The following is a 57,671-nucleotide window of genomic DNA, read 5'->3' as shown; positions in this document are numbered from 1 at the left end:
GATCGTTGGCGACCTGCTGCGGATCAACGCAGACCACGGCGTGGAGGGCCTGCTGGCCCTGCACTCGGAGTACTTCTGGGGGCTCGAGTACGGCGTCGGCTTCTCGATCACCGCGCCCTGGGCCCTGCTGACGCCCGACGACGACCCCGCCCACGTCGACATCAGGAACAGCGCCGCCTACGGCACCTACTACCAGGAGCTGTTCCTGCACCTGCCGTGGATGATGGCCCACCAGCTCAACGCGGCCGGGCGGTACGAGGAGGCCATGTGGTGGTACCAGCGGCTGTTCGACCCGACGAGCTCCGACACCGACGCCGACCGCAACTGGCGGTACGTGGGTTTCAGGGGTCTGACCGTGCCCTCGCTCCAGGACGTCCTCACCGATTCGGCAGCCCTGGACGCGTACAAGAACGATCCCTTCAACCCCTTCGCCATCGCCCGTCTGCGTCCGGTCGCCTTCCAGAAAGCGGTCGTCATGGGCTTCGTCGACAACCTCATCGACTGGGGCGACTCACTGTTCGCGCAGGACACCACCGAGTCGATCAACGAGGCCACGATGCTGTACGTGCTGGCCTCGGAGATCCTCGGGCCGCGCCCGGTCCAGCTCGGCGAGTGCCCGGTGGTACCGGCCGAGCAGCTGACGTACGACGCGATCGGGCCGCAGATGAGCAACGTGTCCGACTTCCTGGTCACCCTGGAGAACTGGGTCTACCAGACCAGCCTGAGCCAGGGCGACATCATCGACACGAGCGGCACCCACGCGCACGCGCACACCCCCACCGCGACGGCCACGGCGACCGGCCTGCCCGTCACCACCGGCCTCCAACTGCTGTCGTACGGCGATGCCGCCGACCTCAGCCAGCGCAACACCGACCTGGCGCAGCTGTGGAGCGGCGACACCCTGGCCTACGACCTGCTGCCGGCCTTCGAGGTCGTCAACCAGACCACGCTGGTCTTCTGCGTGCCGCCGGACGACGTGCTGGCCGGTTACTGGGACCGTGTGGAGGACCGGCTGAACAAGATCCGCAACTGCATGAACCTCAGCGGGGTGCGCCGGCAACTCGCGCTGTTCGCCCCGCCGGTCAACCCCTTGGACCTGGTCCGCGCCCGGGCCGCTGGCCTGAGCATCGAGGAGGCGGTCGCCTCGGTCCAGGCACCCGCCGCCCCCGCGTACCGCTTCGGCTCAGTGATCGAGCGCGCCCGGCAGTCCGCGCAGACCGTCACGGCGTTCGGCGCGAGCCTGCTGTCGGCACTGGAGAAGAAGGACGCCGAGGAGCTGACCCTGCTGCGGTCGGTGCACGAACGCACCCTGTTGCGCATGGTGGAGGACGTGAAGACCGGCCAGGTCCAGGAGGCGCAGCACCAGCTCCAGGCCCTGGAGGAGCAGAAGGCCCTCGTCCAGGCCAGGATCGACTACTACCAGGGGCTGATCGGCTCCGGACTGACCGGCTGGGAGAAACTGGAGGCCGACTCGCGCACCGCCGCGGCCGTGGTGCGCGGCGGCGAGTCCGCGCTGTACGCGATGTCCGCGATCTCCTTCCTGTTCCCCAACGTCGGCAGCCCGTTCGCCATGACCTACGGCGGCCGCGAGATCGGAAACAGCGTGGCCCAGGCGGCGCAGACCCTCGGCTCGCTCGGCGCCACCGCGGAGGCCGTCGCGTCGGCCGCCGCGACCGGCGCCGGGTTCGACCGCCGCTACCAGGAGTGGGGGCAGCAACTCACCCTCGCCGAACAGGAACTGAGGCAGGTCGAGCAGCAGCGCCTGGCCGCCGAGGCGCACGCCGGGTACGCCCAGCGGGAGCTGGACGTCCACCAGAAGCAGATGGACCAGGCGGACGAGCTCGACGCGTTCTACCGCGGCAAGTTCAGCGGCCTGGGGCTGTACACCTACCAGGCCCGTACGCTGACCCGGCTGCACCGGCAGGCGTACGACGTCGCGTACGGCCTCGCGGCCGCAGCCCAGCAGGCGTACGCCTTCGAGATGGGCGACACGACTTCCTTCATCGCCCCCGACAACTGGGAGAGCGGCATCGCCGGCCTGCTCAGCGGTGAGCGGCTGGATCTCCAGCTCCGGCAGCTGGAGGAGGCCTACATGGCCAGGAACACCCGCCGCCTGGAGGTCAGCCAGTTCTTCCCGCTGACGGTGGTCGACCCCACGGCACTGGTCGCGCTGCGGGATACCGGCGAGTGCACCTTCACGCTGCCGGAGCTGTTGTTCGACGTGGTCTACCCCGGCCAGTACAAGCGGCTGATCAAGTCGGTGCGGCTGACGATCCCTGGCGTCACCGGGCCCTACACCAACGTCGCCGCGAAGCTCTCCCTCGTCGCCAGCGAGGTGCGCACCGCGCCCGATCCCGCGCCCGGCGCCCTGGTGACGCTCCCGGTCCAGCCGAACATCGCCTCCGCCATCGCTACCAGCACCGGTCTGAACGATGCCGGACTGTTCGAGCTGAACTTCCGCGACGAGCGCTACCTGCCGTTCGAGGGCTCGGGGGCGGTCGAGAGCGTGTGGAAGCTCGAACTCCCCACACAACTGAGGGCGTTCGACTACGACACCATCTCCGACGTGGTCCTGCAGCTCAGCTACACGGCGCTCGACGACGGTGCGTTCCGGGCGACGGTCGAGAGCCGCGTCGTCGGCGAACTCACCCAGTACGCGACATCCACGGGCCTGCTGCGCCTGTTCAGCCTGCGCCACGACTTCCCGGCCGCCTGGCAGCAGGTGACCGCCGCGGCGGGCGGCGGCGCGGGGACCGTCACGACCTCCTTCGAGGTGACCGCGCAGCACTTCCCCTACTTCCTGTCCGCGCGGACGCTCAGCCTGGCCGCCGCGACCGTCGTGCTCCAGCCCGTCGGCACCGGCCCGGTCGACGCCTCCGGCCTGAGCCTGACGCTCAACGGCACGACGGGCTCCGCGTGGCACGTCCCGCCGGGCACCCACCTGACCACCTCCGACATCGCCGTCTCCGGTCCCGCCGTCGGCACCTGGACCCTGGCCGTGGCCGGCCCCGGGATCGACCCGGCGAAGGTGGCGGACGTCCTGCTGCTGGTCCGCTACAGCGCGGCCTGACCGCGTGCCCCGGGCCGCCGGTGGCCGGCGGCCCGGGGCCGGGGGCTGGAGGGCGCTGCGAACCCGGCGGTGGGTGTGTGGCACCTGTGACCGCTCTGACCCCGTGCTCGTCCATCACCACCGTCATCTGCTCCCCGGCCCCAGGGAATCCCCGCGAGCGCGAGGAGCCCGGTGCGGGAGGCCCGGCTGAAGGTCGACCAGGACCGGCATCGTGGCGATGCCGTAGCAGAACCTTCCGGGGCCCGCGGGGACGAGGTCGACGTGGTCCACGCCGTCGGGGCGGTTGACCAGCCGGTACTGCCACGGCCGGCCGGTCCGCCCCCGGCCAGGTCGAGGGCGCGGGCCGGGAAGTCCCGGCCGAGCGGCAGGACGTCGGCGTCGGTGAGGTACAGGACCGGCGCCCTGGCGTGGGCCGCCGCCGTGTTTCGCAGCAGGCCGGGGGGCCGGTCCGCGGGGTCGGCCGGCACGAGGCGGACGGCCCGGTCGGTGTCGACGTCCTCGGCCACTGTCACGTCCGGGTTCCCGGAGATCGCGACGACGACCTCGCAGGGGATGCTCTGGCGCAGCCACGCGCGGCTTGCCTCGGCCAGGGTGTGGCGGCCCTCGTGGTCTCCGTAGAGGGGGATGAGGACGCTGACGTCGACGGGCATGTGGTGCTCCTTCAGGGTTGGCGCGCAGGTGGTGCTCGATCACGTCGGCGGCCGCCCCGACTCCGCCCGAGGTCCGGATCTCCCGGTGCATGGCGGCCAGGTTCGAGGCCATGGCCCGGTCGGTGGAGACACGTCCGTGTCCGCCCCGTCCCGCAAGGCCGGCAGCAGACAGATCCTCGTGGCCTCCGTCGGCAACATCGTGGAGTGGTACGACTGGCACGTCTGCACGTTCCTGGCCACGTACATCGCGGCCGCGGTCCTCCCGAAGGGATCGGGCAACTCCCTGCTGCCGCTCCTGTCGACGTTCGCCGTCTTCGCGGTCGGCTTCTTCGCCCGCCCCCTGGGCAGCCTCCTGCTCGGTGCGGTCGCCGACCGCCGGGGCCGGGGACGCCGGGGGCCGGTCGCGGAACGACGGCCGGCCGTCGGCGGTGCGGGCCTCCGCTGCTGGCGTCTCGCCCGGGCGGCTCGGGGTGCGGACAGTGATCCGGAGCGTCGCTCCCCACATCGCCGTCGCCGGACGGGCCGGGAGCCGGGTGGTCAGGAGGCGCAGAGGGGTGTGCGGCGGGGCCGCCGGGCCCTGCGGGTCGTCACGCGGCCCGGACCCCTGACGCGTCGCGGGTCGTCACGCGGCCCGGACCGCGGCGAGCGGGGAGAGCGCCGCGTACTCCAGGGGCGCGGAGGGGTCGATCGAGAGGTTCATCGGGGACGGGGCCGCGCCCGAGCGGACCAGCAGGTCGCCGATGGCCGCGATCATTGCGCCGTTGTCGGTGCACAGCCGCAGCGGCGGCACCCGCAGGGTGATCCCGGCGGCAGCGCAGCGCTGTTCGGTCAGCGCGCGGATGCGGGAGTTGGCGGCGACGCCGCCGACCACGACGAGGGTGCCGATCCCGTGGTCGGTGCAGGCTCGGACGGCCTTGCGGGTGAGGGTGTCCGCGATGGCCTCCTGTAGCGCCGCGGCCGCGTCCGGGACGTGCGGCTCGCCGCCGGCGGCCCGTTGGGCCTCGACCCAGCGGGCGGCGGCGGTCTTGAGGCCGGAGAAGGAGAAGGCGTACGGGGGATCGTTGGGCCCGCTGAGCGGGCGGGGCAGGCGCACCGCGTTCGGGTTGCCCTCGCGGGCGGCGTGGTCAATGGCGGGCCCGCCGGGGTAGGGCAGGCCGAGGATCCGGGCGACCTTGTCGAAGCACTCGCCGGCGGCGTCGTCCAGGGTGTCGCCGAGGTGGACGATCGGGTCGCGGGCGAGGTCACGCACCAGCAGCAGGGAGGTGTGCCCGCCGGAGACGATCAGGACGACGCACGGGTTCGGCAGCGGCTCGCCCTCCAGGGCGGCCGCCGCGACGTGCCCGGCGAGGTGGTGGACGCCGTAGAGGGGCACGCCGAGCGAGAAGGCGTAGCTCTTGGCCGCCGCGACCCCGACCTGGAGCGGACCGGAGAGGCCCGGCCCGGCGGTGACCGCGACGGCGCCGACGTCGGCGAGGGTGAGCCCGGCCCGGTCGAGGGCCTCGCGGACCACGGGCGCCATCGCGTGGACGTGGGCGCGGGCGGCGATCTCCGGCACGACCCCGCCGTACCGGGCGTGCTCGTCCATGCTCGACGCGACCGCCTGCCCGAGCAGGACCCCGTCCCGGACGAGACCGGCACCGGTCTCGTCGCACGAGGACTCGATCCCCAGCACCACTGGCGAGGCCGGCATCGCACCCACTCCTTATTGCTTCTCGATATGCAACTGCAACTATTGTGCAATAAGGCACGGGAAGGGGGTCCGGCGGGGTCCGGCTTCCCGGACGGTGCGGCCCGCGGTGCTCGGGGCGGGCCGGAACAGCCAGCTCTCGGTCTGCTGCACGATGCCGATGCCGGTGAAGCAGTGGACGGTGAAGTCCGGGTTCGGTGCGGAGACGGGTGCCGGCACCGGATCGTCGGTGACGGCCGCGGTGGCGGCCGCCGGAAGGAGGACGGTTGCGGCGGCGAACGGCAGCGGCGGCGACGGCCTGATCGGTGGGACCTACCCGGCGTAATGAGCGGCACTCCATCGGATGCACCATCCTGATGGCGCTGCGCACGACGCGGGGCCGGGCAGTCCTTCGGCCCCGCGCACTGCCCGGGTTCTACTGCTGCGTGTTGAGTGGGTCCAGCAGCAACCGGGCCTCGCGTCGCAGGTGTTCGAGCGGCTGAGTCAGTGCGGCCCCATGGTGGTTGACCGCCTCGGTGAGCGCTGCGATCTGACCACCGACCGGGCTGGTGCCCCCCGAAGCCGTCTTCAGCACCTTCGCAGCCTGGCTCGAGGTTATCGGCTTGCCGGTGGTGATGAAGGCCCGCAGCTCTTGGGCGGCGGAGAGGGCCCACCGCGGACCGTCGGCGGCAGTTGCCGGTGCCAACTTGGGGAGAGGAGCCGGCCGGAGCGGGCTGCGGTCGTAGACGTGCAGCTCCGGACCAGCCTGCTTGCAGAGACGTTCCGCTGTTGCCCGGGTCGCGTCCGGCACCGTGTCGACTGCTGCGAGCAGGTGCACATCCGCGCCGAGCTTGCGACTCAGGGCGACGTCGCGCTCGAGTCGCGCGTCCGTGAACTGCAACGCCGAGGTCATGACTTCGCCTGCGAGGACCTGTTCGTCCCAGATCCCGAAGATGTCCACCTCCTCCGGGGTCCGACGCTTCTCCCGCAGCGTCTATGCTCGTCGACCGTGCTCGTTCGATTACGGCGGGCCATGGAGCTTCTTGGGGGGGAGCAGCCGATGTCCGACTCGGTCGGGTACACCGTCCAACCCGACGCGCTGGACCACGTGACCACGGGACTCAACAACGTCGCAACCGACCTGGCCTCGGCCAACCAGGCCTACACCGCGCAGAAGCCCTACCAGTCCGCCGACTTCGGCGAGTTCGGTGTGGACCGGGCGTGGGCGGGCTTCGACACCAACTGGAGCCAGGAACTGCACGTCACCCAGCACGCCGTGGCGCAACTGGTCCAGAAGATGTCGGCCACCAGCGCCAACTACCGCGCCGCGGAAACAACGGCCGCCGCATCGCTGACCCCGGCGCAGACCCGATGAGCAAGGTCGCGGACCTGCAGAAGGCACAGCAGTCCATCACGCACCCCGGTTCCGGCTTCTTCATCGGCGCCGCGATTCTCGGCGCGATCGGCAAGGCCCTGGCCGTGGCCGGGCTGATCACCATGCGGCGCCGGGTCCGGGAAGAGGGCAGCTGATGCGCCGAACCGTCATCACCAGCGTGGCGGCGCTCCTGGTCGGCGCCCTGCTGCTCGTCTCCCACCTCGCCGGCTGGTGGTCCGGCTCCGGCCCGGCCGGCACCACGGTCGCCTCCACCCCCCGACCGGAGGTGGAGGTGCCCCTCCCCGAGAAGGCGTCGAACGCCACCTCTCCGTATCCGACCAGCACGGTGACCCTGACGGTCGGACAGCGGCTCGGCGTCAGAACGACCGGGGGCGCCCTGCAGAAGAAGTGGTACCTCTACTCGGCGGGCGACGGCAGCGTGCTGCGGCCCGGCAAGGACTTCGTCATCAGCCCCTGCCCCACGGACCCGCCGATGGCGGGCTGCGGCTCCGAGTTCGACCTGACCTTCAGCGCCTTGGCGCCCGGAACCACCACACTGACCTGGTTGTTCGGGGAGGGGAGTTGCGATGCCGGCGTACCGAAGTACAAGGGGGACCGGTGCGACATCTCCAAGAGCATCCAGGTCACCGTCCGCTGACCATCACACGGAACCTCGACGGCCCCGGCCGCCCCGCCCAGCACCCGTCTCCCCGAACCGGGAAGGCGGGAGCTGATGCGGGGAGTTCGAGCGGGCGTGGGCGGTGGTGGAGCCGTTCGTGGCCACCGGTTGGCAGCCGGCGGTACGGACGGGCGCCGACGTCCTGCTGCGGTGGGGCCGTACCTCGCAGGCACTCGAACTGGCGCGCCCCGGGGCCGGGGAGAGGGCCGCGTACGACGCGTGGCGGGACTACGCCGAGGTGCTGGTCGAGGCCGGGCTGGTGGACGAGGCGATCGACGCGCTCGCCCGGCGGCCGCGTGACGGGCGAACGCTGTGGACCCTGGTCACGGTGACCGAAGGGCGGGGGCGCGACGAGCGGGTGCTGGAACTGCTGGGCCCGATCGCCGAGGCGTTCCGCCGCGACCCGGAACAGCCCGGGGTCCGCGACCCGGGGGACGCGCTGTCCGCGCAGGCCCGCGTCCTGGAACGGTCGGGCCGTGTCGACGAGGCGATCGGGCTGCGGGCAGCGGATGCCGCCGCGAAGCGGGGCGGGTCAACCGTGGAGGACTACGCGGAGTTGCTCGCGCGGCACGGCCGGATCGAGGAACTGCGCGAACTCGCCACCGGCCGCGAGCGGTACGTCGCCGCGAGGCCGTACGTGACGGCCCTGGAGAACCTGGGCCGGGCCGCGGAAGCGGAGGCGTACCTGCGCGGCCTCATCGCCGCCCGGCATCCGGGCTGGTACGAGAACGCGCTGATGGAACTGCTGATCCGGCAGGGCAGGTTCGATGACGCCGTCAAGGGGGTGGAGCACACCTTCGACGACCTCTACGACGGCAACCTCCTCCAGGCGACCATGGTTCTCCTCGCCGAACAGGGCCGGCACGACCAGGCCCTCGAACTCACCGAGGGACGAAGTCCCGAATTCCTCGCCGAGAACGACGCCTTCTGGCTCCGCTCCAACCGGTGGTGGCTGATGGGAGAGGCGGGCCGTGCCGGGGAGGCCATCGCGGAGGTCGAGGCCCTGCCGGCCGACGAGGTCGACGACCGCGAGCAGACCATCGCCTGGCTGCTCGCCCGGGACGGCCGCATCGAGGAGGCCATCGCCCGGCTGCGCCCGCTGCCCGGTACCCGGGCCGCGACGTACCTGGCCGAACTGCTGGTCCAGCAGGGCCGCTTCGCCGAGGCGATCGCCGCCGTCCCCGGTGTGGCTGCCCAACGGGAAGAGGAGCGGCGCTTCTGGACCCGCAGGGTGGAACACGAGGAGCCGAGTTGGTCCGATCCGGGCGAGGAGTGCCACGACGACCCGTGGACCAGCCCGGATACCGCGCCCTGGCAATGACGCTCCCCGCCCGTGGGAGCGGCCCCGTGGCCTCGAGCGAACTCCTCGAACGGTGGTGCGGGCGAGGGGCTCAGCACGGGACGTCGCCGACGCAGCGCCAGAGGGTTTCGCGGTCCGGGTAGACGTTGGCGCGCGGTGAGAACAGGTGGCCGGTCCACTGCCGGTCGTCTCCGGCGGCGGCGAAGACCTCGGCCTGGTAGGCGAGCGGTGCGCTGCGGCGGGGGGTCACGCACTCCTCGGGGTCGCTGGTGAAGGTGGCGCCCGGTGCGATGGTGGTGTGCACGACGGAGCGTCCGGGGTCGCAGGAGTGCTGGATGCCCGACCAGGAGCCGGCCACCTTCGCGGTCACCTCGACCGGCGCGTTCGTCGGATTGTCGATCCGGACCGCGAACAGGACCTGACGGGGCTGCACCATCGCACAGGCGCGCAGCCGGGTGCCGGACGGCCCGGGCTTCGGGGCCGAGCAGCGGCTGTCCCCGCCGAGCGCGCCGACTTCCACCTCGTGGGCGAGTCCCTCGGCCAGGTCGGCGGGGGTCGCCGTCGGCTCCCGCCCCGCCGCGCTGCCGGACGGTGCGACCACCGATGCGGTGTCGGCGGTCGCGTCGTCCGACCCCCTCGCCCAGACCGCCGCGCCGAGCACGGCCGCGAGGGCCAGGACCCCGAGTGCCGCACCCCACCGGTGCGGCCGGCGCCAACGCGCCGCCCGCCCGGTGACTGACGGTTCGCCGGTGGGCTCGGGGCGCGCCGGAACCGGTACGGGCGTGGCCGTGGCCGTGGGCGTGGTGGCGGCGCGGCGCGCCGCGCGGCGGTCGCGCAGCTCGTGGTCCGCCGCCTGCTTCGCCTGCCGGTGCCAGTGCTGCCAGCGGTCCAGTTCCGCCGGGTCGGTGCGGAAGACCCGGGCGAGTTCGGCGAGGACGGCGGGGTCGGGCAGTTCGCTGCGGTCGGGGTCGAGGTAGCGGCTGATCGACGAGGTGCTCAGCCCCCGGACGGTGGAGGCGTCGAGCCGGGCCCGCAGTCGGGCCACCACCCGGTCCAGGGACAGGCCGCACTCCGTGAGTCCGTCGTTCAGCGCGCGGACGAGCAGGGTCCGGGGGCGGTCCGTTCCCCCTGCCGGGTGCCCCGGGGTCTCGTCCGGCGGTTGGTCATGCATGCGGTGTTGTCCCATCGCTGTCCCAGCGTCCGTCGTTTCCGCAGGTCGGAGCAGTGGGACGGGAAGCGGGAGAGCGCTGGGACGCCGCCCCGGCCGGAGGGTCTGGTGACGTCCGGCGCCGGTCCGCAGGATGGATCCCGCGACACGCACCGACTCGCCGACTCCCGCCGCGCCACCACCTCTCGGCCCTGGCATGCCCCGGCATGCCCGCCGACTGTAGGCGAACCGACCGGGCGGCGGTCAGGGTCCGTTCACCCCAATGGAGGAGCTCTCATGAAGCTGTCCCGGCGCACCGCCGCCGCCGTTACGCTGACCGCCCTCACCCTGCTGCCGCTCGGCGCCGCCACGGCGCCGGCCTCGGCGGCCGCCACCGTCCGGGACCGGATCGTTTCGGTGGCCCGCGGGGAGATCACCCCCGCGGGCACCTCGCCGGAGAAGACCGGCTCCTGCGACAGGTACTTCGCCTACCACCGGGGCTCCGGCTCCTGCGCGAAGACCCCGTGGTGCGCGGCGTTCGCCGAGTGGACGTGGCACCGGGCCGGGATCGACGGGACGGTCGACGACCTGGCCGCGCGCGGCATCGGCAAGTGGGGCAAGCAGAAGGGGCTGTTCCACCAGCGGGGCACGTACACCCCGAAGCCGGGCGACCTGGTGATCTACGGGGAGCCGGACGGCGGCACTCCCGGCCACGTCGGCGTGGTCGCCGCCGTCCACGCGAACGGAACCCTCGACACCGTCGACGGCAACCTCGGCGACAAGGTCGCCCTCCGTACCCACCTCGACCCGTCGACGGTGATCACCAACCACCAGCACGTCTCCGGCTACGTCAGCCCGCCCGGGGCCTGAGCCTCGCCCGGAGCCCGGGCCCCGCCCGAAGTCCGGGCCCCGCCTGAAGTCCGGGCCACGCCCGGCCTGGCGCACACCGTACAACCCCCACCGGAAGGACAGACCGTCATGGAACGCACCCGTAGGCACCTCGGCCTCATCGCCTCCCTCGCCGCAGCCGCGGCCGCCCTGCTCGCCGTCCCGCAGCCCGCCCACGCCGCCCTCGACCCGTGGTCGTGCGTGGAGGGGCGGGTCTGCGTCTACAGCGGCCCCGACGGGACGGGCAGCGTCTGCGCCTGGCCCTACGACGACCCGGACTGGCAGTCCGGAGACCGCTGCAGCTGGTCCGCCACCACCAAGGTCCGCTCGGTGTACAACCACGGCGGCTCCGGCAGGCCCGTGGCGTTCTACCCCGGCGCGAACTACACGGGCCAGCGGGTGGTGTGCACGGCGGCGGGCGCGAGGGGCAACTTCTCGCAGAACGGCGGCACCGGCGTCCACCTCCGCTCCCACCGCTGGTCCTGCTAGGCCTCCCGGGACACCCCGGGCCGACCGGTCTGCCGTTTCCCGGGAAACGGCAGACCGGTCGGCCCGTGCGGCATCCGTAGGACCTCGGCGTGCCGTGATGCCCGCCGTGGGCGGAACCGCGCGGGGCCCGGGGCCGGTGTGACGCGGGGTCAGCTGAAGGCGGTGACGGCGGTGAGGGTCGAGTGGGCGATGGGCGGGGCGCCGAGCAGGACGTCGATGCAGTTGTCGATGATCGGCTGGTCGCTGTCGATGTTCAGGACCGCGGTCAGGGTCTCCCCGGCGAGGCGGGAGGAGGAGCCGGTGACGGTTCCAGTGAGGGTGCCGGCGCCGTCGACCTCGACGACGGCGATGTTGGTGATGGTGCTGCTGGCATGCGTCCCGTTCTGCAGGTTCCAGGTGAAGGTCGCCGTGGAGCCCGGGACCAGCGCCGGCACCGTGAGCGGGTTGCAGCTGAGCGTGCCGAACGTGAGCGTCGCGGTGACGGTGCCGCCCACCACGGCCGTCGGGCCGCTCTGGGAGTCGGTGCACCCGGTCGCCGTCCCCCCGATCGTCACGGTGGTGGCCTCCGGGCCGGCCGACAACGCCGGGTCGAAGGTGACGGCGGCGTTCACGGTGCAGTTCAGGATCTCCGAGGCGGTTGCCGGGGCGGCATCGGCGGCCGGTGCCACGCCGGTGGCCAGCGCGGCGAGGACGGCGGACACGGTCAGGGCGCTTCGACGTACGGACATGCGGGTTCCCTTTCTTCGTCGGACCGGAGCGGAGGCGCTCTGTACGCCCCCGGGGTACCGGGCCTGTCCGGCAGGTGCGACCGGCCGGAGGTCGGCGGGAGACGCGGGCCGGTTAGAAGGTCACCCGCTGCTCGGCGTCCAGGCTTCCGGGGGTCCCTCCCGTGGCGCCGCTGAAGTGGACGAAGACGTCGGCGGTGGAGCTGTCCGGGGTGATGAAGCCGAAGCCCTTCTCGGAGTTGAACCACTTCACCGTGCCCGTGGCCCGGCCGCGGGGGCTGGTGCTCGCGGTGGGGAAGGTGAAGGTCGCCTGGGCTCCGGGCGCGGAGCAGCTGAGGGGCAGCGAGCCGGTCGCCAGGACGGGGCTCTGGAACGGGGCGCTCTCGTCGGCGGTGATGGTGCCGGTGCCGGCGGCCGGGCAGGTGAACCCGCCGGTGACGGCCAGGTTTCCGCTCTGGTCCGGGGTCGCGCCGTCGAGGGAGACCTCGCCCACCTGGTTGTCGAGCAGCACGATCCGGTCGTAGCCCAGCGCGGTGCCGAGTGCGCTGTTCAGGGTGATGGTCACCGTGATGTCGTCGCCCCAGTCGCCGCCCGATCCCAGGAGCCCGTTGTCGACGCGGCCGCTGACCGCCTGACCTCTGACCGGCTGGCCGGTGGAACCGTCCAGGCAGCTCACCGGGATGGTCTGGGAGCCGGAGCCGCCGGTGGTGTCCGTGGCGGTGACCGTGATGCCGGCGATCAGCATGGACGTCTCGCAGGAGTAGCTGCCGGTCCAGGTCAGGACACGGCCGGACGTGCTCGCGGTGGCGATCTCCACCCCGTCGTTCGCCGGTTCCGCCGCGGCGGCGGGAGCGGCCAGTGCCACGACCAGGGCGACCGCCCCGAGCGGCACCACCGCGTGCCGCAGCGGTGGACGCCGACCTGCCGTACGCCGTGTCACAGAGCCCGAGGCTGCCATTCGCCTATCCGTTCGTTAGATCTGGTTCATGGGGACATCGTCACAACGGGAGTCCTCCGACGCATGTGCTGTGAGGCGAATGGGAACCCCGGTGGCCCGGGCCGGAGTACTCCCGCGGATACGCCGCACCCGGGCCGGGCTGGGAGGCCGGGCATACCGGCAGGCCAGGGGTGCCGTCAACTGCCTTGCGGCTGACCGAGTGTCACAGTCCAGTCCCTGTCATGTCCTGGCGATTGTGACGCTGCGGATGGCACCGAAAGCCGTCGTCCGGCCGTCCTGTGGTGTGTTCGATCAAGCAGTCCACATCGCCATCGGGGAGCCACCATGTCCGTCCGTCGCCGTCGCCCGCTGTTCGTCTCCGCTGTCCTCGTCGTCGGGGCGGGGCTCGCGTTGACCGCCTGCGGGCCCGAGAACACCGACGGGCCCGCCGGCTCGGCGAGCTCCGCGCCCACCAAGGCGGCCGCCGGTGCTCCCTCGGCGGGCGCACCGGCTCCGGGCGCACCGGCTCCCGCCGGCTCGGCGGCGCCCACCGCCGCGCACACGCCGGCCGGCGCGAGCCCGTCGAGCGGTGGCGGGGCCGCCGGCGGGAGTGCCGCCGCCCAGCCGTGCGACATCCAGAACCTCTCGATCAACGCGTCGGCACGCGCCGGGGCGGCCAACCAGTGGGTGATCGAGGTGCGCAACACCGGCGCGAAGGCCTGCAGCCTGAGCTCCTCCCCGGGCGTCGACCTGGGCGACTCGGCCGCCCGGGACCAGAGCAAGAACCTCAAGCCGGTGCTCGCCAGCGGCACGGAGCGGTTCCCGGTCCCGGCGGGCCGGAGCGCCTACGCGGTGATCGACCTCGACCCGAGCGGCGCCACCACCGGCACCGCCCCTGGCATCAACGAGATCAACGTGCTGGTCGACGGCGAGGGCACCAACATGCCCCTCGCGAACACCCGCAACTTCCCGCTCCCCGCCGGGGCCCACGTCCTGAACCCCAAGATGGGCAACTACCGGGGCAGCGTGGCGGACGCGGTCGCCTCCATGACCGCCGCCCCCAAGTAGCCCCGGCCGTACGTCCGAAGCCGCTTCCGGCCGCCCCGCTCCCGGCCGCCCCGCTCCCGGCCGCCCCGCTCCCGGGCCCCAGGCCCTGTCCACGGGCTGGAATTCCGCCCGTGCGGCCCGTGGGGCGGGGCACGATGGGCGGCATGATCCTGCAACCGGAGACCGACGACCTCGCCGCCTACCTCGTGGCGGACGGGGTCATCGACCACCAGGACCCGCAACTGCGGCGGTTGGCCGCCGAGTTGGCCACCCCCGAGGCGGCCTTCCAGCACGTCCGCGACGAGGTCCGGCACTCCGCCGACGCGGGCGCCTACAGCGGGGCGTTCCGCGCCTCGGAGGTGCTGGCCGCGGGCAACGCGATCTGCCACGGCAAGGCCCACCTGCTGGCGGCGCTGCTGCGAGCGCAGGGCGTGCCGACGGGCCTGTGCTACCAGCGGCTGGCGGACGGCGAGGGCGACTTCGTGCTGCACGCCCTCAACGCCGTGCACCTGAACGGCCGTTGGGCCCGCCTGGATGCCCGGGGCAACCGTGAGGGCGTCGACGCGCGGTACGACCTGGAGCGGGAACGGCTGGCCTGGCCGGTGCGGCCGGAGCTGGGGGAGTGCGACTATCCCGGGATCTTCGCGGCGCCGCCGGCCGCGCTGGTCCGGGCCCTCGCCGAGGCGGTGCCGGGCCGGGCCGGCTACGGCTACCTCCCGGGCGAGCTGCCGGTCGACGGCGGGGCTCCGGGGCGGCCCGGACGTTGAGCCGGTAGAGGCGCGCGTCAGAGGCGTGCGGGGAGGTCCCGGCGGGACGGCGCGGACAGCTTGCGCAGCACCCTGGCCACGTGGTTCTCGACGGTTCTGGTGGACAGGTGCAGTGCGGCCGCGATCTGACGGTTGGTCAGGCCTCCGGCCGCGAGTTCGGCGACCTCCCGTTCGCGCGGGGAGAGCCCGGGATGGGCGGGCCGGCCTCGGCGCGGGGGTGCGAGGGCGCGCAGGCGGGAGCGGACGCGGGCGGCGTCGTGGGTGGCGCCGAGCCCGGTCAGCACGAGGAGGGCGTCGGTCAGCCGGTCGACGGTGTCGCGGTCGGCGTCCTCGCCTTCGCCCGCGGCCGCGGCGCAGCGGGCCGCTGCCTCCGCCGCCAAGGCGGCCATGTACGGGCGGGGCAGCGCGGCGTAGGCGTCCGCGGCGGCGCGGTAGCCGTCGGCGGCGCGCGCGAGGTCCCCGTCGTGCTCGGCCAGGGTGGCGAGGCACCACCGTCGGGCGGCCGCCGCGAGGGGCAGGTGCGGGGCGGCGGGGGCCGTGCGGAGGTCCCGGGCCATCGTCCGGGCCGTGGCGGGGTCGCCGGCGCTCAGCGCCGCCGTGACGGCCCAGGGCGCCAGTTCCGCCGCCCAGGCCCAGATGCCCTTGCTCCGCAGCCGTCCCCAGGCCTGCGTCGCGTGCGCTCTGGCGTCGTCGTGGTCGCCGCGGGCCAGGGCCAGCCGGACGAGTACGGTCGAGGAGAGCGCCGCCACCGGTGCCAACTGCTGGTCCGGGTGCGGCGCCAGGCCGCCGGCCAGCCAGGCCCGGCACTGGGACCACTCGCCGCGGGCGAGGCACAGTGCGGCGAGGACGGTTCGTGCCTCGTGGCCGAGCACCGGGGTTCGCGCGGTGTCCGCGACCAGGTCGGCGGCCCGGTCGGCGAGGCCCGTCCAGCGGCCGGTGGCCCAGTCGAGGAGCAGTCGGATGCTGCGGATGCCGTGGGCGACGTGGGGGCCGGCGTGGTGGCGTCCGGCCAGGGCCGCGCCGCGTTCGAGGAAGGCCTGGCTGTCGTGGTAGCGGCCGAGCCACAGGGTGGCGTCGGCGGCGTTGCACAGGGCGCGGGCCCGGTGACCGGCCGACGCGGCGTCACCGTTGTCCTCGTCCTCCCCCAACGGCCGGGCCGGGAGCGCTTGTTCGGCCCCGGGGTCACCGAGGGTCAGGAGCAGCCCGACGAGGTTGGCGTTGACGGCGGCCCGCAGGACGGGGTCGGTGGTGGCCGCCAGCGCGGCGCCGGCTCGTTCCGCGCACTGCCGGTGCTCGGCGAGGGGGATGCCGGGCCAGTGCGGCATGGACATCGCGGCCAGGACGCGGGCGGCGAGGCCGGGTTCGTCGGGGAGGGTTCTGGCGGCGCGTTCCAGGTGCAGCCCGCCGTCGTGGTCCGGTGTCGTCGGGGTGCACAGCGACAGCCCCTGCAGCACCCGGGCCTGGGCGCGCAGCGGGCCGGGCAGGAGCGGGGCGCCGGTGAGGGTGTCGAGCAGGGCGCCGGCGTCCTGGAGGGTGAACCCGGCGATGCGGCGCAGAGCCGCCGTGGCGAGCCTCGCGCGGGCGGGGCCGGGGATCCGTCGGTCGGCGAGCAGGTCCTGGAGGAGCCGGGCGGCTTCGCGGTGCCGTCCGGCGGCGGCGTGGGTCTCGGCGGCGTGCTCGGCGGCCCGGACCAGGCCGCGGCGGACCCCTGCCGCCAGGAGGTGCCCGGCGACCTGCGGCCAGGGGACGTCGGCGCGCCGTCTCAGCACCTGCGCCGCCCGGTGGTGCAGGTCGGCACGTTCGGGGGCGGGGAGGCTCGCGGCCACGGCCCGGGCGGCGAGCGGCACGCGGAAGCCGTACCGCCGGGGGCCGAGGTCGGTCAGCACGGCCGCGGTGAGGGCGGCGAGGAGCATGCCGCGGACCGTCTCCGCCGTCAGGTCGGTCAGGGCTGCCAGTTCGGCTTCGGAGGCCGGTCCGTCCAGCACCGCCGCGGCGTGCACCAGCCGCCGGGCGTCCGCGGGCAGGCCGGCGAGTCGGCGCAGTACGGTCTCCGCCAGGCGTGGTGGGGCCTCCAGCGCCTCGACGGCGTCCACGGTCGGGCCGTCCGGGGCGGTGCCCGCCAGGACGGTGCCGGTCAGGACGGGCAGGACGTCCACGAGCACCTGGGCGACGCCGCCGGTGACCGCGTACAGCCGCTCGATCACATCGTCCGGGCACCGGGCGCCCAGGGTCCGTTCGGTCAACTCCCGTGCCGCCGCGGCCGGGAGCGGACCGGTCCGGACCCGGAGGACGGCGGTGCCGGGCGGGCAGGAGAGCGGCTCGCCCAGCAGGGGCCGGGCGGCCGGAAGGTCCTCGGGCCGCCAGGTGAGCACCAGGGCGCAGCCGTTCGGGAGGGTGCGGGCCAGGCGCCGGATCCGGCACCTGGTGCGTTCGTCGGCCCGGTGGACGTCCTCCACGACCAGCAGTGTCGGGACGGCGGCCCGGGTCGGGTCGCCGAAGGCGCGGGTGAGGGCGTCGAGGGCGTCGAAGGCGTGCTGTGCGTCGCCGTCGGACGGGCCGGGGCAGGTCAGGGTCAGGCAGCCGGAGCCGGCCGGGTGTCGGCGGCGGAGCCCTGCCACGAGGTGCGACTTGCCGGTGCCGGCCGGGCCCTCCACCAGCAGGACCGTCCCGGGGCGGGCCGGGTCGGCGAGGGAACCGTGGAGCACGGCCTTCCAGGGGTCGCTCACGCTCGCCTCCGCTCGTCCTGACGGTGCGTACGTCCTGACGGTGCGTACGTCCTGACGGTGCGTACGGGGCTGCGCCCGCCCGCCGGGCCCGATCGTGAGGATGCCCGCGGTTCGGGGTTCGGACGCCCGGGTGGGCAACCGGCGTTCAGGCCGGGTGGATTGATTGAGTATGGGTACTTCTGGCAGCCGGATTGTGTCGTGCCGGGGCCTGGCCCACGCTGATGGCCACCCGCTCCGTTCGCCGGTGGCCGGATCCCCCCACGCATCCGGTCCGCTCCCCGGCGGGCGGCGGCTGCCACCCCCCTCGGGTTCCCCCACACCTAGGAGTGTCATGAGCACGACACCATCGCGCCGTTCGTCCGTACTGAGGACCGCGGCCGCGGCCGCGGCCGCCGGCGCGTGTGCCCTCGCCGTCGCCGGAACCGCCCTCGCGCCTGGCGCCCAGGCGACCCCGGTCCCGGCGTCGGCCCCGGCCCACGCAGCCCACCCGGCCGCCCCGCGGGCCGACGCACCGACGGGCGCCCCCGTGTCCGGCCGCGTCCTCGGCGACGCCGGCATCAGCCCGCAGGACCGGCCCGCCGTCCAGCGGTTCCGCGAGCTGCGTGCGGGCCTCGCCACGGAGGCGCGACCCTCGGAGACGGCCACGAACCGCACCGCCCCGGCACCGATCGCCGCCCAGGCCCACCGGTGGTGGGGCACCGAGCTGGGCCCCAACGGCAACACCGGCTACGACGCCGTCATCGCCACCCACACCCTCGACGACGCGCTGCGCCTGAGCGGCGCCAACGACTTCCTCTACGCCCCCACCACCAAGCCGCGCAGCAACTCCTGCATCGAGATGGTCACCGTCCACACCCGGGACAGCGCCCAGATATGGGCCTGGGACTGGTGCACCACCGACCCCTCCCAGGCGGTCGGCGCGACCGTCGACATCGACGCCGCCTTCCTCCGTAAGTACGGCACCACCGTGAACGGCCGCTCCGCCTACAGCGTCCAGGTCCAGCTCACCGACGCCCGGACCAACACCTGGAGCGCCTCCCTCTACAACGTCGCCACCAGCACCTGGGACCCGTTCTTCACCAGCCGGGGCACCGACCAGACCGGCCTCGACTACGGCTGGGACATGTTCGAGTACTACTCCGACCGGACGGCCACCGGCAACGTGGGCGTCTGCCAGGACCTGAGCGGACGGGTCGTCGAGACCACCGGGCTGAAGGTCCGCACCCCCGCCACCGGCGCCTGGAGCGACGCCGGCCCCTCCAACTCGACTGTCTTCCCCGCCGCGACCATGAGCCCGTCGACCTACTACTGCCCCGGCATCGCCGGCCGCATGGCCACGGCCTACAGTGCCTGGCAGGTGACCGTCCGCTGACCCGCCGTCCGTCCGTATGGGACCCGGCCGTTCCGGAGCGGCGTCACGGGGCCGGCCGGGGCTCGACGGAGAGGGTGTGCCGGAAGAGCCCGTACGGGTCCCAGCGGGCCTTCACGGCCTGGAGCCGCGGGTAGCCGTCCTTGTAGTAGAGGGTGTGCCAGGGGACGCCGGAGCGGTTCCAGGCCGGGTCGGCGAGGTCGGCGTCGGGGTAGTTGATATAGGAGCCGTCGCTGACCTCGCCGGGCACCGGCACGCCGCCGGTGTCCGCGTACATCGCGCGGTAGAACCCCCGCACCCAGGCGAGGTTCGCCGCGTCCTCCCGCTCGTCCGTCCACACCGTCTGGTAGACGACCTTCATCACCGCGTCCCGCTGGGCGGTCGCGGTCGCCCCCGGCGGCACCGCGTTCACCTGGCCGCCGTAGCCGACGAACAGCAGACCGCCGTGCGCGACGGCGGAGCCATCCGTCAACCAGCCGTAGGCGGTGGCGAGTTGGGCATCGGTGTACGAGCGGCGCAGGTACGCCGCCTTGAGCTTGTAGCGCCGGCTGAACATGTCCCCGGCCGCTCCCGCGCCCGGCCAGGTGAGGGCGTGCAGCCACGGTACGGTCCGGTGGTCGACGGCGGGTTCGACGCCGGTGCCCGCGCCGACCGCGGACACGAGCTCGGCCACCATCCGGTCCAGGTCGGGGACGGTGGCGTCGGCCTGCACGAACATCGTGATCGGGCCGCCGCCGCGACGGGCCACCGAGAGGATGGCGTACAGGCCCGCGTACGGGGAGCCCGGCTCGCTGTGACGCTCGTGCCAGGTGCCGAAGTTGCGCAGCAGGGTGGTGAACGCCTGTTCCGTCATCCGCTCGTCCCAGGCCCAGACCGCCTGGTAGCCCTTCAGCTCGCGGGGCGAGGGCGGCAGCAGCCGGGCCGGGTCGTCGCCCGTCGCGTCCGGGGAGCGCAGCCAGTAGCGGGTGACCACGCCGAAGTTGCCGCCGCCACCGCCGGTGTGGGCCCACCACAGGTCCCGGTGCGGGTCGTCCGGCTCACGGGTGGCGACCACCGTCCGCGCCCGGTCGGCCCGGTCCGCCACCACCACCTCCACGCCGTGGAGGTGGTCCACCACCGAGCCGTAGCGGCGCGAGAGCGGCCCGTACCCGCCACCGGCGAAGTGCCCGCCGGCGCCCACCTCGGGGCACGCGCCCGCCGGGACCGTCACGCCCCAGCCCGTGAACAGCGCCCGGTACACCCGCCCGAGCGTGGCGCCGGGCCGGACGGCGAACGCCCGCCGCTCCGGGTCGTAGCCGACCGCGTCCATGGGGGAGAGGTCCAGCAGCAGGCGGACGCCCGGATCGGCGGTGAAGTCCTCGAAGCAGTGGCCGCCGCTGCGCGGCGCGATCCTCCGCCCGGAGCGCAGCGCCTCCGTGACGGCGCGTACGACGTCCTCGGTGGTGGCGGCGACCCGGATCTCGTCCGGGGCGCCGGCGAAGCGGAAGTTGTCGCCCCGCAGCAGGCTCGCGTACCGGGGGTCGCCCCGCCGGATCACCGCCGCGCCCCGGCCCGGGGCCTCCGCCGGGGCGGCTCCTCCGGCGGACCCCGCGGCCCCCGGCAGGCCCGAGGCCGCGCCGCCGGCCAGCAGGGCGCCGGCCGAGGCGAGCAGGCCCCGGCGGTTCGGTCCGTACGGGCCCGGTCGGTCCGTCATGTCCACCACCCCGTTCCCCCGCGATCCGGGTCTCTCCGTGCCGACTGCCGCTGCCAACGGTCCCACACGCGACCGGAGTTGAGAACAGAACGTGTCCTGTCCGCCGGGCTGACCCGACGCGCGGGAACGGGCCGCGGGGCGACGGCCGACGGACGGTCGGCCGGACCCGGAGGGGCCTGCGACACCGCCTGTCCGAGGGCGCGGATAGGGTGACGTGCCCGTGCCGCGCGGCCGACCTGTCGGCGTGCGGCCTTTCGTCGTGTCAGGAGATATCTGGGTGAAGACCCGTATGACAGCGCTCCGGAGCGCCGCGGCCGTCGCGGCGGCCGTCCTCATGGCGGCGCCCGCCGCCGGCTCCGCCGTAGCCGCCCCCGCCGGAAGCCCGGACACCAAGAAGGTGACCTACCAGGGCCGCGTCTTCCAGGTGCCCACGGCCTGGCCGGTCGTCGACCTGGCCGCGGACCCGCAGGCCTGTGTCCGCTTCGACCAGCACGCGGTGTACCTCGGCCACCCGGGCGAACAGCAGGTCTGCCCGCCGCGGTTGACCGGCCGCTCGGAGGCCCTGCTGGTCGAGCCCGCCGCCGGCGCCGCGCCCGACCGGGAGGGCTCCAACCCGGTCGCGCAGACGATCCGCGCGGAGGACGGCGTCGTCGCGGTGACCGGCACGTACGACACGGACCAGCCGCTGGTGCGGCGGATCATCACCAGTGCCGGGCTCACCCCCGCGCCGGAACACCGACCGGAGCCGGCGCCCGCCGCAGCCCCGACGGCCCCCGCCGCGAAGTCCGCCACGCCCAAGTCCGCCGCCGCGCCGTCCAGCCGGGCCATGGCCGCACCGATGGCCGCCGCGGCCCAGGTGCCCGCGTCGGCGACGAACTACACCGGCAAGGGCTTCGACGCCTGCACGGCGCCCTCCAGCGCCGCGATGAACGCGTGGATGAACTCCTCCCCGTACCGGGCGGTCGGCATCTACATCGGCGGTGTCAGGCGGGGCTGCGCCCAGCCGAACCTGACGTCCTCCTGGGTCCAGCAGCAGCAGTCCGCGGGCTGGTCCTTCATGCCGCTGTACGTCGGCGTGCAGGCCCCGAAGATCGCCTACCCCGCCACCGAGGGCGCCAACGCCGCCGACGACGCGGTGGCCCAGGCCCAGGTCCTCGGCTTCGGACCCGGCACGATCCTCTACTACGACATGGAGGGCTACACCACCCCACAGTACTCGGCCACGGTGCTCGCCTTCCTCACCGCCTGGACCAACGAACTGCACGCCTGGGGCTACAACTCCGGTGTCTACAGCAGCTCCTCGTCCGGCATGAAGGACCTCGCCGCCAACGCCGGCAACAGCGCCTACACCATGCCCGACGCCGTCTTCAGCGCCAACTGGAACGGTAAGGAGGACACCGCCGACCCGTCGATACCGGCCGGCTACTGGTCCAACCACCAGCGCGCCCACCAGTACGCCTCGCCGGCGAACCCGGAGAGCTGGGGCGGCTACTCGATAGCGATCGACCAGGACTACGTCGACATCCAGCTCACCAGCGCCCCGCCGTCCCTGTCCTCCGCGCTCTTCCTCGGCGTGCGCCAGAGCTCGGGCGCCTGGCCCGGCTTCAGCCCGCTGACGGGCGGGGCGGGCGTCTTCCGCGGCTCGGAGGCCGCGATCGCCGGGCTGCCGGGCGGCTCCTCGCAGGAGCTGGGCATCGGCCTGGACGGCCGGCTCTACCACGGGGTCCGCGCCGCGAACGGCAGCTGGAGCGGCTTCGCCGCGCTCCCCGACGACGGCACGCCCGCCACCCAGGCCCGCCGGGCCGCCATCGCGGGCCTGCCGGACGGCTCCTCGCAGGTGCTGACCGTCGGCAGTGACGGCAACGTCTACCACCGGATCCGCCTCTCCGACGGCAACTGGTCCGGCTTCGCCCCGCTCCCCGGCGTCGGCACCCCGACCATGGCCGCCGGGGACGTCGCCATCGCCGGCCTGCCCGACGGGTCCGCCCAGGTCCTGGCGATCGGCAACGACGGCAACGTCTACCACGAGACCCGCTTCTCCAACGGCAGTTGGAGCGGCTTCGCCCCGCTCCCCGGGGTGAACAGCTCGCGGATGGCGGCCGGCCGGGTGGCCATCACGGGCCTGTCGGACGGTTCCTCGCAGGTCCTGGCGATCGGCAACGACGGCAACGTCTACCACCAGACCCGCTTCGCCGACGGCACCTGGTCCGGCTTCGCCGCGCTCCCCGGCGTCGGCACGCCCACCATGGCCGCGCGGACGGTCGGCATCGCCGGCCTGCCGGACGGCTCGTCCCAGGTGGCGGTGGTCGGCGGCGACGGCAACGTCTACCACGAGACCCGCTTCGGCAACGGCTCCTGGTCCGGCTTCGCCGCCGTCCAGGGCCCGTACGGCGCGAGCACCTTCCCGGCCCAGCGCGCCGCCATCGCGGGCCTGCCGGACGGCTCCAGCCAGCTCGTGGTCACCCGCAGCTGACCCGCTCCCACCCCGCACCCGACGCCCCCGCCCCCGGCAATGCCCGGGGTCGGGGGCGTCTGGCTCGATGAAGGCTCTCCGCCCTGACCAGCGCAGGAGCGGCCGAGACTCCGCCGGGGCAGCCTGACGGACGGCCGCCGGACGTCGTCGTGGTGTCGGTCACCGCAGATTCTCGGCGACGCGGACGAGTTCCTCGTCCGAGAGCCGCGGGGGAGCACCGGTCGTGACGACAAAGGTGTAGGTCCCGTCCGACCATGTCAGCGAACGGGGCCCGCCGTTCGGATCGGATTGCGTGATGGCCGCGGGGTGGCCCTTGACCAGGGCGGCCCGGCCCTCCGGTGGTGCGCTGTTCCGGAGGGTCTGGCTGATGATCAGATTGCCTTGTTCAGGGCCCGTCCCCAGTCGGTACCCGCTGGCCCAGGCCGGAGTGTCGGTCGGGAGCGGGGCCAGACCGGGCAGGTGGACCATCCTGCCCGCGGGATAGGGGGAGTAGTTCTCCGGCAGGAACACGGGCCGCAGGAGGTCGCGCTCGTCGAAGTGGACGGCGGGCTTGCCGGTGGCGTCGTTCAGAGCCCTGGTCCCGAGCGGTCTGTTCAGGTGGGTCGTGATCTGTCCGATGCCACCCGGGTCGCAGAACCCCGGGGGGACTGTGTGCCGCAGGGAGACCTTCACCGCGTCGGCGGACTCGCGGGCCACGAGTTCGGGCTGCTTCTCACAACCCCACCCGATGCTCAGTGTCAGGGTCCGGCCGTCCGAGCCGACCAGCAGCGGCTTGCCGGCCACGGTGCCCTCGTAGACCCTGGTCTCCGGGACCCGGTTCATCCAGGCGTTGATCGCGAACCCGCCACCGAGCAAGGCTATGGCAGCCCCGGCGGTCAGGCGGATCCGTCGTCCGTGTTTCGACATGTGACGGACCGTACCTTGCGTCGTGAGCCCCGCCCCCGGCGGTCGTGGCCGCACCGCGTCAGCGAGGCCGACGGCCGGCCGTCGGCTGCTCGACACCCGGCCCGCCGGCGTGCGGCACCTGGACGTAGCCCTCGGCCGGCACCGGCAGCGCGTCGATGCACGCCGTCGAACAGGCGTTGACCAGCAGCGGCAGGACGTCGGCGCCCGACGTCCACAGGGAGATCCAGGCCTGACGGAGGTTCACGCCCTCGACGCGCCGGTCGCAGACGCTGCACGTACGGATCGCCGAGGCACCCCACACACCGGGGTCGAGGTCCTCGACGTCGACGCCCCGGGCGGCGGCCGCCGTCGGCAGCTGCGGGAAGGGCGGCCGCCGCTTGTAGTTCCCGTACACGGCCCGGGTGCTCACCGTACTGCGACGCAGGCCGACACACCGGGTGATCTCGTACGGGAACCAGTGCAGGCGGTAGGAGGTGTACGGGGTGAACTCCTCAAGGCTGCGCATCGCGCCGATCTCGGGTGGGACGCGCACCAGGTTGCTGCCGTACAGCACGAGGTGCTTGACCGAGGTGAGCTTGGCGATGGTCGGCGGGAGCGTGACGACCTGGCGCCGCTGTTCCGCCGTGAGGTCCACGAGCGGCTTGAAGACCTCACGTCCGTCGGCCGCCGCCTCTTCGACCAGTTCGAGAAGGCGGATCCATCCCGGTGCGGTGGTGTCCTGGCGTTCCCGGTGGAAGCGGGTCGGCCCCTGCGGCCTGGTACGGACGTGCTCGATGCACGTGCAGCGATCGCGGGGCGAACCGTGGCCGCCGGGACCGGCGGCGTCAGCCCAAAGGTTCGAGAACACCTGCGGTTGCGGCTTCTCACTCATCCGCACACACTAGCGTCTCGGTCGACGGGTCGTGGGCGCGGCCGGATCTTGGGCCGACGCCCGCCGGACGCGGTAGTTCCAGCGCGTGAGTGACCGGACGACGGAGGCGGAGCCGACGGGGTTGGCGCTGTGGACGTAGACCGTTCCGATCCGGAAGGGCCGTCCCTCGAAGGCCGCTTCTTCCAGGAGGGCCACCACGGGCATGACGGTGTCGTCGCCGCCGAGGTCGTGGTCGAGCCAGAGTTCGTCGATGAAGCCGTCGCGGTGCTCCTCCAGGAGCCGGGTGCCTTCGCGGCTGGTGCGGGCGATCCGTGTGGCGCCGGGGAGCGGTCGCAGGTCGTCGATGCCGAGGACGACGGGTGTCGGTGCGGTGGGCGCTTCTTCCATCGGGCCAGTTTCACAGCGGGTGGGCGGGATGGCCACGAGGTTTTGGGCTGCTGCTCGGCGCCGTCCGGGCGCACGCCTGGCCCCGACGGGGGCCTCCTTGGAGCTGCTGTCCTGGTGTCCGTGCCGGGTGGACTGCCCGCGCGGCGGCCCGGGGCCGTACCGGGTGGCGGGGAAGTGGGCGACCGGCTCTTCCCCGGGTCGCGCGAGGGGGCGCGGGCGCAGCGGGTTCATCTGTTCGAGTTGCGTCGGGCGTACGGGGCTCCCGGCCCTGGGGAGGAAGGAGGGCACCGGAGCGGGCGTCCCCGGGCAACGGGCCCGGCGGGGGACGGCCGCTCGCCGCCCGGCGCGTCACCCGATGCCGGGCCGAAGGAAGGCTCCCATGCGCAGAAGCGTCCCCTGCCTCGTCTCCTCCGCCCCGTTGGTGCTGGTGCTGTCCCTCCTGGGCGCACCCGTCCCGGCCCAGGCAGCTCCCGCGCCCCGGGCCCCCGCCGGGCCGGCCGCGGCCGCGCTGACCAGGGCCACCGGTACGTTCGCGGTCCCTGTCCAGGACTGCGGGCCCTGGGGCTGCCAGTACGCGCCGCCCCACTTCCTCCCGGAGGACCCGCCGGCTCCCTGCGGCGCTTTCACCTGGGGCTAAATCCCTTGGCGCTTCCCGGGCGTTCCGTGGTGGAGTGACGCGTCGGCTGATCGACCATCATGCGAGGTACTGCTTTGGCGAGCGTGACCGTCTCCACCGCGTACGGCAAGGTGCGGGGCCAGGAGCGCGAAGGCGTCGCGGCCTTCCTGGGCATCCCGTACGCGGCACCGCCCTTCGGGCCGCTCCGGTTCCGTCCGGCGCGGCCGCCCGAGCCCTGGGCGGGGGAGCGCGACTGCGGCCGCCCGGGGCAGGCCGCGCCGCAGCCCGGCTATTCCTCCGCCATGGCCGAACTCCTGGTGGAGCCCGTGGAGACGGGGGAGGACTGTCTCAACCTCAATGTGTGGTCCCCCGCACCCGGGCGTGCCGGAGGCCGTCTTCCGGTCCTGGTCTGGATCCACGGCGGGGCGTTCCGCAACGGATCCGGTTCGCTGCCCGGCTACGACGGCACCCGGCTCGCCGCGGACGGCGCGGTGTGCGTCACGCTCAACTACCGGCTGGGCGCCGAGGGCTTCCTGCTGCTGCCCGACGGAACGGCCAACCTCGGCCTGCTGGACCAGATAGCCGCCCTGGAGTGGGTCCGTGACAACATCGCGGCGTTCGGCGGCGATCCGGACAACGTCACGGTGTTCGGCCAGTCGGCCGGAGCCATCAGCATCACGGCGCTGATGACCATGGAGCGGGCCGAGGGGCTGTTCCACCGCGCGATCACCCAGAGCGGCGCCGGGCACCACTGCCACTCCCCGGAGACCGGGCGTCGGATCACCGAGCGGCTGGCCGCCATCGCCGGGGTTGAGCACACCACGGAGGCCCTGGCAGCGGTGCCCCCGGAACGACTGATCGCCGCCAACGCCGCCCTCGGCCAGGAGATGGCCCGGGACACGGCCCCGGGGCGGTGGGGCGAGTCCGCCGGCGGCGGTACCACGGTGCTGCCGGTGGTCGACGGGACGACCCTGCGCGCGCGGCCCGTCGACGCCGTCGTGGCCGGGGCGGGCCGCGACATCGACCTGCTCACTGGTACGACCACCGACGAATTCCGGCTCTTCCTCGTCGCGTTGGGCATGGCCGACCGCATCACGGACGAGGTCCTGCACGGATTCCTGGCCTCGTTCGGGCTCGACGCCGCGCAGGCGGCCGCCGCCTACCGGGCCGGCCGCCCGGAGGCCACGCCCGGGGACCTGTTCTCGGCCGTGATAACCGACCACTCCTACCGCATCCCGGCCGTCCGCGTGGCGGAGGCCCGTGCCGCCCTGGGCGCACGGACCTTCGTCTACGAGTTCGCCCGCCCCTCGCCCGCCTTGGACGGGCGGCTGGGCGCCTGCCACATGGCGGAGATCGGCCTGGTCTTCGGAACCACCGACCCGCTCCTCGGGGCGGAGCCTCCGAAGGAGCTGTCCGACCGGATGCGCGCCGCCTGGCTCGCCTTCGCCCGCGAGGGACGGCCGGAGCCCGACTGGCCGCCCTACGGCCCGGACCGTTCGGTGCTGCACCTGACCGGTGACGCCTTCCGGCTGAGGCAGGACCCGGGCGGCCGGGAGCGGTCGCTCTGGGAAGGCGTCCGGTGAGCCGCTGACGGCGGGGCGACGGCGGCTTCCAGGGGTCTCAGATCCCCGCGCCGCGGATGTCCGCGTGCACCCGGGCCGCCAGATCGGCGAGTTCGTCGGCGTCCCGCGCGTTCGTCTGGAGATCGAGCAACACCTCGTCCGCCCCCGCGGCCGCGTAGCCGGCCGTGTCCTGGACGATCTGCTCGACCGTGCCGACGAAGGGCTTCCGCTCGGCATCGCGGACCGGGGCCTCGGTGATCCGGACGTTCGCCCTCGCGCAGACCTGGATCGCGCCCGCATCGCGGCCGTACAACGCGGCCCGCTCGCCGATCTCACGCCGCAGGACGGCCAGTTGCCCGGGGGTCATGCCTGTCGGTAGCCAGCCGTCGGCGCGGCGGGCGACCCGGTCCAGGGCCCTGCCGCCGGACGCCGCCAGGTAGACGGGCACGGGGCGCACGGGCTTCGGCCCGACCTCCGCCTCGTCGATCAGGGCGTGCGTGCCCCGGTACGACACGGGGTCGGGGCCCCACACCGCCGCGCAGACGTCCAGGAGTTCGTCCAGGACGGCTCCGCGCTCCTCGAACGGCGCGTGCCCGGCGGCCGCGTGCTCGTCCAGCGACCAGCCCGTCCCCAGCCCCGCGACCACGCGGCCGCCGCTCGCCGCGTCCAGCGTTGCCAGGGCGCGGGCCAGCTGGAAAGGCCCGTGCAGGGGCGCGACCAGGACGCTGCTGCCGAGCCGGGCCCGCTCCGTCGCCGCGGCGGCGAGCGAGAGCACCACCAGCGGATGGGCGACCGACCGGTAGGAATCCGGCCACGCCAGCCCCGGCACGTCGTACAGGCCCTGCCGCGGCCGCTCGGGGACCAGCACCCGCTCGAAGACCCACAGGCTGTCGTAGCCGATCCGCTCCGCCGCCCGTGCCACCGCTGCCGGAGCACGCGCGAGGTCGTACCACTTCATCTGCGGCAGCCCGAGTCCCAAGCGAATGGCCATGGCTCGATCCTGGCTTCCCGCGCTCCCGGCCGCAGCCGTTGTACCCCCGTCCGCACGACGCGCGCCGGTCAGGGCGCGCGCGGTTCAGCTGCCTGCTGCCGGGGCGGGAGGTCCGAACGGGCCGCCTTCCGACGGGACCGGGTCCGGAGGGGAGGCTTCGAGCACCGCCCGGGCGTCGGCGAGGGCCTGTGCGAGCTCGGCGGTCCGGCCGGGTCCGAGGCGGTTGCGTCTATGCCCCGGCGGGCGGCGACGCTGAGCGGCGCTGTCGGCCGAGCTCCGGCCGACAGCGCCGCACCTCTCACTCCCGCCAGCGGGGAGCCTCGTCGTCCGGGGTGTCAGGGCTGGCGAAGTGGAAGGGGACCGACAGGTGCCCGGCCAGGGCCCGGCCCGCGTGTTCGGCGGCCGCGGCGCACACGAGCTGTCCGCTGCCGACCCCTTCCCCGTCCAGGTAGCTCCTGGCCGTGGTGGAGTAGACGGTGGCCAACGGGTGCTCCCGCACCGGCTCCTCGGTGATCGCCAACAGGACAGTGAACCAGTCGTGGACGGTGTCGCCGTCCCAGACCACCTCGATCGCCACGACGCGGCCGGGGCAGCCGGCGACACGGAACGCCAGGGACTCCAGGTCGAGGGGGCTGTCGGGGCTCCGGGCGATCCGGTCGCCGTGGTGGGTGTAGCGGTCGTTGACGATGTCCTGCGCGATGCGGATGCCGATGCCGGAGGGGACGCGGCCGACATCGACGACGGTCCGCAGCGCGTGGAAGAGGGAGTCCTGGAGGACGTACCCGTCGATCTCGTCGCGGATCCCCACGGGCAGGCTCTCCCACCATGCGGCCCGCGCCGCCTCGTCCATCTCCACCGGTTCCTCCCCCGCCTCGCTGCGGCCCTTCCCGACAGGGCAGTGCGCCACGGTACCCGAGGCGGTACGAACGAGCGCCCGAATTTTCCTGTCCACCCCCGACGCGCCGTCGCTCCGTGCCTGACGACCCCGGTCCTACCTGTGTGATCGGGATACCCGAGCCCGGCGGCGAGGACGTGCTCTCCTGAGCCAGGCACCTGGGGGAGACCGAGGGGCACGCGGCCGGCGGCGCGCCAACCGGCTACGCGCCGAGTGCGCCGCACGCGGGACGATCACGATCAGCGGGAGGGGGGCTCCCGCCGCGACAGCGCCAGCCTTCGGCGTCCTCGGTCGATGTCGGTGACGACGACCAGGACTTCGTCGCCGACTCCTACGACCTCCTGTGGCGTCCGTTCGGGTGTCCGTGCGAGGTCCTTGAGGTGGATCAGCCCCTCGACCCCGTCGGCGACCTGGACGAAGGCGCCGAACGGGATCAGCCGGGTGACCCTTCCGCGCAGTGTCCGGCCCGCGGCGACGCTGTTGGCGAAGTCCTGGAAGGGGTCCGGCCGCGTAGCGCGCAAGGACAGCCTGGCCTCCCCGTTCGTGGTGTCGAAGTGGAGGAATCCGCACGAGACGCGCTCACCGACCCGGACGATGTCCGAGGCCGTTTCGAAGTGACACCAGGACAGTTCGGGGATCGTGATGAACCCGACCCCCGGGAAGACCGGATGGCTGGGCCCGTCGTCCAGCGCCACGAACACGCCGAACGACTCGATCGACGCGACCGTGCCGGCGAGGATCTGGCCTGGGGCGAGCCGCTTCAGAAAGGCCCACAGCTCCGGGTTCCCGGTGGCTGCCATGGACAGCCGTACGCGGCCCGCGGGCGGGTCGACGACGATGACCTCGGCGGTGATCCGCTGACCGACCTCCACACCCTCGCTCCGAGGCCGCCCCCAGGGCAGGTCCAACGAGCCGACGAACCCCAGCGGTCTCGCCGGGAACCCGTCCAACGTCACCGCCACCCCGGAGCGGGTGACCTCTGATGCGACCCCACCACACAGGTCGCCGACGCGGATCGCTGACAGAAAGCTCCGTACGGCGCGGTCCTCCGGTACTTCGCGCATGGCGGCAAGCCTTTCACGAAGGGAGGGGCGGGTTGCCAGGAGGCGGGTGTCGGACTCGGTTCGGGCGGGAACGTGCCGGTCCGTCTGCGGGTTGATGCCCCTGCTCGGGGCAGCACGACCGCCGAAGGTTCAACCACCATGGAAGCGCAGGCCGACGGACTCTGGAGAGCGGGGGAGGGTTGCGCCGGTGTCGCTCCGATGTTCCTCACCCCCCGAGACAAGGCTGTCGGCGCGGCGGCGGACCCGTCGCCGTCAGGGGTCGTTCCTAGACTCTGGCCCATGGGACTTTCGATATCAGTGGGACTTCTCTACGACCAGGCTCGCAACGATGCGGAAGGTCTCGACCATCACCGGGCGGCCTTTGCCCGCCTCGGCCGGGCGCTCGTGGAGGAGGGGATCAGCTGGCACGAGCCGGAGATCACCGATCCGCCTCGTGCCCGCACCTTCTCCGGTGGCTTTCCCTACGGGTACCTGACCCAGCTGCGCCGCATCCTGGTGCTCGTGAACCTCGGCGAACCTGTCACGTCGGCTCTGGAGGTCAGCGGGCGCCAGTTCGACCGCGATTGCGAGAAGATCCAGGATGAGACGTCGAGGCTGGCCTCCCATCTGCTCTGCCACTCCGACAGCTCCGGCTACTACGTGCCGGTCGAGTTCGAGGATCCGCTCTTCCTCCCTGACGAGGCGGCAGTCGAGGGCGCCGGAATCGTCGGCTCCAGTCAGCGCCTGCTGGCTGAACTGTCGGACCTGGCGCCGTCGATCGGCATCAACCTCGACGACGAGCGCGTTCCCTCCGGAACGGGGGAGGCCTGGGAGGCTCGGGATCTCGCGGTGGACGGACCGTTCGCGACGGAGCGTTTCACCTGGTACCAGCTCTATCGGGCATGCCTGGCAAGCATCGAGGGCGGCCACGCCATCGTGTTCCACTGACTCATTCCCGGCAGTGGTCATTTCCGGATTCCGTTGAGGACGAGGACAAGGACGACGACGGTGCGGGCGACGGAAACGCTGGAGGGAGCCCTCGGCGGAGGGGGTCTCGGCGGGGGCACCCCGCCCCGAGGGTGGGGCGGGGTGCGGGGTGGGTGCGGTCAGTGGGCGAGGATGCGCAGGGTGGAGTTGACGGTGAGGTAGAAGGTGTGGGCGTCGGGGCCGAGGGCCAGGGCGGTGACCCAGTTGAGGCCGGTGATCTCCTCGGCGGGGACGAGGGTGTTGGTCGCGGTGTCCAGGGCGAGGACCGAGGCCTTGCTGTCGCCGCTGGTGAGGTCCTGCAGGACCAGGTAGAGCCGGGTGCCGTCGGCGGACACCGAGGGGTTCTGCAGCCACTGGCCCGGGGCGAGGTCGAGGGTGGTTAGGGTGTCGGTGGCGAGGTCTACGGCGTAGCCGGTGCCGTTGTTGCCCACGCCGTAGAGGCGGGTGGCGTCCGGGGAGAGGGCCAGGATCGGGCGGGAGCCGATGGTGGCGGGGGTGGTTCCGGTGATGGTCGGGGTCGTGGTGCTGGTGTCCAGGCGGACCAGGTTCTCGTCGGTGGCGGTGTACGCGGTGTCGCCGTCCGGGGACGTGACGATCGAGCCGAGGTAGTGGCCGGGGACCGGGACGGCGGTGGTGTAGGCCTGCTGCTGCGGGGAGAAGGACAGGACCCGGGCGCCCGGCTCGGCCGGGCGGTGGTAGCGGGCCGGTCCGTCCTGGCCGACGTAGACGGTGGCGCCGTCGGGGCTGACGGCCAGGGAGGTGAGGGCGCCGGGGAAGGTGCCGTCGGGTCGCGGCTGGTCGGGTGCCTCGGTGCTGGAGACGACGGTGTCGGTGGCCGTGTCGATGGCGCCCAGGCTGGACAGTGGTGCCTTGCGGGCGGTGGAGAAGAGCACGTAGACGCGCGAGCCGTCGGGGCTGACGGCCAGCGGTCCCGGGCCGGCGCCGAGACCGGTGGACAGTGTCACCACCGCGGTGATCGCGCCGCTCTGGGTGTCGACCACCTTCACCTTGGCGCCCTTGGTGGTGTCCTTCACCGCGACATAGGCCTTGTGCCCGTCCGGGCTGACGGCCACCGAGGCGGGGGACGAGTCCAGTTCGACGGTCTGCGGGACGCCCGGGACCGGGCCGCCGGAGGTGTGGGTGGCGGCGCCGGCGGAGCCGGACCCGGTGAGCAGCAGCGCTCCCGCCACCGCCAGGGAGCCTAACCAGCGGGCCGTCGAGACAAGCGAGTTCATGGGTAACCCTCCCCTTCGTACACCGCGGGTCCCCGCGGTGGAAGGAAAACGCTACGGGACGAAGCCGGTCCGGGGTGCGGCTTCACCCGGGAGGTGACGGCCGCAGGGGGAAGTGGCAGGCGGCCAGGTGGTCGTCGGGGCCGTAGGCGGTCAGCGGTGGCTCGACCTCGGCGCAGAGCTGCTGCGCCGCCGCGCAGCGGGTGCGGAAGCGGCAGCCGGACGGCGGGTCGATCGCGGAGGGGAGTTCCCCGGCGACGCCCCGGTTGCTCCTGGCCCGTTCCACCGCCGGGTCGGCGACGGGGACGGTGTCGAGCAGGCCGCGGGTGTAGTGGTGCACCGGGCTGGCGTACACCGACGGCGCGGGGCCGATCTCCACCAGCTTGCCGAGGTACATCACGCCGATCCGGTCGGACAGGTAGCGGACCACGGACAGGTCGTGCGAGATGAACAGGTACGACAGGCCGAGTTCGCCCTGGAGGTCGCGCATCAGGTTGAGCACCTGGGACTGGATCGACACGTCGAGGGCCGAGACGGGCTCGTCGGCGACGATGAGCCGGGGGCTGAGGGCCAAGGCGCGGGCCAGTCCGATGCGTTGGCGCTGGCCGCCGGAGAACTCGTGCGGGTAGCGTTCGAGGGCGGTGAGCGGCAGGCCGACCAGGTCGAAGATCTGCCGGATCCGCCGGTCGCGCTCGGCCGGGCCGTCGACCCGGTGGATGTCGAGCGGTTCGCGCATGATCGAGTGGACCGGCATCCGCGGGTTCATGGCCGCGTAGGAGTCCTGGAACATCAGTTGGACGTCGCGCCGCAGCCGGCGCCGCTCGGCCCGTGGCACCAGGGCGAGGTCGCGGCCCTGGAACACCAGGCTGCCGCTGGTGGGCCTCTCCAGGCCGACGATGAGTTTGCCGACGGTGGTCTTGCCGCAGCCGGACTCGCCGACCAGGCCGAGCGTCTCTCCCCGGCGGACGGTCAGGGAGAGGTCGGCGACGGCGCTGACGGCGCCGACGGTCCGGCGCAGGACGAGGCCGTTGGTGACCGGGTACTGCTTGACCAGGTGCTCGACGCGCAGCAGCGGTTCGGCCGCCGGGCCGTCGGCCGCCGCCGTCACCTCGTCGGTCACCGCCGGAGCCTGTACAGCCGTCGTCCGTGCTGTGGACCGGACGCCCGATCCGGCCTCGCCGACCGGGAAGTAGCACGCGTAGCGGTGGTCCGGGACCTCCCCGGACAGCGGCGGATCCTGCGCGTGGCACTGCTCGGTGGCGTAGCGGCAGCGCGCGGCGAAGCGGCAGCCGGGCGGGGGAGTGGTCAGGTCCGGTGGCAGGCCGGGGATCGAGTAGAGCCGGCCGCCGGAGCGGGCGGAGCGTTCCGGCAGCGAGGCGAACAGCGCCTCGGTGTACGGGTGGCGGGGGTTGCCGTAGAGCGCCTCGGTGCCGGTGGTCTCGACGACCTTCCCGGCGTACATGACGGCGATCCGGTCGGCCCGTCCGGCGATGACGCCGAGGTCGTGGGTGACCAGGATGACGGCCATGCCGAGCTGCTGCTTGAGGTGGTCGATGAGTTCGAGGATCTGCTTCTGGACGGTGACGTCGAGGGCGGTGGTCGGCTCGTCGGCGATGAGCAGTTTGGGTTCGTTGGCCAGGGCCATGGCGATCATGGCCCGTTGGCGCATGCCGCCGGACAGTTCGTGCGGGTAGACCAGGGCCCGCCGGGCCGGGCTGGGCATGCCGACCAGGTTCAGCATCTCGACGGCGCGTTCGTGCGCCTCCCTGCGGGAGGCCCGGCGGTGGATGCGGACGGACTCGGAGATCTGCCGGCCGATGGTCATGGTGGGGTTGAGCGAGGTGGTCGGGTCCTGGAAGATCATCCCGATGTCGTTGCCGCGCACCCGGTCCATCGTCGTGGGGCCGAGCGCGAGCAGGTCGCGGCCGTCGAGCAGGACGCTGCCGCCGACGACGCTGCCGCCGTTCGGCAGCAGCTGCATGATCGACATGGCGGTCATGGTCTTGCCGCAGCCCGACTCGCCGACGATGCCGAGGGTCTCGCCCGCGTCCACCGCGAGGTCGACGCCGTCCAGGGCCCGCACCACCGAGTGCTTCAGCCGGATCTCGGTGCGCAGGCCGGTCACTTCGAGGAGCGCCACTGCCGGAACCTCCGTCGGTTCACCGTTTCCGCAGGCGGGTTTCGAAGGCGTCGCGCAGGGCGTCGCCGATCACGTTGAAGCAGAGGATGAGCAGGATGATCACGGCGGCGGGCGGGTAGATCATCCACCAGTAGCCCTGGCCGGCGTAGTTGGTGCCGACGTCGAGCATGCCGCCCAGGTCGTTGTCGGGGGCCTGGAGGCCCAGGCCGATGTAGCTGAGGGTGGAGAGGGCGAAGACCGCGTCGGCGATCGAGAACGTGGTGTTGACGATCGTGGTCCCGATGGTGTTGGGCAGGATGTGCTTCAGCACGATCCGCCCGCCGCCCGCGCCCATCATCCGGGACGCGGAGACGTAGTCCCGGACCTTGATCGCCAGGGCCTCGCCGCGGACCAGGCGGGTGATGCCGAACCAGGAGGTCAGGCCGACCTCCAGGATCAGCATGGTCTTGCTCTTCCCGTAGACGCTGCTGAGGTAGATCAGCAGGAAGATCAGCGGGAAGGACATGAAGGAGTCGATCACCCGCATCATCAGCGCGTCGACCCAGCCGCCCAGGTAGCCCGCGACGGCGCCGTACAGCGCGCCGATGACGGCGGCGATCAGGCCGGCGGCGAGGCCGATCTCCAGGCTGGTCTGCCCGCCGGCCATCACCTTGCCGAGCTCGTCGATGCCGTCGTTGTCGGTGCCGAGCGGGTGCCCGGCGCCCGGCGGCAGGGTGACGGCGGAGAGGTTCACCACCGAGGTGTCGGCGCGGTAGAACAGCGGGCCGAGGAAGCAGAACGCGGTGATCGCGACCAGGACGGCGACGGCGACCAGGGCGAGCCGGTTCTCGGCGAAGACCTCCGCGCCGCGTCGGAGCATCGAGCGGGGCCGCCCGGCGGGCTCCCCGCCGGGGGCGTCGAGCCGGCCGGGCGTCGTGCCGGGCAGGGGCCCGGGCGTCGTACCGGGCGCCGCGGCGGGTGTCGTGCCAGTCGGGGGACGAGACGGAGTGCCGGGTGTCGGGGCCATCAGGTGAGCCTCACTCGGGGGTCCAGCACGGCGTAGCCGAGGTCGGCCAGCAGCGAACCGACCACGGTGGCCACCGCGGTGAGCAGGGTGGCGGCCAGGGTGATGCCGTAGTCGCTCTGCAGCGCGGCGCGGGTGGTCAGCAGGCCGATGCCCTGGATGTTGAAGACGTACTCGACGATCAGCGCGCCGCCGACCAGCGCGGGCATCGAGAGGCCGACCAGGGTGACCATCGGGATCAGGGCGTTGCGCAGGACGTGGCCGTACAGGGTGCGGCGCCGGGAGGCGCCCTTGGCCTGGGCGGACCGGACGTAGTCCTGGGTGATCTGGTCCAGCACCCCGGAGCGCATGTAGCGGCTGTAGCCGGCCACGGTGGTGAGGGTCAGGGTCAGGACGGGCAGGCAGACGGCCCCGGGGTGGGTCAGCGCCTCGCCGAAGGTGGCCACCTGGTCGTGCACCGAGACCCACTTCAGGTCGTCCTCGAACCACTGCTGGATCAGGAAGCCGATGAAGAAGGTCGGCACCCCGTAGGCGATGAAGGAGAACACCGTGAAGGCGTGGTCCAGCGCGCTGTTGCGGCGGGTGGCCTGGAGCAGGCCCGCCGGTACCGCGATCAGCAGCGCGATCAGCAGCGAGGCGCCGACGATGTAGGCGGAGGCGCCGAGGGCGTTGAACAGCAGGTCGGAGATGGGGCGCTGCTGGATGTAGTCGAAGCCGAGGTCGCCGTGGAGCAGGCCGTCCAGCCAGGTCCAGTACTGCACGTAGACGGGGCGGTCCAGGCCCATCTGGTGGGTCAGGTGGGCGATGGTGGCCGGGGTGGCGTGGGAGCCGAGGATCGCCCGGACCGGGCCGCCCGGCATGAGCTGCATCAGGCCGAAGGAGATGACCGTGACCATCAGCACCGTCACGAGGGCCTGGAACAGCCGACGGATCAGGTAGGCCGTCACCGCCGCCCCCCGAGGGGGGCCGCGGCGCGCTCACGGGTGGCCGTCATTTCGTGTGGTACCAGTACTCCGGCTCGTAGCCCTGGAAGGGGTCGCCGGCGTCGACGTGCAGCTTCCTGGTGACCTCGCTGACCGTGAGCGTGTTGGGGGTGTAGATCACCGGCTGGTCGCCCGCGATGTAGTCCTCGTAGGCGTACAGGTCGTTGACGTCGCTGCCGGTGGTGGTCTTGACGATCAGCTGGTCCAGCTTCGGGTCGGAGAAGCTCCAGACGTTCGGCCCGGCCCCGGTGGCGAACAGCGCGTCGCCGGTCGGGTAGTAGTCGGGGTCGAAGACCCAGCCGCCGTAGAGCAGGGCCTGCCACTGGCATCCGGCCGGCTGGGCGGCGGTGCAGGCCACGCCCTCGTTGCCGATGGTGTTCTGGGTCTGGCTGACGACGGTGATGCCGATGCCCGCCTTGGCCGCGTCCGAGCGCATGTCCGCCGCCATGGTGTCCAGGGCGGCCTGGCCGGAGGGGTAGTTCATGGTGAACGCGGCCTTGGCGCCCGCCGCGATGCCGGCCCCGCACTGGTCGGGGCCGGTGCCCGGGTTCGTGCAGGTGGCCGGGGTGCTGTCGGTGTTCCAGCCGTGGCCGCGCAGCAGCTGCTTGGCGGCCGCCGGGTCGTAGGTGGCCTTCTCGGACTGGCTCTTGGGGGAGAGCGGGTTGCCGGCCGGGAGGCTGGGCACGGCGCCGGTGCTCGGGTAGCCCCAGCCCTTCCAGATGCCGTTGATGATGCCCTGCTGGTCCACGGTGTCCTGGACCGCCTTGGTGAAGTAGGGCTGCTTGAACAGCGGCCCCACGTCCGGGTTGGCGAAGTTGATCTGGTAGTACGAGATCTCGTCCAGGTAGGTCGGGGCCGGGATGTAGTAGCCCGCGCCGCTCAGCGGGTTGCCGGCGTCCGGGTTCTTGGCGTTGAAGGTCGGGGAGTCCTCGGCCGGCAGGTAGCCGACGTCGATGGCGTTGGCGCCGCCGCTGCCGGCCTTCAGGTCCGCGTACTCGGTGGTGTCCGAGGTGTAGGGGACGAAGTCCACCTCGTCGAGGTAGGGCTTCTGCGGTCCCGAGTAGGCGGTGTTCGGCACGATCGCGTACGCGCCGGAGGTGCCGTTGTAGGTCTTGAGCTTCCACGGGCCGTCGACCACCGACCACAGCGGGCTGCCCGCGAAGTCGCCGCCCTTGGTCGACTGCGCGCTGAGGTAGGCGTAGTCGGCGGCGCAGTCGGTCATGGCGGCGTCCGAGCCGAACGCGTCGCCCGCGCAACCGCCCTTCTGGCCTGGGCCGGTGAGGTCCCAGGCGAGCGGCATCGGGGTGATCTGGCTGAGCTCGTCGTCGGTGAACCAGGTCTGGCTGACCGGGGTGTCGAGGGTCAGCGTCAGCGTCTGGCCGGAGGCGGTCGCCGAGGCCACGTTGTCCGGGAAGTACTTGGCGCCGATCGCCGGGTTCGGCGGGGTGTAGTAGCCGCTGTTGGACGTCTCGGCCTTGGCCATGTTGATCCAGAACAGCACGTCCTGGGCGGTGACGTCCTCGCCGTTCGACCACTTCCACGGTTTGACCTGGATGGTGACGGTCTTCCCGTCCGGGCTCCAGGCGGGCGCCTCGCCGAGGGACACCTCCGGGTCCAGGGCGACCTTGTCGTTCAGCCCCCAGTAGTACAGGGGGCGGTAGAACAGCTCCTGGAACTGGCTGGTGTTCACCGTGCTGACCTGGGCCGCGGAGTCGAACGGCCAGATGGCGTCCGGGAAGGTGGAGGGCGCCTCGGCGACCCGCACCACGCCGCCCTGGACCGGGGCCCCGACCGGCCCCGGGCTGCTGCCGCTGCCGCCCCCGCCGCCGCTGCCGCTGGTGCAGGCCGCGGCGGTCGCCACGACCGTGACCAGCGCCACCACTTGTGCGAGTCTGCGCGCTCCTGTGGACTTCGTCATCCTGGGCATGCCCCTCTCACCCCACGTGAACACCAGCGAGTGCTTTCCTTGCGCGATCCGACGGTTCGCCGACGCGGGCATGGCGGTGCCGGGACCGGGCAAGCGTGAGCGGCTTTCCCGACGCCGGGAAGGCACCGGCGTCCGTGGGCTTCGGCCGCGTGCTGCTGGCCCTGCCCCGCCGGGTGCTAACAGTTAGACGGATTTCGCGGAGACTGAGAAGACCCGGGAAGGGCTGCGGTTCGTCAAGTTTCCATCAAGGAGCGGATCTTGGGACCGTACGGGCTGCTGCCCCCTTGCGGGCCCGGTGTGCGCGGAGGCCGGCCCGGAGCCCCCTGCCCCTCGGCCCCGCGGAGGTGGGGGAACCCGGCGAGGGCCCCGCCGAGCAGGCGGGGCCCTCGCCGTACCGGGGCGGAAGCCCCTCGCGGTGGTGCGGTCAGTTGCCGCCGTGGACCAGGTTGAGGGAGAAGCCGTCGCCGGTGGGGACGGACGGCGTCCGGACCGTCGTCACCCCGGTGGCGGCGTCGTGGTACCAGCCCGAGCCGGCCGCGTCGAGCGCGGCCGCCGAGTCCCGCCGGGGCAGCGGGCCCGCGTCGGTGGCGACCAGGCGCGGCGCGGGGCGGCCGTGCACGGTGAGGCGGTACGAGCGCTCGGCCGGCTTGCCGGCGTAGTCGCCGTCACTGGCGCCGATGCGGATGTTGGTGACGGCGCGACCGGTGTGCACGTCGACCTGCTGGGTGGCCGAGGAGCCGGCGGTGTACTGCCGGGTGACGCCGTCGTCCTCGTACAGGGTGTAGGAGGAGTCGCCCGCGGCCTTCGGGTAGAGGTCGTAGTCGAGTTCGGAGCGGTCGCGGTTCTCCCAGGACAGCGTGCCCTTGGGCCACATCGGGACGATCGCGCCGCCGCGGACGAACAGCGGCAGGGTGTCGAGCGGGGCGGAGTAGCCGTTGACCGTGGTCGGGCCCTGGTAGGTGCGGCCGGTCCAGTAGTCGGTCCAGGTGCCCTCGGGCAGGTAGATGCCGTCGCGCACGGCGGTGTCCGAGTAGACCGGCGCGACCAGGAAGTCGGGCCCGGCCAGGAACTCGTACGTCGCGTTCGGGCCGAGGGCGTTCGGGTCGTGCGGGTACTCCAGGGCGAGCGGGCGGACCGCGCCGACGCCGGTGCGGGCGGCCTCCGCGGAGAGGGTGTACATGTACGGCAGCAGCCGTTCCTTGAGTTGCAGGTACTTGCGGTTGATCGAGGTGTACGGCTCGCCGTCCAGCCAGGGCTGCTGGTCCCGCTGCTGCGTGCCCGTCATGTCCCGGGCCCAGCCGTCCATGGTCATGATCGCCGGGAGGAAGGCCTTCCACTGCAGGTCGCGGGTGTACATCGCGGGGTCCCGGCGGTAGATCGAGCCGACGTCGCCGGTGTTGTAGGCGATGCCGGACATGGTGGCGCCGGCGTAGGTCGGGATCTGCCAGCGGATGTAGTCCCAGGACAGGCTCTGGTCACCGCTCCACAGCACGCCGCAGCGCTGCGCGCCGGCCCAGGAGACCGGCAGCCAGACGAAGCCGCGGGCGTCGCTGCCGTCCTCGATGCCTGCCTTGGCCTGGTCGCAGGCGTTCAGCGCGAAGTCGTAGCCGTTGCCGACCCAGGCCACGTCGAGCTTGCGCACCCGTACGCCGGCCTTGACCTCCTCGGCCTGGTCGGGCAGGCCATTCTGGGTCCACAGGCCGAGCTGGGCGTGGTCCCTGCGCAGGCCCGTGCCGGTCTGCGCGAGGTTCTCGTAGCCGCAGCCGTAGCCGTCGTTGACCAGCATCCAGCCCAGCGGCATCTGGTGGTCCACGTAGCCGTCGGCGACCTTCAGCGCGTCCGGGGTGTGGCGCTCGCCGCGGTTGGCGTTGTGGAGGTAGCAGTCGGCGTCGCCGGGCTCCAGCCCGTAGACCGGCGGCATGAAGGGCTTGCCGACCAGGTCGGTGTACCGGCCGATCACCGCCTTGACGTCACCGGTGAAGTAGTAGGCGTCCAGGCGGCGTTCCTGCTGCCCGGTGCGGACGGGCGAGCCGAAGTCGTAGATCCCGGGCGTGAAGGTGTTGCGGAAGACGCCGTAGCCGGCGGTGGAGACGTAGAACGGCTGGGAGTTGTTCCAGCCGCCCTCGTTCCAGTCGGTGCCGTTGGCGACGTGGACGGTCCGGTCGCGGTGGGAGAAGGAGCCGTTCTGCTCACCGCCGCCGAAGAACTGCTCGTCCGCGCCGCGCTCCAGGCTCTGCCGCAGTCCGCCGGTGCTCCAGCGCAGCGGGGCGCTTTCCTGCCAGAGGGCGGTGCGGTCGTCGGCCTTGTACAGGCCGAACCGCAGCGGGTGCTTGTAGACCCGCAGGACCAGGCCCTTGGAGCGGATGCCGTAGTACGCGCCGGCGTCGAAGGTGCTGGTGTCGCGCTGCGGCTCGGGCTGCTTGCGGACGATCGTGCTGCCCGCCGGATCGGTGAGGACGCCGTCCGGGGCGGCGCGCAGGCGCAGCTGGTCGTCGGCGAGGAAGTCGACCCGGGCCTTCAGGGTGCCCGCGGAGATGTCGTAGCTGCCCTGGGAGCCGCCGAAGCCGGTCAGGTCGCCGGCGTCGGCGGTCTGTGGCAGGTAGGCCGTACCGGTGTAGGAGCCGCCGTGGACGTCGTAGGGGACCACCAGGACGTGGTAGGTGCCCGAGGCCTTGGGGATCACCGTGGCCTCCGGGTCGGCGGTGCCGGCGCTGGTGGCCACCTGCTTGCCGCCGGCGTCGTAGACGTAGAGGTCGAAGTCGTCGGTGGGGTTCTGCCAGCGGACGGACACCGGGACGCCGCCCTCCGGGTTGTCGTCCCAGTACCCGGCCGGCACGTTCACGGTCAGGTCGAAGTGGTCGCAGACCGTGCCGCCCGGGTCCTGCGTGGCCGGAGGGCAGCTGGCGGGGTTGCCGAGGGTGCCCTTGGCGTACTGCGGGCTCTGCCAGGTGACGCTCTGGTGGCCCTGGTCGAGGACGGCGGAGGCGGGGGCCGCGGCGCGGGCGGGGAGGGCGGGCCCGGCCAGGGCGGGGAGGACGGCCAGGGCCGCCAGGAGGGCGGCCCTGCGGAGGTGGGGCCGGAGTGGACGCACGGTGGTGTCTCCGTTCGGCGTTCGAGGGGTGGGTGGTCCGGGCGTGCCGGACTCGCCCGGGCGAGCGGGGAGGCGCCGACGGCGCACACCGCGGCGAGCGCCGGCACACGGTCGTTCACCGCGGTTGCCGCCTTCGTATGCGCTTGATCGACTGATTGGAAATGCTTGATTGGAGTTGATTCCGCGCAGATGCGAAAGAGCTTCCTGGTTTAGTGAGTTCATGTCAACCGTTGCGGTGACAGAAACGCCCGGCCGGTGGGACCGGCCGGGCGTCAGCGTGGGGGTGGGAGCCGGGTCTTCGGGATCCGGGCCCGTGAGGACGGCGCCTCGGCGTCAGGCGCGCAGGATCCGTACGCCGTCGGCGGCGATCGCCTCCTCCTGCGCCGCCGTGACCTCGCCGTCGGTGACCAGGTCGTGGACGTCGGAGAGCGGGCAGATCCGGGCGAAGGTGACCCGGCCGATCTTGCTGCTGTCGGCCAGGACGACCGACCGCGCGCTGCTGCGCAGGAACGCCCGGTCGGTCTGGGCCTCCATCTCGTCGTGCGTGGTGCAGCCCTCCTGGGGGGTCAGGCCGTCCACGCCGATGAACGCGATGTCGAGGTGGTACTGCGCGAGCATCCGGTCGGCGGCCGGCCCCACCAGTTCGTAGCTGGTGGTCCGGGCGATGCCGCCGACCACCACCAGGCGGATGTCCGGCCGGACGATCAGGTCGGCCGCGATGTTGACGGCATTGGTCACGATGGTGATCCCGCCGCGTTCGGCCAGGACGCGGGCCAGCTCGCTGGTCGTCGTGCCGCCGGTCAGGCCGACCACCGCGCCGTCGGGCACCAGCTGCTCGGCCGCCAGGGCGATGCGGCGCTTCTCCGCCTGCCGGGTGCCGTGCTTGTGGCGCAGCGGCAGTTCGAGGTTGACGGCGCCGGTGACCGCCCCGCCGCGGGTGCGGTGCAGCAGGCCCTGGTCGTGGAGTTCCTGGAGGTCCCGTCGGACGGTGGCCGCCGACACCCGCAGGAGCCCGGCCAGCTCGTGCACATCGGCGCTGCCCGTCTCGGTGAGGTGCGTGAGGATCCGGGAGGTGCGGTCGGCTTTGAGCATGGCGGAAGTCTAGTGCCGCGCGCGCGAGGGACGATCTTTGCGTGGAACTGCGCGGAACCGCGTGGCACCGTCGGGCGTGGGCGCGATGCAGTAGCCGGGGCGGTGCCGGGGAGCCGGGCCGGGTCCGTTCAGCGGCCGTCGGCCGGGCCGGTGCTGTCCCGGACGACGAGTTCGGGCCGCAGCAGCTGGATCGAGTTGGCCGGGCTGCCGGACCGGGTGAGGGCGCGCAGCAGCAGCTCGACCGCCTCCCGGGCCATCTCCCGTTTGGGGATGGCCACGCTGGTGAGCGCCGGCCGGGCCACGCCGACCTCCGGGTTGTCGTCGTGCCCGACGATCGACAGGTCGCGGGGCACGGAGCGGCCCTCGGCCCGGGCGGCCTCCAGTGCCCCCAGGGCGAGGACGTCGTGGGTGGCGAAGAGCGCGGTGATCGTCGGGTCGGCGGTGAGTGCCGCCGTCGCCGCGGCGAAGCCGCCCGCGGGGGTGGGTTCGGAGGCCGTGTGGACGGCGGCGTCGGGGACGGTCAGTCCGTCGGCGGCGAAGGCGCGCCGGAAGCCCGCGACCCGCGGGCCGTGGTCGGGGCTGGCGAGCACCGCGACGCGTTCGTGCCCGAGTTCGCGCAGGTGGCGCCCGGCGAGGTAGCCGGCCCGCTCGTAGTCGATGGTGACCACCGGGAAGCGGTCGGGGGCGTCGGTCTCCCAGGCGCACAGGGCGACCGGGAAGGAGGCCTCGGCCAGCAGCGGCAGGTGGTCGATCAGGTCCCGGTCGCCGGCGATCAGCAGGGCGTCCACCGAGCGGCTGGTCAGGCCCGCCAGGTGCCGTTTGGCGCGCTCGCCGTCGAGCCGGGTGGTGCAGAGCAGCAGGTGGTAGCCGTTCGCGTCGAGGACGTCCTCGACCTCCTCGACGATGTCGGGGTAGAAGGAGCCCGTCACGGTGGGGACGAACAGTCCCACCGTCCTCGTGGCGCCGGTGGCCAGGGAGCGTGCGACCAGGTTGGGGGTGTACCCCAGTTCCCCGATCGCGGCGCGCACCCGGGCCGCGGTCGCCGGGCTCACGGCCCCCCGCCCCCGGATGACGTTGGAGACGGTCTGCTTCGTGACCCCGGCACGCTCGGCCACGTCCTGCATCGTCACCATGACTGGATCCTTTGACTTTACCGGTCAACTTGCCTTCGGTGAAAGGTAGGGCACCGGTGAGGGGGCGTCAAGATTGATCAAACCCCCGCCCTCGCTCGTCACTTGAGAGTTCCTTGCGTGAACGGTGTCGAGGTCCCGTAGTCCTGAGCAGGTTTTTGCAAGGACTCTTGATTTACCGGTCAACCCGACCGTATCGTCCCAGCCATCCAGCCGCTCCCCGTCCTCGGGCCCCGGCTGACGACACGTCCGCGCGGCATCTCGCGCCTCCGAGAGGAACCACCCATGGGGAGAACGACCATTCCCGCCGCCCGCGTCGTCGGGGCGGCCACCGCCGTCGCCCTCGCGCTCGGAGCGAGCGCCTGCGGCAGCGGCTCGGAGGGCGGCGCGAAGGCCGCCGGCAGCTTCACCTACTGGTCGATGTGGCGCGCCGACGAGCCGCAGGCCAAGGTGCTGAAGGCCGCGATCGACGACTTCACCGCCACCACCGGCGCCAAGGTGGACGTCACCTGGGCGGGCCGGGACATCGCCAAGAAGATCGGCCCGGCGATCGCCGCCAACCGGGCGCCGGACCTGTGGGACGAGTCCGACGACAAGGTCTACGGCACCACCGCCGCGGCCGGCCAGGCACTGGACCTCTCGCCGGTGCTGCAGCTGCGGGTGCCCGAGGAGGACGTCCCGGTCTCCCAGGTCCTCCCGGCCAAGTACTTCGACATGCTGCCGAAGGACCCCTCCGGCTCCAACCACTACGTGATCCCGTACGAGGTCGTCACCAACGCCATGTTCTACAACGCGGCCGACCCGGCGATCACCACCGCCATGCCGAGTCCGCCCACCGACTGGGCCGGACTGCTCAAGGTCTGTGACGCGCTGAAGGCGGCCGGGAAGGCGTGCATCGCCTCCGAGGGGGAGGATCCCTGGAGCAACGCGCTGTACTTCGACTACCTGCTCGACGGAGCGGGGGTGAACGTCGCCCGGCTCGCCGCCGACCGGACCGGCGCGACCTGGGACGACCCGGCGGTCCTCGGCGCGGCGCGGCAGGTGGAGCAGCTGGTGAGGGGCGGCCACCTGATCGAGGGCTACGACGCCACCAAGTACCCCGCGCAGGAGACCAACTGGGCGGGCGGCAAGGCCGCCTTCTACATGGACGGCAACTACGTCACCGCCGAGGTGGCCAAGCAGGTCCCGGCCGGCTGGAGGACGGCGTCGATGCTGCCGCCCGGCGCGAAGACCCCGGACGCCGCCCTGTTCGGCTTCGCGATCCCCAAGCGGGCCAGGAACGCCGCCGCCGCGCAGAAGTTCATCGCCTTCTTCCTGCAGAAGAAGCACCTGTCCGGGATCTCCACCACCGCGGGCAACCTCACCCCGCGCGGCGACATCCCGGCCCCCGCCGAACTGGCCGACGTCCAGAAGTCCCTGGAGGCCCCGACCGTGCGCCTCGCCTTCGACGGGATGGCCGGCAGCTGGCTGCCCAAGGTCCTGAACGAGAACTACCTGGACTTCTGGCACGGCAGGACCACGGCCGACCGGTTCGTCGCCAAGTGCAAGGCCGACCAGGTCACCTACTGGCAGACCCAGGGCTGACGGTGGCGACGACGATCGAGGAGCCGCCCCGGACGGACGCCGCCCCGGGCCGGTCCGAGCGCGCCGTCCGCTCCGGCGTCGGCCCGCTGGAGCGCCAGCGCCGCCGGGTGTTCTGGCCCTTCACCGCCCCCGCGCTGATCGTGTACGCGGTGCTGTTCGTCGCCCCGGTCGGCTACGCCCTGTGGACCAGCCTGTACGCATGGGACGGCATGGGCGAGATGGAGTGGCGCGGCCCGCGGAACTACCTCCTGCTGTTCCAGGACCCGAGGTTCCGCACCTCGCTGTTCAACACGCTCGAACTGATGGTCGTCGGAGGCACGATCACCTTCGTGCTCAGCTTCGCGCTGACCCTGGTGCTGCGCGAGATGCGGGCCAGGCTCTTCGCCCGGTCGGTGCTGTTCTTCCCCTCGCTGGTCAACGGCATGGTCTTCGGCATCGCCGCCGGGTTCCTGTTCTCGCCCACCGGCCCGGTCAACCAGGCGCTGAAGGTCTTCGGGGTGACCACACCGCCCAAGTGGCTGTCGACGGACAACCTGCTCCCGATGGTCCTGGGCACCCTGGTCTGGACGGCGACCGGCTACTACACCTCCATCATCATGGCGGCGGTCGACCAGATCCCCGACTACCTCTACGAGGCGGCCGAACTCGACGGTGCCGGCCCCTTCCAGCGCTTCCGGCACATCACCCTGCCGTGCGCCTGGGACGTCATCGCGGTCTGCGCGGTGCTGTGGACCGTCAGCTCGGTGAAGATCTTCGAGCTGATCCTGCTCTACGGCGGCAGCACCAACGCCTATCCGCCGGTGAGCAGTTGGAACACCGCCGTGTACGTGTACGCCGAGGCCTTCCCGCAGGGCACCGTCCCCCGGCTGGGCACGGCCACCGCCGCCGCGATCGTCAGCCTGGCCATGGTCACCCTGATCACCGTCGTGCTGCGCCGCCTGCTGCGCCGCGAACCGGTCGAGTACTGACCCGTCGCGTCCCGGCCCCCCCGCACCCAACCGGAAAGGTCCCTCCCGTGCGACGCAGTAACCGACCCACCGGACCCGCGAGCAGGATCGGCACGGCCGCCGTCTGGATCGTCGTCGCCGCCGACCTGCTGCTGCTCCTGTGGATCCTGCTGACCTCGCTGCGCAGCGGCCCCGACATCCTGCGGCACGGCTTCGGCCTGCCGACCAGCCCGGACACCGGCAACTACACCACCGCGCTCGACGAGGGCGGCTTCGCGCGGGCGGCCCTCAACAGCGTGCTCACCGCCGGCCTCTCCTCCGTGGTCGCCGTCGCCCTCGCGGCCCCCTGCGCCTACGCCCTCGCCCGGCGCCGCTCGCGGACCTCCTCGGCACTGACGATGAGCTTCGCCATGGGTCTCGGCGTGCCCGGCCAGGTCCTGGTGGTGCCGCTGTTCATCGGCCTGTCCCGGGTGGACCTGACCGACAGCGACCTCGGCCTCGGGCTGGTCTACGTCGGCCTGGCGATGCCGTTCACCGTCTTCCTGCTGACCGGCTTCTTCCGCGGCGTCCCCGGCGTGCTGGAGGAGGCCGCCGTCCTGGACGGCGCCGGCCCGCTGCGCACCTTCGTCCAGGTGGTGCTCCCGGTCGCCCGGGGCGGGCTGGTCACCGCGTTCCTCCTGCAGTTCATCACCGCCTGGAACGAGACCCTGTTCGCCCTCGTCCTGACGAACAGCCAGGGAACGACCACCCTCCCGGTGGCGCTCTCCTCGTTCGTCGCGGCACAGCAGTTCAACGGCCTGGACTTCGGCACGATGTTCGCCGGGGTCTGCATCATCCTCGCCCCGATGATCGCGCTCTTCTCCTGGATGGGCTCGCGGATCATCCAGGGCATGACAGTTGGGATCGGCAAGTGACCTCGACCCTGCGCACCGACCCGCTCCGCATCGACGGGACCCCCGATCCGGTCGGCGGCACCCTGCCGATCCTGCACGGCCTGCCCCGGCAGACCGGCGCCGGCGCCGGGGTCGACGACGAGATGCGCCGCAACCTGGCCTACGGGGTGCCCGGCACGCTGCTGCCGTACACCCGGCAGGGCGGGTACGACCGCGTCCGTACCGAGCGCGAACTCCCGTGCGTGGTACTGGAGAACGAGACCCTCACCGCGACCTTCCTGCCCTCCCTCGGCGGGCGGCTGTGGTCCCTGGTCCACCGCCCCACCGGACGGGAGCTGCTGCACCGCAACCGGATCCTGCAGCCCGCCAACCTCGCCCTGCGCGACGCCTGGCTGGCCGGCGGGGTGGAGTGGAACCTCGGCGCCACCGGGCACTGGCCGCTGACCTGCGAGCCGCTGCACGCCGTCCGGGTGCGCGCGCCCGACGGCACCCCGGTCCTGCGGATGTACGCCTTCGAGCGGCTGCGGCGCCTGGTGCTGCGGATGGACAGCTGGCTGCCCGCCGGCTCCCCGGTGCTCTACGTCCATGTCGCCGTGCACAACCCCGCACCGAGCGAGACGCCGGTCTACTGGTGGTCCAACATCGCGGTGCCCCAGGACCGGGACGTGCGCGTCCTCGGCCCGGCCGACCACGCCTTCCACTGCGACTACGTCAGCGATCTGCGCCGGGTGGCCTTCCCGGAGGCCGACGGCGCCGACCGCAGCTACCCCGGCCGGGCGGCGCGCGCCGCGGACTACTTCCTCGACCTCCCCGGCGGCGAACGCCCCTGGATCGCCGCGCTGGACGGCACCGGCGCCGGGCTCGTCCAGACCTCCACCGCCCGGCTGCGCGGACGCAAGCTGTTCTGCTGGGGCACCGGCACCGGCGGCAGGCACTGGCAGGAGTGGCTCTCCGGCCCGGACTCCGCCTACCTGGAGATCCAGGCGGGCCTGGCCCGCACCCAGCTGGAGCACCTGGCGATGCCCGCCGGCGCCACCTGGTCGTGGACCGAGGCGTACGGGCTGTTGCAGGCCGATCCCACGGCGGTGCACGGGAGTTGGGACGCCGCCCGGAAGGCCGCCGGCCAGGCGCTGGACCGGTTGCTCCCGCCGCTGGAGCTGGAGCGGGCCGACGCCCGGGCCGGGGAGTTCGGCGCGCCCGAGGAGGTGCTGTCCGAGGGCGACGGCTGGGCCGCGCTGGAGATCGAGGCCGGCGCCCTGCCCGCCTCGCCCGCCCTGCCCTTCGGCGAGCCGGCGGCCGCCCAGGAACCCTGGCGGCGGCTCCTGAGGACCGGCACGCTCCCGGTCTGCGACCCGCCGGCCGAGCCGGTCACCGGGGCGCACTGGCGGCGACTGCTGGAGGCGAACGCCACGGACTGGCACGCGCTGTACCAGCTCGGGCTGCTGCGCCTGGCCGACGGGGAACGGGAGTCCGCCCACGAGGCGTTCGAACGCTCCGTCGCCGTGCAGGCCTCGCCGTGGGCACTGCGCGCGCTCGCCCTCCTCGCCCCGCAGCCGTGGGAGGCCGCCGACCTCATGCTCTCGTCCCACCGACTCCGTCCGGAACTACGGGAGTTGACGATCGAGACGCTGGAGTCGCTGCGGCGCGCCGAGCGCCCCGCCGAGGCGCTCGCGCTGATCGAGGCGCTCTCCCCGGCCGACCGGGCGCACGGGCGGATCAGGCTGGCCGAGGCGGAGGCGGCGCACGCCCTCGGCGACGACGACCGGGTCCGGCGGCTGCTGGCCGAGGGCATCCAGGTCGACACCATGCGCGAGGGCGAGCTCTCCCTGGACACCCTCTGGCTCGCCGTCCACCCCGGCACACCGGTGCCCCCGCAGTACGACTTCCGCATGGCGGACGGCTGACCGCCCGCCTCCCCGGACCACTCTCCCGTTCCGCACCCCCACAGCAGGGGCGCAACCGTGCGCCCCGCCACGGAAGAGGAGTACCAGTGCCACCTCTACCCACCCGATGGGCCCGCGCCCTCGCGGCCACTGTCCTGGCGGCGCTCGGCGCCGGCACCCTGGCCGCCGGACCGGCGTCCGCCGACAGGCCGTCCGCCGACTCACCCGCCGCCGGCAGGCCGGCCCCCGCGACGTACACGGTCTCGGTCGGCAGGACCGGCTCGTACGCCTACCCCGACGACACCCAGGCCAGTCCCTACACCGACAAGGACGGCACGTTCTACTTCCAGCAGTCGCACTCGCTGTACGGCGCGAACGACTCCCGGCAGTGGGACTTCTTCACCGGCCGGGACTTCGACAGCGCCACCAGGTCCGCCGCGATCAGCGACGCCGTCAACCCCGCCGACCCGTCGGACCGCAACGACGACACCACGGCGCGCTGCAACAACAGCCCCACCGGACGGCAGTCCAGCTACGCGCCGCAGGGTTCGCACTACGCCCAGCGGAACTACTGCGACCTGGCCGGGGTCTGGGTCGACCCGGACAGCGGGGACTGGTACGGGCTGGTGCACAACGAGTTCACCCCCCAGCCCTTCGGTGACGGCCTGCACTACGACGCGATCGACTACGCCGTCTCCACCGACCAGGGCCGGACCTGGACGATCAGGGACCACGTGATCACCTCGCCTCGCAGCACCACGCGAGGTGACACCGCGGCCTTCCCGCAGCAGACCTTCTCCTACGGCGACGGCGACCAGCGACTGTTCGTGGACACCGCCTCCGGATACTTCTACGTCTTCTACGGCTCCCGGATCGTCGACAAGGGCGGCAGCTGGGGCGCGTTCCAGCAGCACGTCGCGCGGGCCCCGATGTCCGCCAAGATGACGCCGGGCAGCTGGCAGAAGTGGTACGACGGCGCGTGGTCGCAGCCCGGGGCCGGCGGCCTGGAGAGCGACATGGTGCCCGCCGACGGCGCCAACCCCACCGGGTACCTCCCGCCGGCCAAGGAGTACGACCCGGCCAACCCCGGCACCGTGAGTCAGCAGATCGCGGCCGGCACGCTCGCCCCGAGCACGCCGCTGTTCGTCATGAACATCGCCTACGACGCCTACCTGGGCCTCTACATCGGCACTCCGCAGGCCGTCGACCAGAGCGGCAACGCCCCGCAGCAGATCTACGCCACCAAGGACCTGGCCACCCAGAAGTGGACGCTGCTCGGCGACACCGGCGGTTACCACACCGCCTCCTGGTACCGCTGGTTCCTGGACAGCGCCAGCCTGACCGGTACCACGATCGTCGGCAGGACCTTCCGGTCGTACTGCTCCTTCGCCTGCGCCGGCTCGGACGGCCAGTACGTCGAGCTCACCGTCGGCTCCTCCGCCCCGGCCGCTCCGCCGGTCGACCTGGCCAGGACCTACCGGATCCAGAGCGGCAACGGCCGGGTCCTCGCCCAGAGCGCCGGCGGCTCCGCCGTCACCTCCACGGCCGGGGCGGCCGGCTCCGCCCGCGAGTCCTGGCGGTTCCTGGCCGAGGGCGACGGCTCCTACCGGATCGTCAACGCCGCCACCGGTCGGCTGCTGGGCGTCGACGCCACCTCGACGGCGGGCCGGGCCTGGGGCGCGGCGCTGACCGCCACCGGCGCCGTCGGCGGGAACGCCACCGTCGGGCAGCAGTGGTTCGTGCTCCCCAGCAAGGCCGGGAAGGGCCGGTTCCAGCTGGTGAACCGTTACAGCGGCCTGGTGATCGGCATGTCCGGCACCGCGGGCCGACTCGCCGAGACCGTGCCCGCCCGCTCCTGGAGCGACACCACCGGCTCCACGGTCGGCGGCGGCCGCACGGCGGCCGAGCAGACCCTCGCCCTCGTTCCGCAGGCGCCGCGGTGACGCGGGAGCCGGACACCGGATCGCCGCCGCGGCGGTGGTCGACCTCCTGACCCCGACCCCGGCACGGCTCGATCGACGGCCGTGCCGGGGCCCTCCTGTGGGCCGGGTCAGTCGGCCGCGGCCTCGCGCAGCCGCTCGGCGGCGGCCTCCGGACTCACATCGGTGACGAAGGCGTCGAGTCCGGATTCGACGCCCGCCAGGTACTTGAGCCTGCCGGGAGCGCGCCGGACGGTGAACAGCTCCAGGTGCAGGGCGAGTTCGTCGCCGCCGTCCTTCGGCGCCTGGTGCCAGGCGGAGATGTACGGGGTCCGGTTCGGCGCGGAGCCGGCGGGAGCGGGGAACAGCCGGTCGAAGCGGCGCAGCAGGTCGAGGTAGAGGCCGGGGAACTCGGCGCGCTCGGCCTCGTTCAGCGCGGTGAGGTCGCGCACCCGGCGGTTGGGGTAGAGGTGGACCTCGTACGGCCAGCGGGCGGCGAAGGGCACGAAGGCCGTCCAGTGCCCGCCCCGGAGCACCAGCCGCTCGGGGGCGGCCCGTTCGGCGGCGACGAGGTCCTCGAAGAGGTTCCGCCCGGTGCTCGCCCGGTACGCCTCGGCGCGGCCGATCATCCGGGCGGTGCGGGAGGGGACGAAGGGGAAGGCGTAGATCTGCCCGTGCGGGTGGGCCAGGGTGACGCCGATCTCCTCGCCGCGGTTCTCGAAGCAGTACACCTGCCGGACCTCGGGCCGGGCGGAGAGTTCGGCCGTGCGGTCGGTCCAGGCGTCCAGCACCAGGCGGGCCCCGGCCTCGTCCAGGTCGGCGAAGGAGGCGTCGTGGTCGGGGGCGAAGCAGACCACCTCGCAGCGGCCGGTGCCCGGCCGGAGGGTGCGCAGGGGGTCGTCCTCGTGGGCGGTGACGTGGGCGGCGGAGTCCGGGGCGAGCGAGGGGAAGCGGTTCTCGAAGACCACGACCTGGTAGTCGGCCGCCGGGACCTCGCTCAGCCGTCCGTTCCGGGAGGGGCAGAGCGGGCACTCGCCGGCCGGGGGGTGGTAGGTCCGCTGCTGGCGGTGGGCGGCGACGGTCACCCACTCGCCGAGCACCGGGTCGAGCCGGGTCTCGGAGAGGCTCGCGGAGGGTTCCAGCGGGCGTTCGTCCACGGCGTTCCGGGCCACGCCGAACTCCTGGTCGTAGTAGACGAGTTCGCGGCCGTCGGCCAACTTGGTCGCGGTCTTGTGCACCGCCGTGCTCCTTCTGCGGGGGAGTTCGGCCAGTCTGCGCCGATCTCCAACAGAATCAAACATATTCGATCGCTTGTCAACAGGTGTAGACCTGCCGACAGGGCATCGGGCACCGATTCCGGTCCGCGCCGCGATGCGAAACCCGCAGGTGTTGACTGCGGCGGCCGATGATGTTTGATTATGTCGAAATCGGCTCCCGTCCGCCGAAGGAGGCACCGACGGGAGCCGCCACGACGCACGCGCACGACGTACGGGAGCCGAGCAGATGATCGACCGGGCCGCCACCGACTTCGAGGCCGTCCACGGCGCCCGGCCGAGCGGCGTGTGGGCCGCGCCCGGCCGGGTGAACCTGATCGGTGAGCACACCGACTACAACGACGGCTTCGTCCTGCCCGTCGCCCTCCCACACACCACCAGGGTCACCGCCCGCCGCCGCACGGACGGCCGGGTGCGGCTCCACAGCACCCGGGGCGACGGCACCGTCACCGACCTCGCGCTCGACGGCCTGGCCCCCGGGGTCGTCACCAGCTGGGCCGCCTACCCGGCCGGCGTGTTCTGGGCCCTCGCCCAGGCCGGACACGCGATCGGCGGCGCCGACCTCTCCGTCGACAGCGACGTGCCGGCCGGTGCCGGGCTCTCCTCCTCCGCCGCCCTGGAGTGCGCCACGGCCGCCGCCCTGAACGACCTGTACGGGCTCGGCCTGTCCGCGCCGGACCTCGCCCTGGTCGCCCAGCGGGCCGAGAACGCCTTCGTCGGCGTGCCCTGCGGGGTGATGGACCAGATGGCCTCCGCCTGCTGCACGGACGGTGCCGCGCTGCTCCTCGACACCCGGACGCTGGAGCGGCGCCACGTCCCGCTCGACCTGGAGGCGGCCGGCTTCCGGCTGCTGGTGATCGACACCCGGGTCAAGCACGACCTCGGCGACGGCGCCTACGCCGCCCTGCGGGCCGGCTGCGAGCGGGCCGCCGACCTGCTCGGCCTGGCCGCGCTGCGCGACCTGCCGGCCGCCGGCCTCACCGCGGCCCTGGAGCGCCTCCCCGGGGAACTCGCCCCGCTGGTGCGGCACGTGGTCACCGAGAACCGGCGGGTGGCCGAGGTGATCGAGCACCTGGACGGCGGGCGGACCGCCGCGCTGGGGCCGGTCCTGACGGCCGGACACGCCTCGCTGCGCGACGACTTCCGGGTCTCCTGCCCCGAGACGGACCTCGCGGTCGAGGCCGCCGTGGCCGCCGGGGCGCTGGGCGCCCGGATGACCGGCGGCGGCTTCGGCGGCTCCGTCATCGCGCTGGTGGCCGCGGCGGACGTGGCAGCGGTCGCGGACGCGGTGCGGTCGGCCTTCGGCTCCGCGGGCTTCGCCGCACCCGTCGCCTTCACCGCCGTCCCCTCGGCGGGGGCGCGTCGACTGGCCTGACCGGGCGGTGCCAGGAGCCCCCGGTCAGCCGGCGGCCGGTACCACGACGAGTTCGCCGACCGCCTCGGCGAGCGCGTTGCGGGCCGCCGCGGGGAGGGCGTCGTCGGTGATGAAGCAGTCGACCTCCGTCAGGGCCGCGAAGCTGCTCAGGCCGACGACGCCCCACTTGGTGTGGTCGGCGACCACGACGGTGCGGCGGGCCGAGGCGATCAGGGCCCGGTTGGTCTGCGCCTCGGCGAGGTTGGGGGTGGTGAGCCCGGCCTGCTCGCTGACGCCGTGCACGCCGAGGATGAGCAGGTCGACGTGGAGGGTGCGGATCGTCTGGTCCGCGAGGGCCCCCACCAGGGCCGCGGAGCGTGTCGGCGCCCCACCGGTCAGCAGCAGCGACGGAACGGTCTCCGCTCCGTCGCTCTCCGCCGCCCACAGCAGGTCCGCGATCCGCAGGGAGTTGGTGACGACCGTCAGCCCCGGCACCTCCAGCAGCCGGGAGGCGACCGCGTAGGTGGTGGTGCCGGCGGACAGCGCCACCACGCTGCCCGGTTCCACCCGCTGCGCGGCGGCGTCGGCCAGCGCGGCCTTGGTGCTCTCCTCCAGCTCGGACTTCACGTCGAAGCCGGGTTCGTCCGTGCTGGCGGTCCCCACCGCGATGGCCCCGCCGTGGACCTTCCGCACGTCTCCCTGACGGACCAGTGCGTCCAGGTCGCGGCGGATCGTCATGTCCGACACGCCGAACTGCTCGACCAGCTCGGCGACGCGCACCGCGCCGGCCTTGCGGATGGCCTCCAGGATCAGCGCCTGGCGCTGCGGGGCGAGCAAACTCTGATCAGCCACGAAGGCCCTTTCGATCGAACGGGTGCCTGACCGCTCCCGCTTCCTCCGGCAGGCCGACCCTGCCGCGGTCCGGACGTACCGGTGTCACCGCCGAGGGCCGGGCGGGGCGCCGGGGCGTTCGCGTCGGTGACCGGGGAGCCGTCGGCCGCGACATGATCCAGTATCCCAGGACCCGGCGGGCCCCGACCCGACCGGTCGGCCGGTCGCGCTCCTGTGTCCGGTGGCGGCTCGGCCGGGCCGGGGCCACGTGCACTCGTGCTCGGACTTTGCCATTGAGTGCGTGTTATTGCTTATTCTGCCCGTCATCTTGTCAGGAGCGAGCAGGGCCCCGTACAAATGGTCCGGCTGGGACCAACAGCAGCCATCCATGCCCTGACCCCGAGATCCCGTGAGGTCGAAGCGTGTCAACTGCCCTCCGCCGGTGGCTCCGTACCACCGTCGCCTGCTGTACGGCGCTCGCCGCCGTGTCCACCGCTACGCTCCTGGCTCAGCCCGCGGTCGCCGCCGAGCCCTCCCCGTCCGGCACCGTCACCGAGTACCCGAACTACGCCCCCACACCGCCCATGGGCTGGAACGACTGGTCGTACTACCAGTGCGGGATCGACGAGAAGACCATCCTCGACAACGCCCGGGCCCTCGTCTCCACCGGGCTGGCGAAGAAGGGGTACGACACCGTCACCATCGACGACTGCTGGATGTCCAAGCAGCGCGACGCCCAGGGCAACCTGGTCGCCGACCCGCGGCTGTTCCCGCACGGCATGGCCTACATCGGACGCCAAGTCCACGACCTCGGCCTGAAGTTCGGCATCTACGAGGACGCCGGGACCGCCACCTGCGGCGGCTACCCGGGCTCCCTCGACCACTGGAAGCAGGACGCGGACCTGTTCGCGTCCTGGGCCGTCGACTACGTCAAGCTCGACGGCTGCAACGTCCCGGTCAAGCCCGGCGAGACCGAGGAGCAGAGCTACCGCGACACCTACACCGCGATGAGCCGGGCGCTGCTCGACACCCACCGCAGGATGGTCTTCTCGGTCTCCGCGCCCGCCTACTTCCAGGGCGCGACGAACTGGGAGTCGGTGATCCGCTGGTCCGCGCCGCTCGGCAACCTGTGGCGGGAGGGCGCGGACATCGCACTCGGCCAGGCCAGTGGCGCCGAGAAGTGGGCGTCGATCATGTACAACTACGGCTACAACGTCGGACTGGCCGACCTGCAGCGCCCAGGCCGGTGGAACGACCCCGACTTCCTGCTCACCGGCGACTCCGGGCTCAGCCAGGACGAGATGCAGAGCCAGATCTCGCTGTGGGCCGTGATGGCCGCGCCGCTGATCTCCAGCACCGACCTCACCCGCCTCTCCCCGGCCGCGCTGGAGCTGCTCGGCAATCGCGACGTCATCGCCGTCGACCAGGACCGGCTGGGCGTCCAGGGGCGGGTCGTCCAGCACGGAACCGGCTACGACGTGCTGAGCAGGCCGCTGGCCGGAGGGGACCGCGCGGTCGCGCTCTTCAACTCCTCCGACACCGCGCAGACCATCACCACGACCGCCGCCCGGGCCGGCCTGCCCGCCGCCGACGGCTACCGGCTCGACGACCTGGTGACCAAGAAGGCCGTCGGGACGGCCGGCGTGATCTCCGCGAACGTGCCGCCGCACGCCACGGTGCTCTACCGGGTCCACCCCGGCGCGACCCGCGGCCTGGCCCCCGCCACCGCCGTCACCTGGCAGGACATCAGCACGGCCCAGGAGCCCGGGACGTACCGGATCACCCTGGCCGACAACGGCGCCGTCGCGCTGAACGACACCAGCGTGCGGATCAGCGCCCCCGCCGACTGGACCGTCACCCCGGCGACCGTCACGCTCCCGCGCATCGCACCGGGCACGACCGCGTCGGCCACGGTGACGGTGCACGGCCCCCAGGGCGCTCCCGGCACCACGGCCACGGCGATCACCGCCACCGCGAGCTACCGGGCCCGGCCGGCCGGGGTCGACACCGTCAGCGGTGAGCAGACGATCGTGCGGACCGTGCCCTACCCGTCGCTGGAGGCGGCGTTCGACAACGTCGGCGCCACCTCCGAGAGCGACACCGCTCCCGGCGACTTCGACGGCGCCGGGAACAGCTACTCGGCGCAGGCCCTGGCCCTGGCCGGCGCCACCGCGGGCGCCACGATCAGCGCCAACGGCCTCAGCTTCACCTGGCCGTCCGCGGCCGCCGGCACCAACGACAACGTGTCGGCCGCGGGCCAGGAGATCACCTTCAGCGGCCAGGGCAGCGCGCTGGGCTTCCTCGGCGCCGAAGCGGGCTTCGCCTCCGGCACGGTCACCGTCGCCTACACCGACGGCACCACCAGCAGCGGCCAGTTGGGCTTCCCCAACTGGTGCTGCACCCCGACCGACGCCTACGGCGCGAAGACCGCGTTCACCACGGACCACCGCAACACGCCCACCGGGCCGGGCAACTTCGGCACCGGGTACGGCGTCTTCACCAACACCGTCCCGCTGACGCCCGGCAAGACGATCCGTTCCGTCACGCTGCCCCGCGCCGCGGCGATCCACGTGTTCGCGCTGGCCGTCCAGCCGTGATCCGCGCCACCCGGCCCACCGGACCGGTTCCCGTGGGCCGGGCGGTCGGCGTTCCCCCGCCCGAGACTCCGCCCCTCCCGGCGAACGGCATCCAGGACCCATCCATGACCGTCATGAACCGCACCACCCTGGCCGGTGCCCGGCTGGTCCTGCCCGGCGGCGTCGTCGAGGGCGACCGCCTCGCCGTCGAGGGCGAGCGCATCGCCGGCCTCGGCGGCGACACCGAGCCCGGCGACCTCGACCTGACCGGGTACACCGTCGTCCCCGGCTTCGTCGACCTGCACGTCCACGGCGGCGGCGGTGCCTCGTACGCCTCCGGCATCGCCGAGGAGGCGCTGCTGGCCGCCCGCACCCACCTGGAGCACGGCACCACCACCACGGTGGCCTCCACCGTCACCGGCGAGATCGACGAGGTCGCCCGCCAGGCGCACGTCCTGTCCGAACTCGTCGAGGACGGCGTCCTGGCCGGCATCCACTTCGAGGGCCCGTTCATCTCGCACAACCGCTGCGGCGCCCACCGGCCCGACCTGCT

Annotated in this window: 46 protein-coding genes and 1 pseudogene (1 of these 47 running past the window's edge); 24 read left to right on the top strand and 23 right to left on the bottom strand. The window is 73.0% G+C overall.

Translation table 11 applies throughout. The features are described 5' to 3' along the window. A protein-coding gene (locus tag ACFY4B_RS29980; protein ID WP_387973173.1) for a neuraminidase-like domain-containing protein crosses the window boundary here: on the top strand, positions 1-3,070 show its end. Its footprint begins 6,359 nt before the window's first position; 3,070 of the gene's 9,429 nt are visible here — the last part of the coding sequence; the start codon falls outside the window, past its left edge; the stop codon is at positions 3,068-3,070. A 786-nt stretch (positions 3,071-3,856) separates the two neighbouring features. Then, positions 3,857-4,105, top strand: a pseudogene (locus ACFY4B_RS29975) (MFS transporter); the annotation flags it as partial. 237 nt (positions 4,106-4,342) lie between these two features. Here ACFY4B_RS29975 and tsaD read toward each other — a convergent pair. Further along, positions 4,343-5,410, bottom strand: a complete 1,068-nt coding sequence (gene tsaD, locus ACFY4B_RS29970; protein ID WP_387973171.1) for a tRNA (adenosine(37)-N6)-threonylcarbamoyltransferase complex transferase subunit TsaD — start codon at positions 5,408-5,410, stop codon at positions 4,343-4,345. 106 nt (positions 5,411-5,516) lie between these two features. Between tsaD and ACFY4B_RS29965 the strand changes: the two genes are divergently transcribed. Further along, positions 5,517-5,732 (top strand): hypothetical protein, encoded by a 216-nt coding sequence (locus tag ACFY4B_RS29965; protein WP_387973168.1) that lies wholly within the window; start codon positions 5,517-5,519, stop codon positions 5,730-5,732. A gap of 90 nt (positions 5,733-5,822) precedes the next feature. Here ACFY4B_RS29965 and ACFY4B_RS29960 read toward each other — a convergent pair whose 3' ends face one another. Further along, entirely contained in the window at positions 5,823-6,347 is a 525-nt protein-coding gene (locus tag ACFY4B_RS29960) for a hypothetical protein (protein ID WP_387973165.1), read from the bottom strand. A gap of 99 nt (positions 6,348-6,446) precedes the next feature. On the opposite strand from ACFY4B_RS29960, the gene ACFY4B_RS29955 reads away from it, so the two are divergent. The 4 genes from ACFY4B_RS29955 to ACFY4B_RS29940 all read left to right on the top strand — a co-directional run bounded on the left by ACFY4B_RS29955 (position 6,447) and on the right by ACFY4B_RS29940 (position 8,761). Then, positions 6,447-6,761, top strand: a complete 315-nt coding sequence (locus ACFY4B_RS29955) for a type VII secretion target (RefSeq protein WP_387973162.1) — start codon at positions 6,447-6,449, stop codon at positions 6,759-6,761. Next, on the top strand, positions 6,758-6,916 hold the full coding sequence (locus ACFY4B_RS29950; protein WP_387973159.1) for a hypothetical protein: 159 nt from the start codon (positions 6,758-6,760) through the stop codon (positions 6,914-6,916). The genes ACFY4B_RS29955 and ACFY4B_RS29950 overlap by 4 nt, the downstream gene beginning before the upstream one ends. Further along, a complete protein-coding gene (locus tag ACFY4B_RS29945; protein WP_387973156.1) occupies positions 6,916-7,419 on the top strand; it encodes a hypothetical protein in 504 nt (167 codons plus the stop codon). Before ACFY4B_RS29950 ends, ACFY4B_RS29945 begins: the two co-directional genes overlap by 1 nt. 118 nt (positions 7,420-7,537) lie before the next feature. Then, entirely contained in the window at positions 7,538-8,761 is a 1,224-nt protein-coding gene (locus ACFY4B_RS29940) for a tetratricopeptide repeat protein (protein WP_387973153.1), read from the top strand. Between the two features lie 70 nt (positions 8,762-8,831). On the opposite strand, the gene ACFY4B_RS29935 is transcribed toward ACFY4B_RS29940, so the two are convergent. After that, a complete protein-coding gene (locus ACFY4B_RS29935) occupies positions 8,832-9,911 on the bottom strand; it encodes a hypothetical protein (protein ID WP_387973150.1) in 1,080 nt (359 codons plus the stop codon). A gap of 273 nt (positions 9,912-10,184) precedes the next feature. On the opposite strand from ACFY4B_RS29935, the gene ACFY4B_RS29930 reads away from it, so the two are divergent. Both ACFY4B_RS29930 and ACFY4B_RS29925 read left to right on the top strand, forming a co-directional pair. After that, positions 10,185-10,757 carry a CHAP domain-containing protein gene (locus tag ACFY4B_RS29930; RefSeq protein ID WP_074003332.1) on the top strand — a complete coding sequence of 191 codons (573 nt, stop codon included), beginning with the start codon at positions 10,185-10,187 and terminating at the stop codon, positions 10,755-10,757. 108 nt (positions 10,758-10,865) lie between these two features. Next, positions 10,866-11,264, top strand: coding sequence for a peptidase inhibitor family I36 protein (locus tag ACFY4B_RS29925; RefSeq protein ID WP_380744234.1), 399 nt, complete (start codon positions 10,866-10,868; stop codon positions 11,262-11,264). A 149-nt stretch (positions 11,265-11,413) separates the two neighbouring features. On the opposite strand, the gene ACFY4B_RS29920 is transcribed toward ACFY4B_RS29925, so the two are convergent. Together ACFY4B_RS29920 and ACFY4B_RS29915 are read right to left on the bottom strand one after the other, a co-directional pair. After that, entirely contained in the window at positions 11,414-11,992 is a 579-nt protein-coding gene (locus ACFY4B_RS29920; protein WP_147409017.1) for a hypothetical protein, read from the bottom strand. A 112-nt stretch (positions 11,993-12,104) separates the two neighbouring features. Continuing rightward, positions 12,105-12,242 (bottom strand): cold-shock protein, encoded by a 138-nt coding sequence (locus ACFY4B_RS29915; RefSeq protein WP_117491311.1) that lies wholly within the window; start codon positions 12,240-12,242, stop codon positions 12,105-12,107. Positions 12,243-13,271: 1,029 nt separating this feature from the next. Between ACFY4B_RS29915 and ACFY4B_RS29910 the strand changes: the two genes are divergently transcribed. Next, positions 13,272-13,994, top strand: a complete 723-nt coding sequence (locus ACFY4B_RS29910; RefSeq protein ID WP_387973145.1) for a DUF4232 domain-containing protein — start codon at positions 13,272-13,274, stop codon at positions 13,992-13,994. A 143-nt stretch (positions 13,995-14,137) separates the two neighbouring features. Continuing rightward, positions 14,138-14,740, top strand: coding sequence for a transglutaminase domain-containing protein (locus ACFY4B_RS29905; RefSeq protein WP_387973142.1), 603 nt, complete (start codon positions 14,138-14,140; stop codon positions 14,738-14,740). Between the two features lie 17 nt (positions 14,741-14,757). On the opposite strand, the gene ACFY4B_RS29900 is transcribed toward ACFY4B_RS29905, so the two are convergent. After that, entirely contained in the window at positions 14,758-17,466 is a 2,709-nt protein-coding gene (locus tag ACFY4B_RS29900) for a LuxR C-terminal-related transcriptional regulator (protein WP_387973139.1), read from the bottom strand. A gap of 331 nt (positions 17,467-17,797) precedes the next feature. On the opposite strand from ACFY4B_RS29900, the gene ACFY4B_RS29895 reads away from it, so the two are divergent. Beyond that, positions 17,798-18,838: a hypothetical protein gene (locus tag ACFY4B_RS29895; protein WP_387973136.1), complete on the top strand. Its 1,041-nt coding sequence runs from the start codon at positions 17,798-17,800 to the stop codon at positions 18,836-18,838. 43 nt (positions 18,839-18,881) lie between these two features. On the opposite strand, the gene ACFY4B_RS29890 is transcribed toward ACFY4B_RS29895, so the two are convergent. Next, positions 18,882-20,528 carry an FAD-binding oxidoreductase gene (locus ACFY4B_RS29890; RefSeq protein ID WP_387973133.1) on the bottom strand — a complete coding sequence of 549 codons (1,647 nt, stop codon included), beginning with the start codon at positions 20,526-20,528 and terminating at the stop codon, positions 18,882-18,884. 289 nt (positions 20,529-20,817) lie between these two features. On the opposite strand from ACFY4B_RS29890, the gene ACFY4B_RS29885 reads away from it, so the two are divergent. Beyond that, on the top strand, positions 20,818-23,001 hold the full coding sequence (locus ACFY4B_RS29885) for a glycoside hydrolase domain-containing protein (protein ID WP_387973131.1): 2,184 nt from the start codon (positions 20,818-20,820) through the stop codon (positions 22,999-23,001). 159 nt (positions 23,002-23,160) lie between these two features. Here the strand turns inward: ACFY4B_RS29885 and ACFY4B_RS29880 are convergent, their stop codons facing one another. Genes ACFY4B_RS29880 through ACFY4B_RS29870 form a run of 3 tightly spaced genes read right to left on the bottom strand, consistent with a single transcriptional unit; the run spans position 23,161 to position 25,165 of the window. After that, positions 23,161-23,907: a hypothetical protein gene (locus tag ACFY4B_RS29880; protein ID WP_387973128.1), complete on the bottom strand. Its 747-nt coding sequence runs from the start codon at positions 23,905-23,907 to the stop codon at positions 23,161-23,163. A 58-nt stretch (positions 23,908-23,965) separates the two neighbouring features. Next, entirely contained in the window at positions 23,966-24,778 is an 813-nt protein-coding gene (locus ACFY4B_RS29875) for a leucine-rich repeat domain-containing protein (RefSeq protein WP_387973126.1), read from the bottom strand. Positions 24,779-24,787: 9 nt separating this feature from the next. Next, positions 24,788-25,165, bottom strand: coding sequence for a cyclic-phosphate processing receiver domain-containing protein (locus tag ACFY4B_RS29870; protein ID WP_380781151.1), 378 nt, complete (start codon positions 25,163-25,165; stop codon positions 24,788-24,790). A gap of 379 nt (positions 25,166-25,544) precedes the next feature. On the opposite strand from ACFY4B_RS29870, the gene ACFY4B_RS29865 reads away from it, so the two are divergent. Next, complete coding sequence (locus ACFY4B_RS29865; protein ID WP_387973123.1) at positions 25,545-25,802, top strand: hypothetical protein; 258 nt, start codon at positions 25,545-25,547, stop codon at positions 25,800-25,802. An 83-nt stretch (positions 25,803-25,885) separates the two neighbouring features. Next, positions 25,886-27,364 carry a carboxylesterase/lipase family protein gene (locus tag ACFY4B_RS29860; RefSeq protein WP_387973349.1) on the top strand — a complete coding sequence of 493 codons (1,479 nt, stop codon included), beginning with the start codon at positions 25,886-25,888 and terminating at the stop codon, positions 27,362-27,364. Positions 27,365-27,401: 37 nt separating this feature from the next. Here the strand turns inward: ACFY4B_RS29860 and ACFY4B_RS29855 are convergent, their stop codons facing one another. The 3 genes from ACFY4B_RS29855 to ACFY4B_RS29845 form a co-directional block, all read right to left on the bottom strand. Next, entirely contained in the window at positions 27,402-28,334 is a 933-nt protein-coding gene (locus ACFY4B_RS29855; RefSeq protein WP_387973120.1) for a TIGR03619 family F420-dependent LLM class oxidoreductase, read from the bottom strand. Between the two features lie 298 nt (positions 28,335-28,632). Beyond that, positions 28,633-29,184, bottom strand: a complete 552-nt coding sequence (locus ACFY4B_RS29850; protein WP_387973346.1) for a hypothetical protein — start codon at positions 29,182-29,184, stop codon at positions 28,633-28,635. A 284-nt stretch (positions 29,185-29,468) separates the two neighbouring features. Then, a complete protein-coding gene (locus ACFY4B_RS29845) occupies positions 29,469-30,101 on the bottom strand; it encodes a S1 RNA-binding domain-containing protein (RefSeq protein ID WP_387973117.1) in 633 nt (210 codons plus the stop codon). A 471-nt stretch (positions 30,102-30,572) separates the two neighbouring features. On the opposite strand from ACFY4B_RS29845, the gene ACFY4B_RS29840 reads away from it, so the two are divergent. Then, a complete protein-coding gene (locus ACFY4B_RS29840; protein ID WP_387973114.1) occupies positions 30,573-31,220 on the top strand; it encodes a hypothetical protein in 648 nt (215 codons plus the stop codon). 158 nt (positions 31,221-31,378) lie between these two features. Here the strand turns inward: ACFY4B_RS29840 and ACFY4B_RS29835 are convergent, their stop codons facing one another. From ACFY4B_RS29835 to ACFY4B_RS29800, 8 genes are all read right to left on the bottom strand, one after another. After that, a complete protein-coding gene (locus ACFY4B_RS29835) occupies positions 31,379-32,494 on the bottom strand; it encodes a hypothetical protein (RefSeq protein WP_387973111.1) in 1,116 nt (371 codons plus the stop codon). An 82-nt stretch (positions 32,495-32,576) separates the two neighbouring features. Further along, the gene (locus tag ACFY4B_RS29830) at positions 32,577-34,631 is read right to left on the bottom strand and encodes a dipeptide ABC transporter ATP-binding protein (protein ID WP_387973109.1); all 2,055 of its coding nucleotides are present in this window, start codon (positions 34,629-34,631) and stop codon (positions 32,577-32,579) included. 19 nt (positions 34,632-34,650) lie between these two features. Next, the gene (locus tag ACFY4B_RS29825) at positions 34,651-35,490 is read right to left on the bottom strand and encodes an ABC transporter permease (RefSeq protein ID WP_074006483.1); all 840 of its coding nucleotides are present in this window, start codon (positions 35,488-35,490) and stop codon (positions 34,651-34,653) included. Positions 35,491-35,636: 146 nt separating this feature from the next. Beyond that, on the bottom strand, positions 35,637-36,581 hold the full coding sequence (locus ACFY4B_RS29820) for an ABC transporter permease (RefSeq protein WP_387973106.1): 945 nt from the start codon (positions 36,579-36,581) through the stop codon (positions 35,637-35,639). A gap of 43 nt (positions 36,582-36,624) precedes the next feature. Then, positions 36,625-38,544, bottom strand: coding sequence for an ABC transporter substrate-binding protein (locus ACFY4B_RS29815; RefSeq protein WP_387973103.1), 1,920 nt, complete (start codon positions 38,542-38,544; stop codon positions 36,625-36,627). Between the two features lie 424 nt (positions 38,545-38,968). Beyond that, complete coding sequence (locus ACFY4B_RS29810) at positions 38,969-41,635, bottom strand: TIM-barrel domain-containing protein (protein ID WP_387973100.1); 2,667 nt, start codon at positions 41,633-41,635, stop codon at positions 38,969-38,971. 333 nt (positions 41,636-41,968) lie between these two features. Continuing rightward, the gene (locus ACFY4B_RS29805) at positions 41,969-42,727 is read right to left on the bottom strand and encodes a DeoR/GlpR family DNA-binding transcription regulator (protein ID WP_049649312.1); all 759 of its coding nucleotides are present in this window, start codon (positions 42,725-42,727) and stop codon (positions 41,969-41,971) included. A gap of 128 nt (positions 42,728-42,855) precedes the next feature. After that, positions 42,856-43,860 carry a LacI family DNA-binding transcriptional regulator gene (locus ACFY4B_RS29800; RefSeq protein WP_117486251.1) on the bottom strand — a complete coding sequence of 335 codons (1,005 nt, stop codon included), beginning with the start codon at positions 43,858-43,860 and terminating at the stop codon, positions 42,856-42,858. A 282-nt stretch (positions 43,861-44,142) separates the two neighbouring features. Here ACFY4B_RS29800 and ACFY4B_RS29795 point away from each other — a divergent pair, with 282 nt between their 5' ends. The 5 genes from ACFY4B_RS29795 to ACFY4B_RS29775 all read left to right on the top strand — a co-directional run bounded on the left by ACFY4B_RS29795 (position 44,143) and on the right by ACFY4B_RS29775 (position 51,107). Continuing rightward, positions 44,143-45,441, top strand: coding sequence for an ABC transporter substrate-binding protein (locus tag ACFY4B_RS29795; RefSeq protein WP_387973098.1), 1,299 nt, complete (start codon positions 44,143-44,145; stop codon positions 45,439-45,441). A gap of 2 nt (positions 45,442-45,443) precedes the next feature. Then, entirely contained in the window at positions 45,444-46,409 is a 966-nt protein-coding gene (locus ACFY4B_RS29790; RefSeq protein WP_387973095.1) for a carbohydrate ABC transporter permease, read from the top strand. Between the two features lie 47 nt (positions 46,410-46,456). Next, positions 46,457-47,302 (top strand): carbohydrate ABC transporter permease, encoded by an 846-nt coding sequence (locus ACFY4B_RS29785; RefSeq protein WP_117486249.1) that lies wholly within the window; start codon positions 46,457-46,459, stop codon positions 47,300-47,302. Continuing rightward, a complete protein-coding gene (locus tag ACFY4B_RS29780) occupies positions 47,299-49,185 on the top strand; it encodes a DUF5107 domain-containing protein (RefSeq protein ID WP_387973092.1) in 1,887 nt (628 codons plus the stop codon). Before ACFY4B_RS29785 ends, ACFY4B_RS29780 begins: the two co-directional genes overlap by 4 nt. Before the next feature lie 86 nt (positions 49,186-49,271). Beyond that, the gene (locus ACFY4B_RS29775; protein ID WP_387973090.1) at positions 49,272-51,107 is read left to right on the top strand and encodes an RICIN domain-containing protein; all 1,836 of its coding nucleotides are present in this window, start codon (positions 49,272-49,274) and stop codon (positions 51,105-51,107) included. A 107-nt stretch (positions 51,108-51,214) separates the two neighbouring features. On the opposite strand, the gene galT is transcribed toward ACFY4B_RS29775, so the two are convergent. After that, positions 51,215-52,321 carry a galactose-1-phosphate uridylyltransferase gene (galT, locus tag ACFY4B_RS29770; protein ID WP_387973087.1) on the bottom strand — a complete coding sequence of 369 codons (1,107 nt, stop codon included), beginning with the start codon at positions 52,319-52,321 and terminating at the stop codon, positions 51,215-51,217. 265 nt (positions 52,322-52,586) lie between these two features. Here galT and galK point away from each other — a divergent pair, with 265 nt between their 5' ends. Further along, positions 52,587-53,732, top strand: coding sequence for a galactokinase (gene galK / locus ACFY4B_RS29765; protein ID WP_387973084.1), 1,146 nt, complete (start codon positions 52,587-52,589; stop codon positions 53,730-53,732). 24 nt (positions 53,733-53,756) lie between these two features. On the opposite strand, the gene ACFY4B_RS29760 is transcribed toward galK, so the two are convergent. After that, positions 53,757-54,563 (bottom strand): DeoR/GlpR family DNA-binding transcription regulator, encoded by an 807-nt coding sequence (locus tag ACFY4B_RS29760; RefSeq protein WP_387973081.1) that lies wholly within the window; start codon positions 54,561-54,563, stop codon positions 53,757-53,759. 401 nt (positions 54,564-54,964) lie between these two features. Here ACFY4B_RS29760 and ACFY4B_RS29755 point away from each other — a divergent pair, with 401 nt between their 5' ends. Then, on the top strand, positions 54,965-57,139 hold the full coding sequence (locus ACFY4B_RS29755) for an NEW3 domain-containing protein (RefSeq protein WP_387973078.1): 2,175 nt from the start codon (positions 54,965-54,967) through the stop codon (positions 57,137-57,139). A 104-nt stretch (positions 57,140-57,243) separates the two neighbouring features. Then, a partial coding sequence (locus ACFY4B_RS29750) for an amidohydrolase family protein (protein ID WP_387973075.1) occupies positions 57,244-57,671 on the top strand: 428 nt, incomplete at its 3' end.

The sequence above is a fragment of the Kitasatospora sp. NPDC001261 genome, assembly GCF_042896795.1.
In the GTDB taxonomy this organism is placed as follows: Bacteria; Actinomycetota; Actinomycetes; order Streptomycetales; family Streptomycetaceae; genus Kitasatospora.
Note: the sequence above shows the minus strand (reverse complement) of the source record. Positions and strands in the feature narration are given on the sequence as shown.

Excerpts from the sequence above, each read along its gene's own strand:
- ACFY4B_RS29865 (WP_387973123.1), top strand. The coding sequence starts at position 25,545 with ATGCGCAGAAGCGTCCCCTGCCTCGTCTCCTCCGCCCCGTTGGTGCTG.
- ACFY4B_RS29800 (WP_117486251.1), bottom strand. The coding sequence starts at position 43,860 with ATGGTGACGATGCAGGACGTGGCCGAGCGTGCCGGGGTCACGAAGCAG.
- ACFY4B_RS29880 (WP_387973128.1), bottom strand. The coding sequence starts at position 23,907 with ATGTCGAAACACGGACGACGGATCCGCCTGACCGCCGGGGCTGCCATA.
- ACFY4B_RS29890 (WP_387973133.1), bottom strand. The coding sequence starts at position 20,528 with ATGACGGACCGACCGGGCCCGTACGGACCGAACCGCCGGGGCCTGCTC.
- ACFY4B_RS29840 (WP_387973114.1), top strand. The coding sequence starts at position 30,573 with ATGGGACTTTCGATATCAGTGGGACTTCTCTACGACCAGGCTCGCAAC.
- ACFY4B_RS29955 (WP_387973162.1), top strand. The coding sequence starts at position 6,447 with ATGTCCGACTCGGTCGGGTACACCGTCCAACCCGACGCGCTGGACCAC.
- ACFY4B_RS29815 (WP_387973103.1), bottom strand. The coding sequence starts at position 38,544 with ATGCCCAGGATGACGAAGTCCACAGGAGCGCGCAGACTCGCACAAGTG.
- ACFY4B_RS29805 (WP_049649312.1), bottom strand. The coding sequence starts at position 42,727 with ATGCTCAAAGCCGACCGCACCTCCCGGATCCTCACGCACCTCACCGAG.
- ACFY4B_RS29950 (WP_387973159.1), top strand. The coding sequence starts at position 6,758 with ATGAGCAAGGTCGCGGACCTGCAGAAGGCACAGCAGTCCATCACGCAC.
- ACFY4B_RS29935 (WP_387973150.1), bottom strand. The coding sequence starts at position 9,911 with ATGCATGACCAACCGCCGGACGAGACCCCGGGGCACCCGGCAGGGGGA.
- ACFY4B_RS29885 (WP_387973131.1), top strand. The coding sequence starts at position 20,818 with ATGACAGCGCTCCGGAGCGCCGCGGCCGTCGCGGCGGCCGTCCTCATG.
- ACFY4B_RS29795 (WP_387973098.1), top strand. The coding sequence starts at position 44,143 with ATGGGGAGAACGACCATTCCCGCCGCCCGCGTCGTCGGGGCGGCCACC.
- ACFY4B_RS29920 (WP_147409017.1), bottom strand. The coding sequence starts at position 11,992 with ATGTCCGTACGTCGAAGCGCCCTGACCGTGTCCGCCGTCCTCGCCGCG.
- ACFY4B_RS29850 (WP_387973346.1), bottom strand. The coding sequence starts at position 29,184 with ATGGACGAGGCGGCGCGGGCCGCATGGTGGGAGAGCCTGCCCGTGGGG.
- ACFY4B_RS29905 (WP_387973142.1), top strand. The coding sequence starts at position 14,138 with ATGATCCTGCAACCGGAGACCGACGACCTCGCCGCCTACCTCGTGGCG.
- ACFY4B_RS29835 (WP_387973111.1), bottom strand. The coding sequence starts at position 32,494 with ATGAACTCGCTTGTCTCGACGGCCCGCTGGTTAGGCTCCCTGGCGGTG.
- ACFY4B_RS29910 (WP_387973145.1), top strand. The coding sequence starts at position 13,272 with ATGTCCGTCCGTCGCCGTCGCCCGCTGTTCGTCTCCGCTGTCCTCGTC.
- galK (WP_387973084.1), top strand. The coding sequence starts at position 52,587 with ATGATCGACCGGGCCGCCACCGACTTCGAGGCCGTCCACGGCGCCCGG.
- ACFY4B_RS29825 (WP_074006483.1), bottom strand. The coding sequence starts at position 35,490 with ATGCTCCGACGCGGCGCGGAGGTCTTCGCCGAGAACCGGCTCGCCCTG.
- ACFY4B_RS29945 (WP_387973156.1), top strand. The coding sequence starts at position 6,916 with ATGCGCCGAACCGTCATCACCAGCGTGGCGGCGCTCCTGGTCGGCGCC.
- ACFY4B_RS29895 (WP_387973136.1), top strand. The coding sequence starts at position 17,798 with ATGAGCACGACACCATCGCGCCGTTCGTCCGTACTGAGGACCGCGGCC.
- ACFY4B_RS29875 (WP_387973126.1), bottom strand. The coding sequence starts at position 24,778 with ATGAGTGAGAAGCCGCAACCGCAGGTGTTCTCGAACCTTTGGGCTGAC.
- ACFY4B_RS29855 (WP_387973120.1), bottom strand. The coding sequence starts at position 28,334 with ATGGCCATTCGCTTGGGACTCGGGCTGCCGCAGATGAAGTGGTACGAC.
- ACFY4B_RS29870 (WP_380781151.1), bottom strand. The coding sequence starts at position 25,165 with ATGGAAGAAGCGCCCACCGCACCGACACCCGTCGTCCTCGGCATCGAC.
- ACFY4B_RS29925 (WP_380744234.1), top strand. The coding sequence starts at position 10,866 with ATGGAACGCACCCGTAGGCACCTCGGCCTCATCGCCTCCCTCGCCGCA.
- ACFY4B_RS29930 (WP_074003332.1), top strand. The coding sequence starts at position 10,185 with ATGAAGCTGTCCCGGCGCACCGCCGCCGCCGTTACGCTGACCGCCCTC.
- tsaD (WP_387973171.1), bottom strand. The coding sequence starts at position 5,410 with ATGCCGGCCTCGCCAGTGGTGCTGGGGATCGAGTCCTCGTGCGACGAG.